Origin of the sequence: Brevibacterium sp. CT2-23B (genome assembly GCF_013168765.1) — a bacterium.
GTDB classification, from domain to species: Bacteria; Actinomycetota; Actinomycetes; order Actinomycetales; family Brevibacteriaceae; genus Brevibacterium; species Brevibacterium sediminis.
The window spans coordinates 919829-977499 of record NZ_JABBYK010000001.1; the positions used below are offsets into that span (position 1 = coordinate 919829).

At 60.0% G+C, this 57671-nt stretch carries 48 protein-coding genes (2 of these 48 running past the window's edge); 24 read left to right on the plus strand and 24 right to left on the minus strand.

Annotated elements, in window-relative coordinates:
- Together HIM68_RS04275 and HIM68_RS04280 are read left to right on the plus strand one after the other, a co-directional pair.
- On the plus strand, positions 1-357 hold the 3' portion of the coding sequence (locus HIM68_RS04275; RefSeq protein WP_172169842.1) for a L,D-transpeptidase family protein. 486 nt of this gene lie to the left of the window's left edge; 357 of the gene's 843 nt are visible here — the last part of the coding sequence; its start codon lies off the left edge, out of view; the stop codon is at positions 355-357.
- A 31-nt stretch (positions 358-388) separates the two neighbouring features.
- Complete coding sequence (locus tag HIM68_RS04280) at positions 389-964, plus strand: hypothetical protein (protein ID WP_172169845.1); 576 nt, start codon at positions 389-391, stop codon at positions 962-964.
- 10 nt (positions 965-974) lie between these two features.
- On the opposite strand, the gene HIM68_RS04285 is transcribed toward HIM68_RS04280, so the two are convergent.
- Both HIM68_RS04285 and HIM68_RS04290 read right to left on the minus strand, forming a co-directional pair.
- Positions 975-1649, minus strand: a complete 675-nt coding sequence (locus HIM68_RS04285; RefSeq protein ID WP_172169848.1) for an NAD(P)-dependent oxidoreductase — start codon at positions 1647-1649, stop codon at positions 975-977.
- A gap of 28 nt (positions 1650-1677) precedes the next feature.
- Positions 1678-3450 (minus strand): N-acetylmuramoyl-L-alanine amidase, encoded by a 1773-nt coding sequence (locus HIM68_RS04290; RefSeq protein WP_139908174.1) that lies wholly within the window; start codon positions 3448-3450, stop codon positions 1678-1680.
- A gap of 291 nt (positions 3451-3741) precedes the next feature.
- On the opposite strand from HIM68_RS04290, the gene HIM68_RS04295 reads away from it, so the two are divergent.
- Positions 3742-4620 carry a DUF817 domain-containing protein gene (locus HIM68_RS04295; RefSeq protein ID WP_139908175.1) on the plus strand — a complete coding sequence of 293 codons (879 nt, stop codon included), beginning with the start codon at positions 3742-3744 and terminating at the stop codon, positions 4618-4620.
- A 34-nt stretch (positions 4621-4654) separates the two neighbouring features.
- Complete coding sequence (locus tag HIM68_RS04300) at positions 4655-7360, plus strand: penicillin acylase family protein (protein ID WP_172169851.1); 2706 nt, start codon at positions 4655-4657, stop codon at positions 7358-7360.
- Positions 7361-7370: 10 nt separating this feature from the next.
- Here the strand turns inward: HIM68_RS04300 and HIM68_RS04305 are convergent, their stop codons facing one another.
- On the minus strand, positions 7371-8570 hold the full coding sequence (locus HIM68_RS04305; RefSeq protein WP_139469807.1) for a S9 family peptidase: 1200 nt from the start codon (positions 8568-8570) through the stop codon (positions 7371-7373).
- A gap of 156 nt (positions 8571-8726) precedes the next feature.
- Here HIM68_RS04305 and msrB point away from each other — a divergent pair, with 156 nt between their 5' ends.
- Both msrB and HIM68_RS04315 read left to right on the plus strand, forming a co-directional pair.
- Positions 8727-9176 carry a peptide-methionine (R)-S-oxide reductase MsrB gene (gene msrB, locus HIM68_RS04310; RefSeq protein WP_139908177.1) on the plus strand — a complete coding sequence of 150 codons (450 nt, stop codon included), beginning with the start codon at positions 8727-8729 and terminating at the stop codon, positions 9174-9176.
- A gap of 1 nt (position 9177) precedes the next feature.
- Positions 9178-9711: a GNAT family N-acetyltransferase gene (locus tag HIM68_RS04315; protein ID WP_172169854.1), complete on the plus strand. Its 534-nt coding sequence runs from the start codon at positions 9178-9180 to the stop codon at positions 9709-9711.
- A gap of 4 nt (positions 9712-9715) precedes the next feature.
- Here HIM68_RS04315 and HIM68_RS04320 read toward each other — a convergent pair whose 3' ends face one another.
- Positions 9716-10240, minus strand: coding sequence for a MarR family transcriptional regulator (locus tag HIM68_RS04320; protein WP_310650272.1), 525 nt, complete (start codon positions 10238-10240; stop codon positions 9716-9718).
- A gap of 101 nt (positions 10241-10341) precedes the next feature.
- Between HIM68_RS04320 and HIM68_RS04325 the strand changes: the two genes are divergently transcribed.
- Complete coding sequence (locus tag HIM68_RS04325; RefSeq protein WP_253903703.1) at positions 10342-10629, plus strand: hypothetical protein; 288 nt, start codon at positions 10342-10344, stop codon at positions 10627-10629.
- Positions 10630-10742: 113 nt separating this feature from the next.
- On the opposite strand, the gene hemQ is transcribed toward HIM68_RS04325, so the two are convergent.
- The 3 genes from hemQ to hemE are packed head-to-tail and all read right to left on the minus strand — an operon-like array spanning position 10743 to position 13942.
- On the minus strand, positions 10743-11453 hold the full coding sequence (gene hemQ, locus HIM68_RS04330; protein ID WP_139908180.1) for a hydrogen peroxide-dependent heme synthase: 711 nt from the start codon (positions 11451-11453) through the stop codon (positions 10743-10745).
- 22 nt (positions 11454-11475) lie between these two features.
- The gene (gene hemG / locus HIM68_RS04335) at positions 11476-12891 is read right to left on the minus strand and encodes a protoporphyrinogen oxidase (RefSeq protein WP_172169856.1); all 1416 of its coding nucleotides are present in this window, start codon (positions 12889-12891) and stop codon (positions 11476-11478) included.
- Positions 12892-12895: 4 nt separating this feature from the next.
- A complete protein-coding gene (hemE, locus tag HIM68_RS04340) occupies positions 12896-13942 on the minus strand; it encodes a uroporphyrinogen decarboxylase (RefSeq protein ID WP_172169858.1) in 1047 nt (348 codons plus the stop codon).
- A gap of 168 nt (positions 13943-14110) precedes the next feature.
- On the opposite strand from hemE, the gene HIM68_RS04345 reads away from it, so the two are divergent.
- The gene (locus HIM68_RS04345) at positions 14111-14725 is read left to right on the plus strand and encodes a DUF3000 domain-containing protein (RefSeq protein WP_172169860.1); all 615 of its coding nucleotides are present in this window, start codon (positions 14111-14113) and stop codon (positions 14723-14725) included.
- Between the two features lie 17 nt (positions 14726-14742).
- Positions 14743-15894 carry an HRDC domain-containing protein gene (locus HIM68_RS04350; RefSeq protein ID WP_253903704.1) on the plus strand — a complete coding sequence of 384 codons (1152 nt, stop codon included), beginning with the start codon at positions 14743-14745 and terminating at the stop codon, positions 15892-15894.
- A gap of 54 nt (positions 15895-15948) precedes the next feature.
- On the opposite strand, the gene dxs is transcribed toward HIM68_RS04350, so the two are convergent.
- Together dxs and HIM68_RS04360 are read right to left on the minus strand one after the other, a co-directional pair.
- Positions 15949-17889 carry a 1-deoxy-D-xylulose-5-phosphate synthase gene (gene dxs, locus HIM68_RS04355; RefSeq protein ID WP_172169864.1) on the minus strand — a complete coding sequence of 647 codons (1941 nt, stop codon included), beginning with the start codon at positions 17887-17889 and terminating at the stop codon, positions 15949-15951.
- A 2328-nt stretch (positions 17890-20217) separates the two neighbouring features.
- Entirely contained in the window at positions 20218-20754 is a 537-nt protein-coding gene (locus HIM68_RS04360) for a hypothetical protein (protein WP_172169866.1), read from the minus strand.
- A 53-nt stretch (positions 20755-20807) separates the two neighbouring features.
- Here HIM68_RS04360 and HIM68_RS04365 point away from each other — a divergent pair, with 53 nt between their 5' ends.
- On the plus strand, positions 20808-22031 hold the full coding sequence (locus HIM68_RS04365; RefSeq protein ID WP_172169868.1) for a hypothetical protein: 1224 nt from the start codon (positions 20808-20810) through the stop codon (positions 22029-22031).
- Positions 22032-22571: 540 nt separating this feature from the next.
- Here HIM68_RS04365 and HIM68_RS04370 read toward each other — a convergent pair.
- Complete coding sequence (locus HIM68_RS04370; protein WP_172169870.1) at positions 22572-22832, minus strand: hypothetical protein; 261 nt, start codon at positions 22830-22832, stop codon at positions 22572-22574.
- Positions 22833-23398: 566 nt separating this feature from the next.
- On the opposite strand from HIM68_RS04370, the gene dctP reads away from it, so the two are divergent.
- The 6 genes from dctP to HIM68_RS04400 are packed head-to-tail and all read left to right on the plus strand — an operon-like array spanning position 23399 to position 28537.
- Complete coding sequence (gene dctP, locus HIM68_RS04375; protein WP_253903705.1) at positions 23399-24412, plus strand: TRAP transporter substrate-binding protein DctP; 1014 nt, start codon at positions 23399-23401, stop codon at positions 24410-24412.
- Entirely contained in the window at positions 24387-24920 is a 534-nt protein-coding gene (locus tag HIM68_RS04380; RefSeq protein ID WP_172169874.1) for a TRAP transporter small permease, read from the plus strand. The genes dctP and HIM68_RS04380 overlap by 26 nt, the downstream gene beginning before the upstream one ends.
- Positions 24920-26212 carry a TRAP transporter large permease gene (locus HIM68_RS04385; protein ID WP_172169877.1) on the plus strand — a complete coding sequence of 431 codons (1293 nt, stop codon included), beginning with the start codon at positions 24920-24922 and terminating at the stop codon, positions 26210-26212. The genes HIM68_RS04380 and HIM68_RS04385 overlap by 1 nt, the downstream gene beginning before the upstream one ends.
- Entirely contained in the window at positions 26209-27396 is a 1188-nt protein-coding gene (locus tag HIM68_RS04390) for a CaiB/BaiF CoA-transferase family protein (RefSeq protein ID WP_172169880.1), read from the plus strand. The genes HIM68_RS04385 and HIM68_RS04390 overlap by 4 nt, the downstream gene beginning before the upstream one ends.
- Positions 27393-27767, plus strand: a complete 375-nt coding sequence (locus tag HIM68_RS04395) for a cupin domain-containing protein (protein ID WP_172169883.1) — start codon at positions 27393-27395, stop codon at positions 27765-27767. The genes HIM68_RS04390 and HIM68_RS04395 overlap by 4 nt, the downstream gene beginning before the upstream one ends.
- A 47-nt stretch (positions 27768-27814) precedes the next feature.
- Complete coding sequence (locus HIM68_RS04400; RefSeq protein WP_253903706.1) at positions 27815-28537, plus strand: IclR family transcriptional regulator; 723 nt, start codon at positions 27815-27817, stop codon at positions 28535-28537.
- Between the two features lie 91 nt (positions 28538-28628).
- On the opposite strand, the gene HIM68_RS04405 is transcribed toward HIM68_RS04400, so the two are convergent.
- Positions 28629-29231, minus strand: coding sequence for a TetR/AcrR family transcriptional regulator (locus HIM68_RS04405; RefSeq protein WP_172169889.1), 603 nt, complete (start codon positions 29229-29231; stop codon positions 28629-28631).
- Between the two features lie 108 nt (positions 29232-29339).
- Here HIM68_RS04405 and HIM68_RS04410 point away from each other — a divergent pair, with 108 nt between their 5' ends.
- Together HIM68_RS04410 and HIM68_RS04415 are read left to right on the plus strand one after the other, a co-directional pair.
- Positions 29340-31022 carry an amidohydrolase gene (locus HIM68_RS04410; RefSeq protein WP_172170305.1) on the plus strand — a complete coding sequence of 561 codons (1683 nt, stop codon included), beginning with the start codon at positions 29340-29342 and terminating at the stop codon, positions 31020-31022.
- A 56-nt stretch (positions 31023-31078) separates the two neighbouring features.
- Positions 31079-32473, plus strand: a complete 1395-nt coding sequence (locus HIM68_RS04415; RefSeq protein ID WP_172169892.1) for an APC family permease — start codon at positions 31079-31081, stop codon at positions 32471-32473.
- 284 nt (positions 32474-32757) lie between these two features.
- On the opposite strand, the gene HIM68_RS04420 is transcribed toward HIM68_RS04415, so the two are convergent.
- From HIM68_RS04420 to HIM68_RS04460, 9 genes are all read right to left on the minus strand, one after another.
- Entirely contained in the window at positions 32758-34119 is a 1362-nt protein-coding gene (locus HIM68_RS04420; protein ID WP_172169895.1) for an MFS transporter, read from the minus strand.
- 79 nt (positions 34120-34198) lie between these two features.
- Complete coding sequence (locus tag HIM68_RS04425) at positions 34199-35554, minus strand: CapA family protein (protein ID WP_172169898.1); 1356 nt, start codon at positions 35552-35554, stop codon at positions 34199-34201.
- Positions 35554-36828: a M20 family metallo-hydrolase gene (locus HIM68_RS04430; RefSeq protein ID WP_172169901.1), complete on the minus strand. Its 1275-nt coding sequence runs from the start codon at positions 36826-36828 to the stop codon at positions 35554-35556. The genes HIM68_RS04425 and HIM68_RS04430 overlap by 1 nt, the downstream gene beginning before the upstream one ends.
- Positions 36815-37636, minus strand: a complete 822-nt coding sequence (locus tag HIM68_RS04435; RefSeq protein WP_172169904.1) for an IclR family transcriptional regulator C-terminal domain-containing protein — start codon at positions 37634-37636, stop codon at positions 36815-36817. The genes HIM68_RS04430 and HIM68_RS04435 overlap by 14 nt, the downstream gene beginning before the upstream one ends.
- A gap of 7 nt (positions 37637-37643) precedes the next feature.
- Positions 37644-39017, minus strand: a complete 1374-nt coding sequence (locus tag HIM68_RS04440; protein WP_172169907.1) for a dihydroorotase family protein — start codon at positions 39015-39017, stop codon at positions 37644-37646.
- A 131-nt stretch (positions 39018-39148) separates the two neighbouring features.
- Positions 39149-40792 (minus strand): amidohydrolase family protein, encoded by a 1644-nt coding sequence (locus HIM68_RS04445; RefSeq protein WP_172169910.1) that lies wholly within the window; start codon positions 40790-40792, stop codon positions 39149-39151.
- A 3-nt stretch (positions 40793-40795) separates the two neighbouring features.
- Complete coding sequence (locus HIM68_RS04450; protein ID WP_172169913.1) at positions 40796-42241, minus strand: Na+/H+ antiporter NhaC family protein; 1446 nt, start codon at positions 42239-42241, stop codon at positions 40796-40798.
- 45 nt (positions 42242-42286) lie between these two features.
- Complete coding sequence (locus tag HIM68_RS04455) at positions 42287-43660, minus strand: diaminopimelate decarboxylase (RefSeq protein WP_172169916.1); 1374 nt, start codon at positions 43658-43660, stop codon at positions 42287-42289.
- Between the two features lie 327 nt (positions 43661-43987).
- The gene (locus tag HIM68_RS04460; protein WP_172169919.1) at positions 43988-44983 is read right to left on the minus strand and encodes a LacI family DNA-binding transcriptional regulator; all 996 of its coding nucleotides are present in this window, start codon (positions 44981-44983) and stop codon (positions 43988-43990) included.
- Between the two features lie 373 nt (positions 44984-45356).
- On the opposite strand from HIM68_RS04460, the gene HIM68_RS04465 reads away from it, so the two are divergent.
- Positions 45357-46847 carry a sodium:solute symporter gene (locus HIM68_RS04465; protein ID WP_172169922.1) on the plus strand — a complete coding sequence of 497 codons (1491 nt, stop codon included), beginning with the start codon at positions 45357-45359 and terminating at the stop codon, positions 46845-46847.
- Positions 46844-48016, plus strand: coding sequence for a class II histone deacetylase (locus HIM68_RS04470; RefSeq protein ID WP_172169925.1), 1173 nt, complete (start codon positions 46844-46846; stop codon positions 48014-48016). Before HIM68_RS04465 ends, HIM68_RS04470 begins: the two co-directional genes overlap by 4 nt.
- A 55-nt stretch (positions 48017-48071) precedes the next feature.
- Here HIM68_RS04470 and HIM68_RS04475 read toward each other — a convergent pair whose 3' ends face one another.
- From HIM68_RS04475 to HIM68_RS04485, 3 genes are all read right to left on the minus strand, one after another.
- A complete protein-coding gene (locus HIM68_RS04475) occupies positions 48072-49199 on the minus strand; it encodes an FAD-dependent oxidoreductase (protein WP_172169928.1) in 1128 nt (375 codons plus the stop codon).
- Positions 49200-49226: 27 nt separating this feature from the next.
- Positions 49227-50627 (minus strand): peptide MFS transporter, encoded by a 1401-nt coding sequence (locus HIM68_RS04480; RefSeq protein ID WP_172169931.1) that lies wholly within the window; start codon positions 50625-50627, stop codon positions 49227-49229.
- 115 nt (positions 50628-50742) lie between these two features.
- Positions 50743-51312 carry a helix-turn-helix domain-containing protein gene (locus tag HIM68_RS04485; RefSeq protein WP_172169934.1) on the minus strand — a complete coding sequence of 190 codons (570 nt, stop codon included), beginning with the start codon at positions 51310-51312 and terminating at the stop codon, positions 50743-50745.
- Positions 51313-51569: 257 nt separating this feature from the next.
- Between HIM68_RS04485 and HIM68_RS04490 the strand changes: the two genes are divergently transcribed.
- The 4 genes from HIM68_RS04490 to HIM68_RS04505 are packed head-to-tail and all read left to right on the plus strand — an operon-like array spanning position 51570 to position 55993.
- Positions 51570-52280, plus strand: a complete 711-nt coding sequence (locus HIM68_RS04490; protein ID WP_172169937.1) for a GntR family transcriptional regulator — start codon at positions 51570-51572, stop codon at positions 52278-52280.
- Positions 52267-53418 carry an N-methyl-L-tryptophan oxidase gene (gene solA / locus HIM68_RS04495; RefSeq protein ID WP_301539171.1) on the plus strand — a complete coding sequence of 384 codons (1152 nt, stop codon included), beginning with the start codon at positions 52267-52269 and terminating at the stop codon, positions 53416-53418. Before HIM68_RS04490 ends, solA begins: the two co-directional genes overlap by 14 nt.
- A complete protein-coding gene (locus tag HIM68_RS04500; RefSeq protein WP_172169943.1) occupies positions 53415-54851 on the plus strand; it encodes a sodium:solute symporter in 1437 nt (478 codons plus the stop codon). The genes solA and HIM68_RS04500 overlap by 4 nt, the downstream gene beginning before the upstream one ends.
- Positions 54848-55993, plus strand: a complete 1146-nt coding sequence (locus HIM68_RS04505) for an FAD-binding oxidoreductase (protein WP_172169946.1) — start codon at positions 54848-54850, stop codon at positions 55991-55993. The genes HIM68_RS04500 and HIM68_RS04505 overlap by 4 nt, the downstream gene beginning before the upstream one ends.
- Before the next feature lie 668 nt (positions 55994-56661).
- Here HIM68_RS04505 and acnA read toward each other — a convergent pair.
- A protein-coding gene (acnA, locus tag HIM68_RS04510; RefSeq protein ID WP_216656728.1) for an aconitate hydratase AcnA crosses the window boundary here: on the minus strand, positions 56662-57671 show its end. It continues 1675 nt past the right edge of the window; only the last 1010 of its 2685 coding nucleotides appear in the window; the start codon falls outside the window, past its right edge; its stop codon occupies positions 56662-56664.

Here is a 57671-nt window from a genome sequence, read left to right on the forward strand (position 1 = left end):
TTCACACTCAGCGACGCGGGCGGTTTCAAGGCGAACCCGGGCACCGACCTGCCGTACACCCAAGACAATCGTCTGCCCTCCTCGGCGACGGTGGCCTACGGGGCGGACTACGAATCGGTCTTCGACTACATCATCGCCATCGACTACAACCGCAGACCCGGCACTCCCCCGACGGACAAGACCCGACCGATGGGCTGGGACAAGGGCGGCGGAATCTGGCTGCACCTCGACCACGATTCCGGCACGAACGGCTGCGTCACCCTCGACGAGGCGGACCTCAAGTGGATCATGCGCACCATCGATCCGGACGCTCACCCGCGCATCGCTATGGGGCCGGCACCCGAAGTCAAGAAATAGCAGAGCCGAAGAAGCAGAAGAGCAGGAACCCGTGCGCCGTCTCATCCTCTCCCTCGTCCAGTCGATCAACGGATCCTTCGCCGAGAACGGCTGGTCGACCGGGGTGTCCACGGACGCCGACTTCCGGCGCTTCCTCGCCCTGCGACGCAGCGCGAATGCGATCATCGTCGACCGCCGCACCGCGCTGAATCCGCAGCTGCCCGTCATCAACGCCGCAGGCAAAACGCTGGAGCACACCCCCGTCTACGTGCTCACCGAGTCCGATCCGACGGCCCTGCAGAGCGAGCTCGACGCCCGCGGCCTCGACTATCGTGCCCAGCACTTCACAGCAGAAACGATCACCGAGGTGGCTGCCTCGCTGCCGACGGCCCCCTCCCCCGAATCGGCACCGACCGATGCGGCGGTGCTGCTGTGCGAGTCGGGTCCGAATCTCGCGTTTCGCCTGCTCGAGCATTATCCGGGCGCGGAACTGCATCTGAGCGTGAGCCCTTGCTATATCCGCACTCCCGGCAGCCACTTCTCCGGGCTCGAGGCCGAGATCGATCTGCGCCTCATCGATGTGCGCACCGAGGACGACCAGGTCTTCCTCCGCTACACCCGCGCCTGAGTCGAAGCAGTCAGCCGGCAGAGGTCCCAGCGTTCGCGTGGATCTCGGTGCTCACCCCGAAGCGATCGGGTGAGTCAAGGATCGCGGTGATACCGTCGGCCACCTCGGTGAGATGGACGGTTTCGACTCCCCCGGACAGATCATTGCGATCATCGCCGCCGATCGGAGCCATGATCCGCAGCTCGCGGAAGGCCACGCTCGTCGATTCCGCTGCGGCGACTTCGATGAGCATCTTCTGCGCGGCGCCGAAGACGCTGATCGCCCCTGACCCGGCCAGCGCTTCGACGCTGGCGACGCCGTTGAGCGCCAGGTGGACGATTCCCCGGATCGCGCTCGTCCGGTCGGTGGCCAGGGACTGCGAGATCGCACAGGCTGTGAAGTGCCCGCGCAGGTATGAGTCATAGTCCGCATCGAACTTCTCCAGACCTCGGTCGAGCACCGGTTCGTCGATGTACCACCCGCCGATGGCGGCGATGACGGCATCGACCGGCGGCAGGTCTCTGGAGGCGAGCGCCGAGGTGACCGCCTCCGGCTCGTCCACCCAGTCCGGCACAGTCACCGGTTCGTATGCCGTCTCCGTGTCCGGAGTGCGGCGGACGATGCCGGTGACTCTGTGCTGCGGACTGAGCTGCTGGGCGAGCCCGGTGCCGACGTGACCGGAGGCGCCGAAGAGGAGGATGTGCATGAGGCGAGTCTATGTCCCCTGCGTTCGGTCAGGTGAGATAGACCTTGACGCCCTGACTCTTCGTGTAGGTCATGTACCCGTGCTCGAAGTTCTGACGGATCTTGCCCGCCGAGGAGAACTGGTCCGTCTTCGGCAGTCCGAGCTTGCTGCGTTCCCAGCCGAGGGACTTCCACTTCTTGAGCATCTCGCCGCGCATCGGCTGTCCCTTCGTCGCCGACGACCACGTGATCATCCCGTTCTCGTAGTTCTGGTAGTAGGCGCTCTTGCGGTATTTGAAGGTCTTCTCATCGCTGCTGGGGTAGCCGAGGAAGCCCTTGGTGTATCCGGCGCGCTTGTACCCGTTGCGGATTCCGCCCTTGTTCAGGTGCGCCCCTGTCTTCGACGACCAGTACACGGTGCCCTTGGCGAAGCGCTGATAGGCGCCGTTCGGATTGGACAGCTTCCCTTCGAGGCTGCGGGCCTCGCCCGTCTGCGCGGAGTGCGACCGGTAGTACGTGCCGATGGCTCCCTTCACCGGATAACCACCGACATCGGACTGCATCGACTTCGCACCGGACCGGATCGATCCGAGTCGGGAGTAGAAGGCATTTCCCGGGCAGGCGGTGTAGCTCGTGTCCCGGTGGCCGGAGACCACATTGAGGCTGACCTTCCTGCCTTCGGGATACCGGCTCGTGCTTCCTCCGCCGGAGGTGAGCGTCATCTTTCCCGTCGGGTTGAAGGCGTACTGGTTGGCCTTCCACGCGATGAGCCGCTTGACCGAATTCTGGGCTGCCGTGCTCGGCGCGGACCCTGTGTAGGTGCCCAGCACGCTGATGCCGATCGTGTACGAGTTGAATCCGGAGGCGTGGGCTCCGGTCACAGACAGATCGATGCTGTCGGCACGGCCCTCGTAGATGGTTCCGTATTTGTCGACGAGGAAGTTGTACCCGAGGTCGCACCAGCCTCGTTCTTTCGTGTGGTACGCGAGGTAGCCGCGGATGATGCCCGGGGCCTGTGCCTTCGTATAGGAGTTCGATCCGGCGGTGTGGTGGATGAAGACGCCCTTCGAAGTCGACGTCTTGTCGGTGGTGCAGCGGACGAGCTTCTCGTCGGCGCCCCATTCGCGGCGGGTGACGATGTTCGCCCTCAGCTCGTGGTGGGACACCTGCGCTGTCGCCTTCTGTGCGGTGACCGAGGCGGGCTTCTTCACTGCGGCCGCGTCGGCGCCGGTGACGGGGCTTGCGACGTTGGTCACTGCGAGGTCGTTCGTGTCGGCGTTCTTCGCTGTCGCACGGATCTCCACCGAGGTGGAGTCGACCACGGGCACGGCTTCTGTCCGTCCTTCCTGAGCCGCTGCGGGGACCTGTTTGCCCTCAGCCGAGGAACGGTCAGGGCCGGCACCGTCGTCGGCCGGCAGGGTCTCCCACGAGGACCAGCCGCCGGAGTCGCGGTAGCGAAGTTCGAGACGTGGGTCGTCTCCCGTCCACTTGGCTCCGATGACATTGACTTCGGAGTCTTTGAGTTTGAGTGCTGTGACCTTTGCCGGAGTGGCCGAATACGTCTTCGTCGTCGATCCTGCGTTCCGGCTCACCTGGGGAGCGTCCGCGGAGTCCGCTGTCTTGGTCGCTGCAGGCTCCGTCGGTGTATCCGAATCGGATGATTCCTTCGTCGGCGCGGGCTGCGGCTGGCCCCCGCCGTCGAGTGACGGTGAGCCGCTGTCGCCGAGCGATGGCGCTTCGGCGGCGAGCGCGGGACCACCGGTCATCATCGACACGGTGAGCACCGCAGCCAGTGCGGGGGTGACAAGTCGGATCGGTTTCATCGGGGCTGCTTCCTCTGCAGTCTGTCCGCCTTCTGGTTATCACGGACGCCAATGGGTTCGCGTCGCCGTCGACACTGCCTTGTCGGCGCCGCAGCGTCGCAGCACTCCTGCGACACTGATGCACAGATTAATGGCATTGCCAGTTTCTGTGAAGGTGACTCGCAAGTTCTATTCAGAATTTCACCTCCTTCGGACACGGCGATGTCACACTGCCCGCTCCGACAGCCCGGCCCACTCGCGCGATACGCTGGCACTCCACATTCCCCGCGTCCCCGTCGTCGAAGGACCCATATGGCTGATCGCCGCGAACTCACTCGACTCGAGGCAGTCCTCGACGCCTTCGCCGACCGCGTTCTCCCCCGCGTCCCCGCCGGGATGCGGGAGTTCCTCGCCTTCGGAATCAAACAGGCGTGGGCGTGTCTCTTCGGTGCTCTCATGCTCTTAGCGATCATCCTCACCGCTTGGCTCTACCCCGATGATGCGGCCATCGCCCGCAACGACTTCCTCGTCATCCTCGCCGTACTCATCCAGATCGGCATGCTCGTCGCTCGCCTCGAGACCGGTCGCGAGCTCATCGTCATCATCGTCTTCCACATCGTCGGCACCGGAATGGAGATCTTCAAGACCGCCGTGGGTTCATGGAACTACGCCCCCGGCGGGGTCCTCCACATCGGCGCAGTACCGCTGTTCACCGGGTTCATGTACGCCGCCGTCGGCTCCTATATCGTCCGCGTGTACCGTCTCTTCGACTTGCGGTTCAGCCATTACCCGCCGAGGTGGCTGACCGTGATCATCGCCGCCGCCATCTACCTCAACTTCTTCACCCACCACTTCATCGTCGACCTCCGACTGCTTCTCGTCCTGGCCACCGTCATCGTCTTCTTCCGCTGCCGCATGCACTTCCATATCCATCGCAGGACACTGACGATGCCCGTGCTGCTGGCCTTCCTCCTCGTCGCCTTCTTCATCTGGGTGGCCGAGAACATCGGGACCGCGGCCGGTGCCTGGCTGTATCCGAGTCAGGACGACGGCTGGCACCTGGTGCCGCTGACGAAGCTGGTGGCCTGGTTCCTGCTCATGATGATCTCCGTCGTCCTCGTGACCTTCGTCCACAGACCCAGGCCGCCTGAGGTCCACAGACCCGAGCCTCCTGACACCTATACTTGCTGAGAACCGAAACTTCCAGGACGGCAGAAGGAGACTCATGGCGGCACCCGATGCGCAGAATGAGAAGGAATCGAGCGCATTGCTCAAGGTGCTCCGCCCAACCAGCGGTTCCAACCTGTCGGTCAGTGCTCGTGTGCTGCTGCGCGTCATCGCCGGAGTCCTCGTCCTCGCCCTCATCCTCGCCCTCGTCGGACTGTTCCTCGTCCGTCGCTCCTTCCCGACCACCGACGGCGAGATCTCGCTGCCGGGGCTCGACGCGCCGGTCACCGTCCACCGTGACGAATCGGGTGTTCCCACCATCGAGGCCGAAACCGCCCGCGACCTGTTCCTGGCTCAGGGGTTCGTCCACGCTCAGGACCGGTTCTGGGAGATGGACTTCCGCCGACACGTCACCTCGGGACGACTCTCCGAACTCTTCGGCAAATCCCAGCTGGGCACCGACATCTTCATCCGCACGCTCGGCTGGCGGAAGGTCGCCGAGCAGGAGGTGAAGAAGCTCGACAAGACGAGTCTGGGCTACTACGAGGCCTACGCGGACGGCGTCAACGCCTACCTCAAGGACAAATCCCCCACCGAGCTGTCCCTCGAATACGCCGTCCTCGGCCTCGAGACCGGCAGCACCGAGGTCGAGAAATGGACCCCGGTCGACAGCGTCGCCTGGCTCAAGGCCATGGCATGGGATCTGCGATCGAACCTCGAAGACGAGATCGACCGGTCGATCCTCAGCTCGGAGCTCACCGACGAGCAGATGAGCCACATCTATCCGGATTACCCATATGCCACGCGTCCGACGATCCTCGGCGGCAGAGCCGGCGACAAGGCACCGAAGGACCGCAGCGGCGACGACGTCGAGCAGAAGCCGCGAGTCGACGACCGTGCACGGGAGGACGATGAGGCACATGCCGGAGGCACCGTCACCGAGGCACCCCGAACAGGGAACACCGACACCGAGGCGGCCGTCCCCACCGATGATCTCCTCGAACTGCGGAATACGCTCACATCGCTGCCGCCGATGCTGGGACAGAACAGCGACGATATCGGGTCGAACTCGTGGGTGATCTCCGGGGACCACACGAACACCGGTCGACCGCTGCTGTCCAATGACCCGCACCTCGCCCCGGCGATGCCCTCGGTCTGGTACCAGGTGGGACTGCGATGCAAGAAGGTCACCGATGCCTGCCCCTTCGACGTCACCGGTTTCTCCTTCTCCGGACTGCCGGGAGTCGTCATCGGCCACAACCAGTCGATCGCCTGGGGACTGACGAACCTCGGCGCAGATGTCACCGACCTCGTCGTGGAGAAGATCCGCGACGGGAAGGTCATCCACGACGACGGAGACGAACCGCTGCAGGTGCGCAAGGAGACGATCGAGGTCGCGGGCGAGGACCCACGCGAGATCACCATCCGCTCCACCCGCAACGGCCCACTCGTGTCGAAGCTCGACGGCACGTATCGCAAAGCACTCGATGCGACGACCGGGGCGGATTCGCAGGACCCTAAGTCGGGACCGGCCGAGGAGCACTACGGTCTCGCCCTCGATTGGACGGCTCTGCGTCCGGGTACGACCGCCTCGGCGGTGTTCGCCATCAACAAGGCCACGAATTGGCAGGAGTTCCGGCACGCGGCGTCCCTGTTCGACGTGCCCTCCCAGAACCTCGTCTACGCCGATGTCGCCGGGAACATCGGCTATCAGGCCCCCGGAATGATCCCACGCCGAGGCAAGGCCGACGGCACCGTGCCCCGACGCGGGTGGAAATCCGACGAGGATTGGCAGGGCTGGGTCGACTTCGAGGATCTCCCACATCTGTACAACCCCGAACGCGGATGGATCGTCACCGCGAACAACCCGGTCGCCGCCCCCGGTGAGACAGTGCAGCTGGGTGAGGACTTCGACTACGGGGATCGCGCCCGCCGCATCACGAAACGCATCAAGGACGCGGTCGACGAGGGCCGGAAGCTGCGGCCGATGGACATGGCGGAGATCCAGAACGACGACCAGAATCCGTTCGCCGCGAAGCTCGTACCCGAAGCGGTGAAGATCCACTCCCATGGTGACGAGGACATCCTCGAGGCGAAGAAGCTGCTGAAGAGCTGGAACGGCTTCGACTCCGCGAACAGCGCGGGCGCCGCCTACTTCAATGTGCTCACGAAGACGCTGCTCGAGCAGACGATCAGCTCGAAGCTTCCCGACGGGGTGTCCCCCGCCGGCGGTTCACGGTGGTACCTCGTGCTCTCGGAACTGCTCGAAGACCCGGATTCCCAGTGGTGGTCGGGCAAGGGCGTCGAAGGTCGGGACGAGGCTCTGCGCAAGGCCATGAAGACGGCGTGGGCGGAGACGGAGGACCTGCTGGGACCGGAGCCCGTGACGTGGCGGTGGGGAATCCTGCACCGCCTGACGATCCGCAACGCCAGCCTCGGCGAATCCGGGATCACACCGGTGGAGAAGCTGTTCAACCGCGGCCCCTATGAGGTCTCCGGGGGTTCGGGCGTCGTCCATGCCACCGGGTGGGATGCCTCGGTCGGCTATGAGACGAACTGGGTGCCGTCGATGCGTCAGACGGTCGATCTGTCGAACTTCGACGCCTCGAACTGGATCAACCTCACGGGCGCGTCGGGGCATGCCTTCCACCCGCATTACGACGATCAGACGAACGATTGGGCCGCCAATGTCAATCGACCATGGCCGTACTCGAAGGAAGCCGTGGCCGCGGCGGCAGAGGACACACTCACTCTCGAGCCGTGAGAACGGGGTTTCAGTCCTTGGGCAGGATCTTCGCTTCGAGGAAGTTCGCGACATCGTCTTCCCAGCGCACCGGGTCGATGTTCCATTCCTTCGTGTGATGGGCCTTGCCGTATGAGGGCATCGTGACCAGATCCCGTCTGACACCTGCCAGCGCGTGGGAGGGGCCGGAGGGAACGAATTCGTCGTCATCGGAGTGGATGAGCAGAACCGGCACATCGAGTTCGGCTGCACGGGTCACCCAATCCATGCGATCGAGATCGAGCGGGGTCTCGAGCCCGGTGATCGGCCGTGCCCATGGCTGCGTGATCATCTCGAGCGTGAGTTTGGCGATCGGTGTCGGCAGCAGGTTCTTCTTCGCCTGCCCGTCGAGCACGTTCACCCAGTCGACGACGGGTCCGTCGAGGACCAGTGAGGTGACGAACCTGCGGTTGCGTCCGCGGGAGGCCGCCTGCAGGGCGATGGCTCCGCCCATCGACCAACCGAAGAGCACGACGTTCTTCGCTCCGTGTTCGACCGCGAAGTCGATGGCGGCGTCGACGTCGATCCATTCGGTGTCGCCGAGCCCGTAGCGAGATGTGGTCTCCACCCGCACCTCGGCGTCGTTGCGGTAAGACATCGCGATCGAGGGCACCCCGAGGGTGTTGAGCACGGGAGCGGCGCGCAGTCCCTCGGCGCGGGTGCTGGCTCGGCCGTGGATGAGGATCGCCCAAGTGTCGTGGGGTTCCGGATGGTCGGTCGGCAGCAGCCACGCGGGCAGGTCACCGGCGTCGGAGCGAATCTCGATGTCGTCGAAATTCACACCGGCAGCGATCGGATCAGGATAGACGACTCCGGTCCACCGTCCCCGCCAGGCCCGTCGGATATCGCCGCGGGTGACGGACAGGATCTCTCGGGAGACGGTGCGCGAGCGGGGATCGTACTCGACGATATCGCCGACGACGGCATGTCCCGAACCCTGGTTGAAGTAGAGACCATAGGTGCCGGGCACCGTGGTCTCCTCATCGGCGGGCAGCTGAATGCGCATATTCGGCGGAAAACCGTCGATGTGCAGGATGTCGAGTTCTTCCGGGGCATTCTCCGGAACGATGATCTTGCGGGCGAAGTAGGCGGCCAGACCCGACGACGCCACAGAGATCAGGGCACCGAGTCCGGCGCCGACGCCGATACCGGCGGCGAGCAGGCGGGCGGGGAACTTCGTGTCGCGGACCATGAAAACCTCCTGTGTTCATTGTTGCCTACGGAATGATCAGGCACCAAACGCTGTTGTGCGGAATGAGCGAGTGTCACTCGCTGTTGCGCTCACCAGGGGCGGAGATCTTCTCCTCCTCGCCGCAATCACCGTCACTGACAGAGACCGGAGGTCACGATGACTCAGTCATCAGATATCAACGCTGGAACTTCGACGAACGAGGGGGCCGCGGCTGAGGAGATCCGTTGGCAGGACGTGCTCACTCCCGAGGAGTTCGCGGTGCTCCGCCAGGGCGCGACCGAACGCCCCTTCACCGGCGAGTACAACGATGAGACGGCAGCCGGGATGTACCAGTGTCGGGCCTGCGGAGCCGACCTGTTCCCCTCCGATACGAAGTTCGCCTCGCACTGCGGATGGCCGTCGTTCTACGCGCCTCTGGCCGAGGACCGGGTCCGCTACATCCGCGACACCTCGATGGGCATGGAACGCGTCGAGGTCCGCTGCGCGAACTGCGACTCGCATATGGGCCATGTCTTCTCGGGCGAGGGCTACGGCACTCCCACCGATCAGCGCTACTGCATCAACTCGATCTCGTTGAAGCTCAACACCGACGCTGCCGACAGCTGAGGTGGCGACAGACACTCAGAGCACCGAGGCGACCGGGCTCGTCGTGAAGAACTTCGACGAGCTCCGGCCCACGGAGCTCTACGGAATTCTGCAGCTGCGCTCACGGGTCTTCGTCGTCGAACAGGAGTGCGTGTTCCTCGACCCCGACGGGGTGGACTCACTGCCGGAGACTCTGCATTTCTTCTACCCTCGACCGGCCACGGCGATGTCGGACACTCACGGCGCCGAGCATGGACGCGACCTCTCGCCATGGGCCTATGCCCGTCTGCTGCCGGCGGAGTTGCCCGACGGTCCGGCGGCCAGGCCGGGAGCACGCAGCATCAGTCGTGTCACCACCCACCCCGACGCCCGCGGGCAGGGTTGGGGCCGCCGACTGCTCAGCGACATCGTCCACGCCTGGTCGACTGCCCCGCTGACGCTCAATGCGCAGTCGCACCTCGAGGGGCTGTACTCGTCCCTCGGCTTCGCCCCGAACGGTCCGCGCTTCGACGAGGACGGGATCGAGCACACCCCGATGGAGCGCCCGGCCGGCTGACCGATCAGCTCTCGGCCTCGACCTCGGCAGCGGCGTCGACGGAGGCGATGATCTTCTGCATCACAGCGTGCAGTTCACGCACTCCGTCGACGTCCATGCCGAGCTTGGCCATCATCGTTCCGGGAATCGCCTCGGCGGTCTTGCGCAGCTCACGGCCGGTGTCGGTGAGGGTGACCTCGACGATCCGCTCGTCGCTGTCGCTGCGCGTCTTCGTGACATAGGCCAGCGCTTCGAGGCGTTTGACCAACGGGGACACAGTCGCGGGTTCGAGTCGCAACAGTCGAGCGATCTCGCGCATCGGCAGCTTCTCGTGCTGCCACAGCGCAAGCATGACCAGATACTGCGGATGCGTCAGACTGATCGGTTCGAGCACGGAGCGATACGCGCCGATCACCCCGCGGGACGCCACCGCCAGCGCGAAGCAGATCTGGCTTTCCAGCGCCAGCGGGTTGTCCAGCGGCTCCGTCGAAGCTTCGGATTCCAGCATCGTGTGTCGTCGATCCTCCGTGTCGGCAATCAGGGCGTGCATACTCTTCGAAGATTACTTAGTGCGCTAATGATTAGTGTACACTAAAGGTGAAACCTGCCCAATCCCCGCCCAAGCGGCACCTCGTCGATAGGATCCTCGCTATGTCGTCCGCCTCGCAGCCTTCCCCCGATGGTTCGAACCGGAAGCAGGACAAGATGCAGAAGAATTCGGCACGGAAGAAGAACCAGCATCCGGAGTCCCAGCGCGGAGTGGGCTGGCTCAACAACTTCTTCCGCAAGATCGTCGGGCCGGCGCAGGTCGACAACACGCGCCCGGGCGGATACTTCGAGGACGAGACGCTGCGGCACCAGCAGCTCGATGCCATGGGGTTGGAGATGCGCACCGACGCCAACGGCCATTCCTATGTGGTGAAGAAGGGCAGCAGGTAGCCGCCGGTCGCTCCCCGACCATGCACAGGGCCGCCGCACCGAATCGGTGCGGCGGCCCTTTCCCGCTGTCTCGTTCTCGCTGCCTCCGTCCCGGCCGGGTCTATGACGTTCGGTCAGCGCCAGTCGGAGATGATGTCGACGAGTTCGCGACGCGGTCCGGTGTAGAACGGAACCTCTTCGCGCACATGCAGGCGCGCCTCGGTGTTGCGCAGATCCCGCATCAGGTCGACGATGCGGTGGAGCTCGGCGGCCTCGAAGGCCAGCAGCCATTCGTAGTCGCCGAGGGCGAAGGAGGCGATCGTGTTCGCCTTGATGTCCTTGTACCCGGCGGCGGCCATACCGTGGTCGCGCAGCATCTTCGCCCGTTCGGCGGGGTCGAGGAGGTACCAGTCGTAGGACCGCACGAACGGGTACACGCAGATGTAATCGCCGGGCTCGGGATCGGTCAGCAGAGCGGGCAGGTGCGCCTTGTTGAACTCCGCCGGGCGGTGGATTCCGACGACGGACCAAACGGGTTCGAGCACTCCGCCGATCAGGCTGCGGCGGATCGCCGAGTACGCGGCCTGGACGACCTCGATTTCGGGGGCGTGGTACCAGAACATGACGTCGGCATCGGCGCGCAGGGCGGAGACGTCGTAGATTCCGCGCACGATCAGACCGCGTTCCTTCAGGGGCTCGAGAGCCGCATGCAGCTCATCGGCGAGTTCCTTACGGTCGGCATCGCCGAGTTCTCCGGCAGAGGCGAAGACGGAGTAGGCGATATACCGCGTCTGCTCGTTCGCTTCTTCGATCTGGGCGTCGGTGGGCTGAGTGTATTCGCTCATATCTGCTCCTTCTGTCTTCTTTTCATTCTGAAGTGTCACGGTGGTCGTCTGCGGGTCGGTTCAGTCTCTGGGCCGCGGCGTCCGCACGGGCGATGCAGGCGGGAATGCCGACTCCCCCATAGGCGGATCCGGCGAGTTCGAGGCCGGGCAGCGACGCGATCTCGGCGTCGATGGCGGCGATGCGTCCGGCGTGGCCGGGCAGGTACTGCGGCAGTGCCGAGTTCCAGCGCTGGACCTCCGAGCCCAGCAGCTGCGATTCCGGACGGGAGGTGATCGTCTGCCAATCGGCGAAGGCTCGTTCGACGATCTCCTCATCGGAGAACCTGCTCCAGACCTCGGGTCCGTCACCGAAGCGTCCGATGCTCATCCGCACCAGGGCCGTCCCCGCGGGGATGTGAGCAGCCGTCCACGGCCACTTGTTCGACACGAAAGTCGAGGCCTTGATGAACGTGCCCTCGGTCGCGGGGACGAGGAACCCCGAACCCTTCAGCTCGACTCCCTCAAGGTCGACGAGGGCGGCGACCAAGGCGGTGGAGGCGTAGGGAATCTCGCCGAGGCGGCTCGCCGATTCCGGGGCCACCGACGCCAGCAGCCCGGCAGTCACATGCGCGGGCGTGGCGAGGATGAGCCCATCGGATTCGAGGTCCTCCCCCTCGCCGCGGACGATCCACCTCTCGCCCTCGCGGTCGATCCCGGTGACACCGGCACCGAGGCGGACCGTCCCGCCGCCCCGCACGATCGCCTCCTGCAGGGCGGGGATGAGGCGGTTGATTCCGCCTTCGAAGCTCATGAACACCGGTTCCGGGCTCCCTGCCGACGCGGTCTGGGCGTCGCGGGCGGCGAGGAGCTGTGCGACGAGGTCGAGCACCGATGTGCCCTCGACCGCAGCGGGCAGCAGCGCGGGCACCGTTTCGGCCAGGGACAGGTCCCGGCAGCGACCGGCGTAGACGCCGCCGAGCAGCGGATCGACGAGTTCGTCGACGATGGCGCCGCCGATGCGCTCGGACAGGAAGTCCCCCAGCGAGACGTCATCACCCTCGATCGGCGGGGTGATCCGTTCGGCCGCCAAGCGAGCGGCCGCCTCGGCGCCGATGAGGGATTCGACCTCTGCCGCTTCGGCGGGCACCCCCATGATCGTCCGTTTGGGAATCGCGTGCAGGTCTCCCCTGCTGAGCACCTGCGAACTGTGCTGAGTCGAGGGAAACACCGAGTCGAGGCCGAGTTCGGCGGCCAGGCTCTTGGTCTCCGGACGCCGGTTGAGGCTCGCTTCGGCTCCCGAGTCGATGCCCACAGGCACGGCACCATCAAGCGTGGTCGGCCTCAGGCAGCCGCCGAGGCGGTCACCTGATTCCAGCACTGTGACTTGGTGCTCGGCGGAGAGACGATAGGCGGCGACGAGGCCGGAGATCCCTCCTCCGACGACGGTGATCCGAGTCATTCGATCAGCCGCGGCTGCCGAGGATCTCGGCCGAGACGCGGTGGACGAGGTCGACGACGCGTCCGGGCACTTCGGGGTCGGTGTCGGGCAGGACGCCGTGGCCGAGGTTGAAGACGAATCCGCGTTCGAGTTCGAGTCCCTTGCGCACGATCGCCTCGACGCGGGCGGACAGCGCTTCCCACGGAGCGAAGAGCAGGGCCGGGTCCAGGTTGCCCTGGAGTGCCTGACCGGGATTGACGCGAGTGGCGGCATCAGCCAGGTCGACGCGGAAGTCGACGCCGACGGTCGTCGATCCGGCCTGTGCCATGGAGCCGAGCAGCTCACCGGTCTGCACGCCGAAGTGGACGCTGGGCACGTCGTGTCCGGACAATGCGTCGAAGACTGCGGTGGAGTGTTCGAGGACATGGTCCTCGTAGTCCTCCCGAGCGAGATAGCCGGCCCAGGAGTCGAAGAGCTGGAAGGCCTTGGCACCGGCGTTCAGCTGCACGTCGATGAAGGTCGCCGACATCGTCGCGAGCTTGCTCAGCAGGGCCGAGAACGCCTCGGGGTCGGAGACCATGAGCGACTTCGTCTTCTCGTGGTTCTTACTCGGCCCACCTTCGATGAGGTAGCTGGCCAGGGTGAACGGAGCACCGGCGAAGCCGATGAGCGGGGTGGCTTCGCCGAGTTCGGCGGTCACCCGCTGGACCGATTCGGTGATGTCCGGAATGTCGGCGGCGTCGAGATCAGGCAGGGCGTCGATATCGGCGCGGGAGCGCACCGGGGAGGCGATGACCGGGCCGACGCCGGGAACGATCTCTACATCGACTCCGGCGGCCTGGAGCGGGACGACGATATCGGAGAAGAAGATGGCCGCGTCGACGCCGTGGCGGCGGACCGGCTGGAGGGTGATCTCGGAGACCATCTCGGGGTCGCGGCAGGCATCGAGCATCTGAGTGCCTTCGCGCAGCTTGCGGTACTCAGGCAGGGAGCGGCCGGCCTGCCGCATGAACCAGACGGGAGTGTGTGAAACCGGCTCCGAACGCAGGGCAGCCAACAGGGGTGATGTCATGGGGCCATCTTCCCATTCTTCGATCGCTCATGCCCACTCGCCGGCGGTTTCAAGACGGGCCGTCTTGCCGTCTCAGCATTCGGCCGAGGACACGGTCCGACGGATTGTCCGCGGCCGCCTCGGCGTGGATGATTCCTCTGTCCCCGCGGCTGCTCTATCGTGGCAACTGTGGTCAACACCTCACCTCTCAATCGCATTCCGGCGGAGTTCTCCGCCGTGACGTCGGTGCTGCGTCAGGCGCGCAGCACGAACAACGTGTCGATTTCCGAGATTCCGGCCCCGGCCAAGCTGGCCCCGTACTCCTATGCTCTCGGCGCCGAGGTCAGCGCCGATGAGACGTTCCTGCGGGCCAGCGGCGAGACCATCGACGAACTCGCCACCGGCCGTATCGTCGTCCTCTTCGATCCCGCCGCCCCGGAGGAGTGGGAAGGCTCCTTCCGGGTCGTCTCCTATATCCGCGCCGAACTCGAACACGAACTCGGCAATGAGACGATGCTCGGGCATGTGGCATGGAGCTGGCTCGAAGATGCCCTCGATGCCAACGACTGCCAGGTGCTCGCCGCCGGCGGGACGACCACTCGGGTGCTGTCCGAGAGCTTCGGCACCTTGGCCGATCGCCCGGCCACGATAGACTTGGAGCTGCGCGCCTCGTGGACACCCGTGATTGACGAGCCGGATCTGATCGGCAATCACTTCGAGGCCTGGATCGATCTGCTCAGCACAGTCGCCGGACTGCCACCACTTCCTGAAGGAGTCACAGCCCTGCCCGGGCGCCGTCGATGACATCTGAACTACCGCTTTTGGAAACACCCGCGAACGGCATCCCCGACGTCGTCGATACCCCGGAGGACCTCTCCTCCTCGATTGCCAGTCTGGCAGCCGCCAACGGTCCGATCGCCGTCGATGCCGAACGTGCTTCCGGCATCAGATACGGACAGCGCGCCTTCCTCGTTCAGCTGCGCCGGGAGGGTGCGGGCACCTTCCTCCTCGATTCCGAGACGCTCGGTGATCTCAGCGACCTCAACTCGGCTCTCGGAACTGATGAGTGGGTCATCCATTCGGTGACGCAGGATCTGCCGTGCCTGCAGGAGCGCGGAATGCGCCCGGCGGCTCTGTTCGACACCGAGCTGGCCGCCAGGCTGCTCGGATGGGAGAAGTTCGGTCTGGCCGCGGTCGCCGAACGCACCCTCGGGGTGCGTCTGGCGAAGGAGCATTCGGCCGCCGATTGGTCGACGCGTCCGCTGCCGAAGGAGTGGCTGAACTATGCCGCCCTCGACGTCGAAGTGCTCCTGCCGATCCGCGACATCCTCCACCAGCAGCTTCTCGACTCGGACCGGTGGGAGTTTGCGCAGCAGGAGTTCGCGCACCTGCTCGATTTCACGCCGAAGCACTTCGATGAGCCGTGGCGACGCACGCATGGACTGTCGAAGATCCGGTCCCGCCGCGACATCGCCCGGGTCCGTGAGCTCTGGCAGGCCCGGGATTCCATGGCCCGTGAGGCCGATCTGGCTCCCACGAAGATCCTGCGTGATCGTGAGCTCGTCGCCCTCGCCCAATCCGGTGTGAAGTCCAGCGACGATATCTTGGCTCAGTGGCGCAGACTCTCCCGCGCCGAGGCGGCCCGACTCTTCCGTGCCTACCGCAAGGCCTCCCGTTTGGGGGCCGAAGAGCTGCCGGGACGGTCCGAGCGCGGACGGTCGAAACGCAGCGCATTCAACCCGGCGGAGCTCAAAGAGCGGGTGGCGGCGCTCAAGGCCGCGATGTCGGAGCTCTCCGAAGAGCTGACGATCCCCCACGATGTACTCCTCCAGCCGGCAATCGTGAAGTCCCTGGCCGCGGAGTCGAGCGTCGACGTCGAAGGCTACCTCGCCGAGGCGGGAGCCCGACCCTGGCAGATCGAGCTCAGTGCCCCCGTGCTGAAGAAGACCCTGGCCGGGCTCCCCCAGGCCTGAACTCACGCTCAAGTCCCGCGGCGTCGGGCCTCCGTCGCCCCTGAGCGCATGGACTCACACCGCGCGGCGGGAACTCTGAGCGGCTCGATCGGCCACCTCGGCAGGCAGGGCCTTGAGGATTTCGGACACGATCGTGTCGACGTCGAGGCCCACCTCGGCGAGGATCTCTTCACGTGTCCCCTGCGGCAGGAACTCATCGGGCACGCCGAGTTCGAGCACCCCGATCCGCGAATCGGCTTCGCGCAGGTCGGAGCGGATCTGAGAACCCACACCGCCGATCTTCACCCCGTCTTCGATGACGGTCACCAGACTGTGGTCAGCCGCGAGGTCGATGACGGATGCGGGCACTGGCAGCACCCATCTGGGGTCGACGATTGTGGAGGTGATCCCGCGGCCTTCCAGCATGTCAGCGACTTGCCCGGCCAACCTGGCGAACGGTCCGACGGAGACGATGAGCACATCGGCGGTGGCCTCTGCGGACGATTCCCGGAGGATGTCGACGCCGTCGTCGAGCCGCCTCAGCGCCGGGATATCGGCTCCGACGCTGCCGCGGGGAAATCTCACCACGGTCGGGGCGTCCGAGACGGTGACGGCTTCGCGCAGCTCTTCGGTCAGCCGTGCGGCGTCGCGGGGTGCGGCGAGGCGCAGTCCGGGGACGACGCGCAGCATCGCGATGTCCCAAATTCCGTGGTGGCTGGCTCCGTCGGGGCCGGTGATGCCGGCGCGATCGAGGACGAAGGTGACGCCCTGGCGGTGGAGGGCGACGTCCATGAGCACTTGGTCGAAGGCGCGGGAGAGGAACGTGGAGTAGATGCACACGACGGGGTGGAGTCCGCCGTAGGACAGGCCCGCCGCCGAGGCGACCACATGCTGTTCGGCGATGCCGACGTCGAAGACGCGGTCGGGGAACTCCTCGGCGAATTTCGCCAGCCCCACGGGCAGGAGCATGGCGGCGGTGATGGCGACGATGTCTTCGCGTTCCTCGGCGAGTGCGCAGATCTCGGTGCCGAACACGGAGGTCCATGACGTCGATTTCGACGGCGTCGATCTCCCGGTGACGGGGTCGATGACGCCGACGGAGTGGAACTGGTCGGCGTCGTCGTTGACAGCCGGGTCGAATCCGTGGCCCTTCTGTGTGATCATGTGGACGATGATGGGGCCGCCGTCGAACTGTTTGGCCAGTTGGAGGGCCTTGTCGACCGAGGGCAGGTCGTGTCCGTCGACGGGGCCCAAGTATTTGATGCCGAGTTCGTCGAACATTCCGGTCTCGGGTGGGCTGACCATGTCCTTGAGACCGCGTTTGACGCCGTGAATGGCGCTGTAGGCGGCGCGGCCGGGTCGGCCGGATTGGCGGAGTGTCTCCTTGCCCCAGGTGAGCAGCCTCTCGTAGCTCGAGGTGGTGCGCAGTTCGTCGAGATGGACGGCGAATCCGCCGACGGTCGGGGCGTAGGAGCGGCCGTTGTCGTTGACGACGATGACCAGCCGCCTCGGCGGGGTGGAGGTGTCGGCGGCGATGGTGTTGAGAGCTTCCCAGGCCATTCCCCCGGTCAGGGCTCCGTCGCCGATGACGGCGACGACGTGACGGTCTCGCTCACCGGAGAGCTGGCGAGCCTTGGCGATGCCGTCGGCCCAGGACAGGGAGGCCGAGGCGTGGGAGTTCTCGACGACGTCGTGCTCGCTCTCGCGCCGGCTCGGGTAGCCGGAGAGGCCGTCGCGCTGCCGCAGGGTGGGGAACTCCTCGCGGCGGCCGGTGAGCAGTTTGTGCACATATGTCTGGTGGCCGACGTCGAAGATGATCGTGTCGCGCGGCGAGTCGAAGGTGCGGTGGAGGCCAATGGTCAGTTCGACGACTCCGAGGTTGGGGCCCAGATGTCCGCCCGTGCCGGACACGGTCGTGATGAGGTAGTCGCGGATCTCTTTGGCCAGCACTTCGCATTCGCCAGCCGAGAGTCGACGCAGATCGGCAGGCGAGCCGAGGGATTCGAGAAAGGTCATGCGGCCTCAGTTCTGACGACATCGTTGGCGGACAGATTCCATCCGCCCCATCCTATCGCTCACAGATGCGTCCCTCACCCTTCGCGACATATCTCCGCGCTGCAGTACCCCTCAGCCTTCTCGCTGCACCGCCTCGGCGCAGTATCCCTCAGCTTTCCCGCTGCACCTCCCCGCGGCACACCACCCCTCAGCCTTCTGGTCACACCGCCTCGGCGCCGGCAATTCGCACCATAGCGAACGCACCACTCACCGTTCGTGGCACACCACCCCGTCGCAGCACGGTGTTGAGCGACTGCCGATGAGTGATGGTCGCATTTGCGCCCACCCCCACTCACGCCGAGGTGGCCGACCACCAGCGCACGGATTCCTGAGGACGTGCTCGCGCATTCCGACAATCCCGCACGACAGCGACCGTCCCTCACCTTTCGCCGCACAGCGCACCGCTGCAACGAGGCGATTTGCCACGAACGGTGACGGATTCCTTGGCAGCAGTGTGTTTTGCCACGAACGGTGACGGAAGCCGAACTGCGTGGAGGACGTGACGCGAACGGTGAGGGATACTCGATCAACGAACGGCACCGTCACACGCGCCCGGGCACGACGAAAGCCGGTGGGAACAATCCCACCGGCCTTCGTTGTGCTCCAGCTCAGCGCTTCAGCGCGAACCGACTGCCGCAAGTCGGAGACTCACAGCACCTCAGCGTCTCCTGCGATCAGGCTTCTGCGAGCTGACGTAGAACGTACTGAGACATGCTTCGATGACCAAGCTTGCCGAAATTGGAATGCCTGCTTTACAAAAGTGCAGGTCAGGGGCTTATCGGCCGTTCAAATATCGCTTCCGCTCAGTTGGTGAAGCACCTACGTCGACGTCCTGCGGTAGCGACAGTTATACAGAAACCAGCGGTTCACTCGCATTCTCCAGCACGAGCCGAATGACAAGAGTCCTTCGTAACCAATGCCGACAACGGACCATTCCACCTGAAATCGTCGACGACTCCCGCCTCAGCTGACGGACAACTTGGACCAAAAGGATCGTCCTCGACCTCAGCTAGTCCACACCGACTCCACCATTCGACCTTTAATAAGGGTAGCGATGCCCCAGCCGCACAAGTATCCCGAAGCATTAATCAACAATCATGTGCAGCCTTCCCCTACTAGCCGGGGCGAACAAACGATTGGGGATGTGCAACGCTGGGCTGGGTGAAACACACACGCGGAGTCGAAACCCTCAACGCCCGCCTGTTTCTTGTCGGGCCGAGGATCGCACATCTGAGCTGAAAGCTAGATCCTCCAAGGTTGGCCGGGTAACCTAGCCTACTCTCTATCGCTCTGACCTCGTTCTGCCCCGGCCGTGTCACGACGGCGGAGAATCCCAACCATCCGCTCCCGAAGTGACCTGATGCCAATCCTCATAGCCAGCACCCGTTGCGAGAACATTGCTGGCATAACCATCAAGGGCGGGACCCGGGTGTCCCAAAATACAGGCCCGGGCCCGCCTTGATCGTGCCATGCAACTCGCACACAAATGTCACTGATGTAAGAGATCTGATCGAATCCGGCCAGGTCTGTACGCTCTGAATTGAGCCATGCTTTTCCATCCAGAAAACCAATCCCCCGGTCGAAATCGAGCTCTCCCCCGAGCCGCATTGCCCGATATGCCAGAGTCGCCGACTGTTGCCTCATAGGCATGACTGCCACGTCAACCAGAGGCCCACCTTCGAGGAACTGTACAAATACAGCAGGGGGAGAAAAGCCACCGTCCGCCATCCAGCACCCGGTGGCCTTTATGAAGTACTTCCCGAGATCGCGCACTGACTCTTGCCAATCCGGCCCATAGACATCGGCCCAGTCAATTTGTTTTGCGTGGCTGAGACTTCGCGCATGCTCCCAAACGTACTTCGCATATTTGTCGTATGCCTCATCGAATGGTTGGCTTCGGGCGTTATTGCACTCGCGACACAACGTCTTTCCAAACTTGACGGCGCTGCTCTTCACACTCGGCACAGACCAAAGTTCTTGCCCGTCCCGACCAAGATAAAGTCCGTCTTCTCCCCACATTTGGCGAAGAAGACTTGCTTTGTGTTTGTGCTCTCGACTGTCAGCAGCTCCACCGCACCACCAGCATTTGCCAGATTGGTCAGTCCGCAGCCGATCGAGGTCTTCCTGATTCGGCGAGTCCCCTGTCATACGTACATATTGGCAGGTAGGTCTGACATGAAACTCCCCTTCGCCTGCCCGACGGGGCGAATAGTCGATAAGGAATGTGCAACCGAACCATCCGATATAGCTCGCCGACCGCAGTCGTCTATGTGCTAGCCAGCGAACCGACTACTCCCGATCGACGACCACTTCGAGACTGTCTCGGAGCAAACGAATTTCGTCTGGACTGAGAATAATTTTGTCACCCACGTTGAACCGCGTCACCGTTTTGCACTTGACGCCATGATCTTTAGAAACGACCCCATTGTGATGGGCAATATCGTGCCTCAAGTGCCGCAAATCACCCATGACATCTGACGAAATTTTATTGAGTTCGACTCCCTCAAGCCTCGCGAACTCTGGTCGATAATAATTCTCCCACCGAGCGAAGATGAGCGTGATCCATGCATGAGTGAGCCATTCGCGCAACCAGCCGTTCGTGTCGATTGCGCCATTAAGATCGCTGAGTCGCCATCGAGCATCTATTCGAGCACCCGGTGTGGTGGGCGCGTCTTGGCTGATCGTCATGAGTGGATCAGGATTGCTGGCGGTAGGTCGAATATTGGCCGAATCAGCAAACTTAGACAGACCAAGCTGAGTAAAAACCATCGTACTGGAGGACGTCAAGAATTCGTGGCTCAGCTCGTCGAATAGTTCCTGGCTCATCTAAATAGTATGGCATGGCACTAGTCGCGAGGTTCCAGTGAGAAACTACCCATATGAACCGACCTGTCAACGATATGCAACTCAAAGTTCTTCGCTGGGTGGCCGATGGCGCGGACATAGACAATCCACCGAACGATACGTTCAAGATGAGCGCCGGTGCACTCAGAGACCGAAAACTCATCAAGGTCAGCAAGAGCAACGGAAAGTGGGATGCCACGATCACCGAGATAGGCACCTACTACCTCGAGCACGGCCGATATCCACAAACGAATCGAGCCCCTTTCAACCGCCGTCGAAATCAACTTCCCAAGCCTCGAACCGCACCCAGCAAGTCACCTAAAGACCCGACTGCCGTCACGTCAAAGCCAGAGCCGACACCGACCGCGCCCCACAAATCGCCCGACGTTATCGACATCCCTACTCAGCTGCGCCGTCCGCACAAAGCAGTGCGCGAGATCATTGATCACAAAGCGCGTCTCGAAGTGCCGAAGGAACAGCAGCAACGAGCTCTGCTCATTCTTCACGCCCTTGCTCAAGAAGCGATCCGCCGAGATTGGATAGTGACGCCGAATCCGTCGACGTTCCGTCGCGACCCTTGGACCGACCGTCGTACAAAAGTCTCCCCCGGTGCCGATCTGTTTACGATCGACGCCGGCGACAAACCAGTCGCGATTCGACTTCGGATGCGACAGAAGCGCGTCGACCACGAGCTCACCGAGAAGGAGATCGCCGACAAGGAGAGGTACAGGTGGTCGTTCGCCCCTAAATACGACTTCGTGCAGACGGAGAGGATGAGGCTCGAGATCAGAGAGAGCTCCTCCAATGCATACGTCATTGAAGACACTGTGGCGACACAAATCGAGGACAAGCTGACCCGAGCGGTCGAAGGTATCGCTGCGGCCTCGGTCAAGGAACGCGAACTGGTCGAGCGGCGGCGACAGCGCGACATCGAGATCGCCGAAGAACGACGTCGGGCAGAGATTCTCCGACAGCACGCAGAACGGTATGGTTCGTGGTTCGACACGCTTGATCAACTGAGATCCGATCTCGCCCATCACAGCGAGCTAGCCGACACTGTAGACAGGCTGCGGCACGCTGTGAGGCTCAGAGGTCCTGACGACGAGGACTTCTGTGCACTGGGCGAGTACTTGGCATGGTCCGAGCGGCACCTTGATGCCTCCGACCCGCTCAGGACAATCAGACTGCCGCACGGTGAACGTCCAGATCTGAGTTACGAAGAATGGCGGGAATGGAGCCGTCGAAACCCGAGACGCTGATGAATGGATGCGTGACGGCCTGAAGCCTGTCGGGACAGATCCGTCGTGACCGAGGCCGCTCGGTTCTGGTCCGACTCGACGAACCCGCAATCGTCGAGAATGTAATGATGCTCAGATGAGGATGAAAGTCGCGACGACGGGGCGATGGTCCGACGCCTCAGCAGCATTGAGCCGACCGGGAGAGTCGGTGACTGGTGAAATTTCTGCCCCACCGGTGGTCACCGACTCCACCACACCAGTCAGCGCAAGACTGACCATTATGTAGTCGATGAGCTCGCGCTGGCCACGATAGATTCATGTGAACCGCTCTTCCTCCGGGATCAGCCGATCCAAGTTCCACATTCGATCGGCATCGCCTTTGTCGGTCCGATCGAAGCCGGTCGTGCCGAGCTCCGAGCCACCGGGTCCGAACAGCATCTGCGTCGTGGCCGCCTGAGGTTCGTCATTGAGGTCGCCTGCGACGATGACGCTATTCTCACGTCCGTCGCCACCAAGAAGGTCGACAATTCCGGCGCGAACTGCCGATGCCTCAGCCGCCCGTCAGTGGAGAGCGTAGACGGAGTAGCGTGCACGTTCGACTTCATCCCGGGGTGAGAATCGACCGCCGGAGTACGACAGCAGTTTGGATTTGAGGTGGACTGAGACGATGTCGACTATCTCGCTGTCTTTGCGAATTCGTGCTTTGAGCATGGGGCGACCCATCTGCTCAATCGTTCCGCCCTTGCCATTAACCTGCACGGGCGACAGTCCGTCGGGGAAATCCGAGAATTCTTCGACCTTGGTCCGCGCCGATGTGGACAAAAAAACCCGACACGGATGCCACGGGCGTCGGGCTCGGCTAATGCCGTGCGCCATGTGCCCTTGAGCTGGCCCGCAAGATCATCGAGCGCTGACGGGTCTCCTACATCCTGGACAGCGAGGACATCCGGAGCGAGATCTGTGATCGTCGCGGCCAATGCCTGAAGCCTGCTCTCGTACTCCTGAGAGCTCTTGGGTCCGGAGGTCTCTCCTGGCCGGAATAGGTTTTCGAGATTCCATGTACCGATGGTCACCATGCACACAATCGTGATGGCGCGAAGTGAATGTCCGAGGAACTAGGGGTGGAACAACATGGGAACACGTCGCACGATGATGGCTCGAGATCGTCTGACGGGCCGACCCGGTATCGCGAAGAAGCCTCGGCCCCACGCAAAGTCCGCGAGTCGAGTATTCAATTGACTTGGATTGGATCTCTTGCGTAATCTGTTCTTCGGATATACGAACTATCGTTTTTATATGCGAAAGACAGCGAGGTCATGTCGCGATACAAAAGCCCGGGCACGCGCCCAAAACTCAAACAGTCATTGCTCCCCTTAGCCACTAGCGTGATGCTGGCGGTCACTGCGACCGCTGGCTGTGCGCCAGCGGAAAATCCAGGGAACCCAACACTCAGCCTGGCTGATTCGTATTCTCCCAAGCACCCGTTCGGCAAATACGGTGTCAGCGTCTTCCTCGACAAGCTAGAAGAAGACGGCATCGAAACCGAGTACTACCCGTCAGGTCAGATGGGGAACGCGAAGGATCTTGCCTCTCTCATTTCCACCGACAACATCGACATCGGACCAGCGTCTGCTGCGTATCTGGAAGACAAACTTCCGTTGTCTAGCGTCGGCGACCTGCCGATGATGACGACAGATGCCTGCGTCGCTTCTGATTCGATGATGGACCTCCTCGACGAGGACGGGATCCTCTATAAAGAGGAGTACGAAGACCGCGGACTTCGACCGCTTTGGGTCTCGATCATCCCCGGATACGAAGTGATGACGAGCAAAACCAAAGTCGAAGATCCCGCTGACGTGCGTGGACTGCTCCTCCGTTCCTCGGGTGGCGCATTCGACGTCACCATGGAAACCATTGGAGCATCGGCAGTGAGCATGTCTGCGGCCGATACCTACGAGGCGATGACACGTAACACGGTCGACGGAACCGCCATGCCATTCGTCAGTGTTCCCTCTTACAACCTCGAGCAGGTCGCCAAATATTCGACCAAGGGACTCAACCTCGGCTCTGTTGGTATCCCCTATGTCATCAGTGAACGCACTTGGGATGGTCTTAGCTCGCAGGATCAGGACAAAGTCACTGATGCCGCCACTCAGGCTCAGCAATCGCTGTGCGCTGGCCTCAATAAGGAAAAATCCGAAGCTGAATCACTGATGGAAGACGCCGGCGTCGAATTAGTCCCGATCACCGGTGACGCCAAAGAACAGTGGACGAGTGAACTGAGCCGCGCCAAGTCTGACTGGGCTACCAGCCTCGATTCGGCTGGCCTCCCCGGCACCGAAGTACTGACTGAATTCGAGAAGGCGGTGACCACGAATGAGCGAAATCGATCAAACTCCTGACCATTCCACTGATCGCTACGGCAGCATCCACACGGCGATCGTGTCCACATCAAAATGGTGTGCGATCGTAGCGCTCGCGCTGATCACTGTTCTCATGCTGACTGAGGTAGTGCTTCGATACTTCGCTGGAAGCCCACTTGGGTGGAACGTCTCGTTTATCGAAAAGGTTCTGTTGCCCGCCATCATCTTCCTCGGCATGCCGTGGGGCTACGCAGTCAGCGCACACGTCGCCGCGGACATGCTGTACGAGCACCTTCCTGCCAAAGTGCAGTCGGCCGCACGATGGCTCAGCTTCATCGTCGTCTTCGTGGGAATCGCCGCGTTGGCCATCGCTGGGACGATCACGATGTTCGAAGCGCTCAAACACGGAGACATTCCACCGCCGCTGTCATCCCAGCTGCCGATCTATAGCTGGATCTGGCAGACATTCCTCCCGCTCGGGAGCCTGTTCACCGCTGTAGTCATTCTCCTGGAGTCCAAGACCTTCCTCAAAGGCGGTGCAGCCTGATGCTAGTACTCACCATCACAGCACTCTTGCTGGCGCTCATCCTGCTCCGGATACCGATCGCCTTCGCCATCCTGATCAGCGGCATCGTCGGCCTATTGGCACTCGGCGGACCAGCCGATGTCATCGGCGTACTGATGACGATCCCGCAAAGTGCGGTCAGCAATAATTCGTTGGCAGCTATCCCGCTGTTCATCCTCATGGCACAGTTCGTCCTCCACAGCGGCGCACTCTCCAGCCTGTTCGACTCGGCAAAGGTCCTCGTTGGCCGAATGCGTGGCGGAACGGCACACGCAGCTGTCGGAGCCGGAGCGGTCTTCGCTGCAGTCTCGGGGTCGTCCACTGCCGCGGCAGCCACTCTTGCTCATACCTCGACCGGCGAACTCATTCGCCAGGGCTACGATAAGCGCCTCAGCGCCGGAGTCGTGGCCGCAGCAGGAACGCTGGCGGCCATGATCCCTCCGAGTGTGCTCCTCATCTTCTACGCCATCACAGCCGAAGCAGGAGTCGGACCGACCCTTATCGCCGGGATCATCCCTGGCCTCCTCGTGGCTGTGGCTCTTGTCATCACGATCACCATTCTGATCACGTTCAATTCGTCATCAGCACCACGAGGTGAAGCCAGCACTGGGCGTGAGAAGTTCCGCAGTCTTGCCGGCCTCTTGCCGATCGCTGCGCTCTTCATCATCGTCGTCGGCTTGGTCTTCCTCGGAGTCACGACCGCAACCGAAGCCGCCGCAGTCGGATGCCTGGGCGCACTGGGACTGATGCTCGGCAAGAAGAAGCTCACCTGGGCGAACCTGACAAAATCGTTCGCTGAAGCTCTGAGCTCATCGATCATGATCCTGACGATCATCATGGCCGCCCACGTCTTCGGCCACTTCATCACCGAGTCGCAGGTGACGCCTCATCTGGTCGATTCCCTCTCGGCGCTGCCCATAGCTCCGATCGTCATCGTCGCGATCATCGCCGTTGGATACCTCATCCTCGGCTTCTTCATGGACCAGATGGCGATCATCGCACTGACCGTGCCGGTGACACTGCCCGTTGTCACTGAGCTGGGATTTGATCCAGTCTGGTTCGGAATCGTCGTCATTCTGCTGGCCGAAATCGGGCTCATCACTCCCCCGCTCGGCCTCAACGTCTTCGTCGTCGCTCAAGCAGCCAGAATGCCGGTCGAGGATGTCTTCCGCGGCAGCATTCCGTTCGTCTTCGCGATCTTGGCTGTCGGAGTCCTGCTCTTCGCCTTTCCGCAAATGGTCCTCATACTGCCAGAAATGATGGGAAGTCTATGACGCACACGCAACCCGTGCAGAATACTCAGGTCAAGGGGCCGCTCGACGGACTGATAGTCGTCGAGATCGCCACGGTCATCATGGGCCCCCTGGCCGGACGGCTCTTCGCCAAGCTCGGTGCAGAGGTCATCCACGTCGAAGCTCCCAGCGGAGATGTCATCCGACGGTCCGGCCAATCCCGAAATCCCGGGATGTCAGCCGCCGCGCTCAGCCTAGGAGACGGGAAGAAGAACATCACACTCGACTTCTCAGACGCCGATGACCAGCACACACTTCACGAACTCATCGGAATTGCTGACATCATCGTCACCAACTACCTCCCACGACAACGTCAGAAATACGGGTTCGACTGGGACTCCGTAGCTGAGATCAACCCGCAATGCGTTCTCATCACGGCGCAAGGATTCTCTTCGAACAGCCCAGAACGTGACCGGCCAGCGTACGACGACATCATTCAAGCAGCCAGTGGTCTCAGCGATGTCTATCGCAAATCATTGGGCCGACCCCAATACGCTCCTTACGTCGTGGCCGATAAAGTCTGCGCCCTGACGATGGTCTATTCCGGACTAGCAGCGATCCACCGCCGCCATGTCACCGGACTCGGTCAGTGGGTCGATGTTCCCATGTTCGATGTGATGTCCGACTTCAACATGGTCGAGCAGCTCAACGACTACACCTTCGACCCCCCTCTGGGAGACGCAGGCTGGCACCGCACAATCAATCCCGCTCGGCGACCGCACCCGACCACAGACGGATGGGTCTGCGTGCTCCCCTACAACGACCGACAATGGAGAAACTTCCTCGCCATTGACGATCCAACCGTCACTGACGGAGCTGTACCTTATGCAACGAACCGAGACCGCAACGCCCACGTCGAAGAAACACAGGCCCTCATCGCCGAATTCGCCGCTCACCGGTCGACAAGCGAAGTCGTCAAGCTCTGCCATGACCACGACATTCCGGCCCAAGCAGTGAACAGGATCGAAGACCTCGTCGACGATGAATATCTCAGGCGACGCGGGACCGTGGAGCGGGTCGATCACCCCACAGAAGGCAGCTATTGGCGAACCACGCCGAACGTCGGCTATTCCGAGTCACCGCTGCAGCCAGTCAATCTGGCCTCAACAGCCGACGGAGATCGCGAGGCCATCACGGCAATCATCGAACAAAGGAGAAACAAATGACCAACGAATCGATCAAGCACTATGTCGGTGAGGAACTCGAGGCCTACACTCCTCCGCGCCACACGTTGACATCAAACCTCAGGCTGCTGCCTGGCGACGATGCCGACGGCGCAGTCTCTGTCGTACGCGGAACGATCGAGCTCGGCGGATCTGCACTCCCCCACCGCCATCTGAAGAGCACCCAATTCCTCCACATCCTCTCTGGCCGCTGTTCAGTCGAACTCGGTGCACAAACCCTCGAACTGGGGGGAGGTGACTCTGTGCTGATCCCCACCGACGTTGTTCATCACGTCGAGGTCCTCTCATCAGAGCCACTGGAGCTCATCAACGTCTACTACCCCGCCCTTGCTACCGACGACACGATCGAATGAACATGAAACGTCAGCTTGCGGCCGAGCACGTCAACTAGGCTGGCTTCATGGTTGAGAAGCACCGGACGGTCAGCCGTGTCATCGGCATCCTCGAGTTCGTCGTGCGTTCCTCCAACGGCGCATCCCTTACCGAGATCGCCGAACATTTGGACGCTCCGAAGTCATCCGTTTACGGCTTCGTGCGCGGACTCGAAGCCGAGGGCTACTTGAAGGAAAACGAAGCTGGACACTTCGTCTTCGGCCTCGGTGCTCATACCCTGCTGGCGTCCCAGGCGACTTCACTCGTCGAACTTGCGGCACCTGTGATGAACACGATCGGGAGCGAACTCGGTGAAACCATCACGCTCGCCGTATTCCTCGATCACGAACTGACCTACGTCCACTCTGTCCCGTCCAGCCAGCGGATCGGCTACAACCCCGAGATGCACACCCGCCGACCGCTGTGGCCGACGAGTGCCGGCAAGATTCTTTTGGCAGCGTCGGAGGCTCCAGAGCTCAAGGCGCACGTCTTGACGTCAGAAGATCTCAAGGCGGAGACCCTTGACGCCGAGATCGAATCAGTGCGGAACAGAGGCTACGGCCTCAACATCGGTGAAACCGTCGCAGATGTGTCCGCGTTCGCACTCGGGCTCAAGATCGGCTCGTCTTTGGCCGCAGCCATTACGGTCGGCGGCCCAAACGTCCGAATGCGACCGCATATTGAAGAAATGGTCGGTACTGCTCGTTCGGCGATCAGCAGCAGTGGTCTCGACGTTTGGGCCTTCACCTAGGCGGTGGGGCCCTACCGTTTCGATCGTTCTAGCTGTGAACCGTCCAGTATCCTGTAGTGAACGGCTCTTCACGATATTTCGAAATTCGCCCTCAGCCCGTCGGACGTGCGCCCAATCCTGAAGCCGCCGCCCGCATCGCCCCTTTTGCGTGCTCGACTGTGATCAAATGATTCCCCGCCACGATGTGGAGCCCGTAAGCGTCCTCCAAAGCGACAAGGTTCATGGCCAGCTGTTCGATCGGCATAGTTAGCGAGAAGACTCCCGCTTCTACTCCGGCGGTGAGAACTTGGCGATAGATCTGCATCTGGCGAGTAAACATGCCCTCGACCATCTCGTTGTGTGCAACGGAGGTTCCGGCCAGTACATCGAATTCGTAGAGCAATCGCATGAGCGCATCGTCGGGACCGCTGGGTAGTCCCCCATCGATTGCAGCCGCAAGCTGTTCTTGCGGGTCCGAGATGTCGGCAATAGCGTCGTCTCGACTGTCACAGAAACGCTGCACACCAGCCCGATGAGTCTCCACCAACAACGCATCGAGATCCTCGTAATAGTAGAGAATTGCACCTCTTGTCAGGCCTGCCCGGCGCGCCACGTCCGCCAATGACACGGATCTCAATCCGGATTCGCCAACAGTCTTCAACGTCGCGCTGATGAGAGCTTCCCGGCGGGGTGCCTGATTCTTTGGTCGAGCCATACCTTGACAATATCGCGACTCCGGTGTGACAGTTGTAACCATTCTTTGACAGCATCGTCAAAGAATGAGCCAATACCGTGCACTGCCGCACGCGAAAGAGGAAACCCGATGCTTGATCTTCTGCTCACTAACACTCTCGTGCGTACGTTCGACCCCAACCAGCCTTGGGCAGAATCCGTCGGAATCACCGATGGCAGGATTGCCTACGTGGGAAACTCGACGGACGCCCCACCCGCTCGAGAGACCCGCCGTCTCGACGGAAAACTGGTGACGCCGGGAATCATCGACAGTCACAACCACCTTCTACTTGGCTTCGACCCAGACGCCGTCAGTCTCGAAGGCGCAGAAAGCCTCGGCGAGGTGAGAGACCGAATCCGTCGACTCGCCGACGAACGTCCAGACCTCGATTGGGTCTGTGCAGAAAACGCGGTCTACTCAATTGTCGACGGCCGTCGCCCCAATGCCCGAGACCTCGACGGGATCACCGAACGCCCGATATTCGTGACCACCTATGACCAGCACTCGGTCTGGCTCAACGCCTCAGCTTTGCGCGCTCTGGGGATTACTTCCGGTCACGACATAGCTTGGGGGAACCCAGAGTTCGATCGCGACGGCCAACCGACTGGTTGGGTCACTGATTTCTACACATCGGCGATGACCAGCGCCGGTCTGTCGGCACTACAACGCGACATCCCCATGTACTCACCTGAACGTCGTTACAAGAAGATCCTCGGCAGCCTTGAAATGGCCACCCGCTCGGGGATAACGACTGTGGTCGAGCCCCAGGTCCCCGTGGCCGAGATCGGCCTCTTCGACAAAGCCCTATGTGAAGGCAAGCTCAGCTCCCGGGTCATCGCGGCTCTCTTCCACCCCATCGACTCCGCGCCCGAGTTCCGCCGGGAACTGCGTGAAGCAGTAGATGACGCGCCTCACAGCGACAGACTCCGTTTCGGCCCAGTCAAGCTCTACGCAGACGATGTCATCGAACCGCACACTGCTTGGATGCTCGATGACTACGCCAATCGCCCCGGTCACCGCGGACATCCATCCGCACCAGTCGGAGAACTGAGCAAAATCGTCACCGAGCTCGACCGCATGGGATTCCAGACGCACACCCACGCGACTGGTGACGGCGGCGTCCGACTGGCTCTCGACGCCATCGAGAGCGCGCAGCAGACCAACGCCACGCGCGACCGTCGCCACGGAATCGTCCACGTCGAATGCCTTGACCCCACTGATTTCCCCCGTTTCGAAAAGCTCGGCGTCACTGCGGCTATGCAACCTCGGCATGCTTCCCCCGATCTCATCCAAGGAACGTGGATGGACAATGTCGGGCAAGACCGCTGGGACCGGGCATGGCGGGTGCGCTCCCTCATGTCTTCGGGTGCCCATGTCGCGCTGTCCAGTGACTGGCAGGTCGGCGAAATGGACCCTTTGGTTGGTATCTACTCTGCGCTGACACGAGCTAGCCTCGACGGTAGCGAGAAGTGGACGCAGAACGAGATCATCACCCTGGACCAAGCCCTATACGGGTACACCCGCGAAGGAGCCTGGGCTTGGCATGCCGAAAATCATCTCGGCGTTCTCAAACTGGGCGCGAAGGCGGACATCGTCGCCTGGTCCGCCGATCTGTATGAACTCGACCCCTCCAGTCTGCTAGAACAACGAGCCGAACTGACTATCGTCGGCGGAGAAATCGTGCACGACGCAGTGGACGACTACACGCGCTTCGACGTTGCAGCAAAGACGTTGAACCCCGACAGAAGCTGCTCCGGCCACGCTTCGCACTAAGACCGCAAAAGAACAACACCGCTGCCGCCGTCAATGACGACTGAAAGGCACAGAACATGCAAACCGGCCCCACGAAAAACGAGCCAGAGACCGTCGAGAGCCCTACCAACGTCAACGTCGGAGAGCGCAAGCTACGACGTCGGTTGAAACTTCGCCACATAGTATTCCTGGGCCTTGCTTACATGGCACCGTTGGCGGTTTTCGACACATTCGGCATCGTAGCCGAGGCCACCGACGGACGAGTGCCGTTGGCCTACATCCTGATCATCATCGCGGTCACGATCACGGCACTGAGCTACGCGAAGATGTCACGGTACTACCCGGGTGCCGGTTCGGCCTACACCTATGCGAAAGAGACACTCAATCCCCATATCGGCTTCATGGTTGGATGGGCTGCGACTCTTGACTACCTTCTCCTGCCGATGCTCAATGCCTTGCTGGCCGCGATTTACATGGGAGCCGTACTTCCAGGAGTTCCAGCCTGGGTGTGGGTGCTGTCCACGATCGTCATCTGTACCGTACTCAACATCGTCGGTGTCAAACTCGCAGCCCAAGTGAACATCATCCTTGTTGTCGTCCAAATCGTCGTCGCCCTTGCATTCTTGTTCTTCGCCATCCGCAACATCTCCCTCGGCGTCGACGGAGCTGCGCTCAGTCTCACCCCGTTCGACCCCGCCGGAATCCCGCCCGGAGCCTTGCTCGGCGGCGCTTCGCTGCTAGCACTGTCATTCCTGGGATTCGACGCAATCACGACGATGTCTGAAGAAGCCATCCGCCCCAAGACCGACATCCCTCGCGCGATCATTCTCATCGTCATCTGTGCCGGCGTGTTTTTCGTCGCAATCACATATGCCATGCAACTTCTCTTCCCCGACGTGTCCACGGTCGGAGACATTGTGGGCGCTTCCCCTGAAATTGCCAAATACATCGGTGGAGCACTCTTCCAGGCTCTATTCGTCGGCGGATACATGTTCGCGGTACTGGGCTGCGGCCTCACCCAGCAGATGAGCGCTGCCCGATTGCTCTATGCGATGGGCAGAGACGGAACACTTCCTAAGCGCATGTTCGGTCGCATCAATCGCCGCACAGGAGTTCCAGTGTTCAACGTGGCAATCATCGCCGTGCTGGCCTGTTCCGCGATGTTCCTCGACCTTGAATCAGCGGCCTCACTGATCAACTTCGGAGCCTACGTCGCGTTCGGTGCTGTCAATCTTTCGCTCATCGTTGCGACAATCAAGCACTTGCGACCTGCAGGTCGGATCGGACCTATTGCTGGAATCGTATTGCCAACCTTTGGCGTGATCATCAATCTCGCTCTCTGGCTGAGCCTTGATGCGAATGCCAAGATCGTTGGGCTGGTCTGGGCACTCGTCGGATTCGCATTCCTTCTCATCAATACACGAGGCTTTCGCAATCCCGCGCCGGCAATGTCCGAGCCTGAAATGGACTAGATGGGTGCACCAGCAAGCGATTGCGAGGTCAACTTACCTCACCTCATTTGGTCAGCAAGGGAGCGTCTCTCGTTGATTCGCCGACAGTCTGTTCACGCGACACTATTGTGCTATCACGCCCCGATAAGCGCGACTATTCGACCACTAGCAAAGAGTCCATATTTACACTTTTGATTGCCCTGCTACGCGAGCGACCGCGATCATGCGCGCCCTTTTGTGTTGGGACTGCGAGCCGGCATCCAGCTGAGGATACCGGCTCGCTAGCTCTGAGTTGAAATTTCTGGTCAAGTGCCCGACATGATTCCTGTATTTCCGTGCGGCCTCTGCCCGCTGCGAGTAATGAAGTCGAGAAACAGGGGCAAGGAAACGAGTGCTATTAAGGCAGTAACTGCGACATAGATACCCGTGGAGAAGGGGGTGTACTCAGTGGCCCATGCCATGAAAGCAGGAGTCATTCCTGCGAAGAAGATACCTACTATGTTGTAGGACAACGAGGTACCAGTCGATCGGACGTGCGTTGGAAAGATCTGCGCGATTCCTGACGGAATGATCCCCGCGTATCCTGACACCGCGACACAGATAACCACGTGAACGATAAGTAGCATTGGCAATGTTGGCGCACTGTGCAGTACGAGGAGTCCGACTATCGGCACTACGCCGACAACGATGATCGCTACGGTGAGTGCTCTTCTGAAGCCGATCTTCTGCGCGATTACAGCCGACCCGACACAAGCGAAGATCATCGCAATGTTCCCGAGGAGTGACGCGAGGAACGCGTTGTTGGCAGTGAAACCAAGTCCTGAGGCTTCCATTGAATAGTAGGTCGGTCCGAAGATCACCAGCGCGTATACACTGACGTGCCAGACGATGGCCATGAGTCCAGCAATGATCATGTTCTTCCAGTAGCTGCTGAAGAGCGTTCGAATGGGCTTTCGAACCTCTTCGGAGCCGTTATTCTGCATGTCCGCGAACTCATTGGTCTCGGAGAGTTTGGACCGGATGTACAGTGCGACTGGGATGATAAGCAGACCGATGAAGAAAGGAATTCGCCATGCCCACTGGGTCACTTGTTCGTCGGTGAAGAAGGTTGTGATTGCCAGTCCGATGACGGCCGACAATGCGTTGGAGATGCCCATAGTTCCCTGCAACCATCCGACGACCTTGATCTTCTGGTCGGCAGGAGCTTTTTCCACGAGGTAGGAAGTCGCACCTCCAATTTCGCCGCCGGCGGAGAAACCTTGGAGGAGCCGTCCGACGAAGAGGAGGATGGTTGCCCCGACTCCCAGTACTCCAATTGGCGGTGCAAAGCAGATGATAAATGTGCCTGCTGCCATAAGTGTCACGGTGAGCATCAATGTTGCTTTGCGGCCTTTAAGGTCCCCGTAAGCGCCGAGGTAAAGCGCTCCGAGCGGCCGCGCGACATAGCCTACGCCGAAGACGATGAATGTGCTGATGAGACCGCTTACCGTATCACCTGTACGGAAGAAGTTTGCGCCGATGTAAGCCGCGAAGAATGCGTAACTTGAGAAGTCGAACCACTCGAGGACGTTTCCTGCCATCGAACCAGCGATGACTTTCCGAAGCGGTTCTTCTTCGCTGCTCTTTTTTTGGTGATTTACTTCGTCGGCTGCTTGTTTGCTGAACATAATTCTCCTATCGCTCCGCACGCCAATGTGCGGAACTTCTCAATCATGAAAACTCACGCGTCGCGATGGTCCTAGTGGGTTATCGCGCTGCGAGAAAATCAGTATCCGCGTGCGAAGACTCGACCTCGGCGGGCCGGATCGTTAACCGTCCATCAGAGATGCCGCCGAAAATTCCGCTACCCCAGCGCTCGCTCAGCTCAAGGAAGTCCTGCAGTATCGATGTGCCTTCTTCTCCCTGAGCAATGCGTGGCCGGCCTCGCGTCTGCGGCTTCTGTCCGAGGTCCAAAGTCACTGGATAGATCTCGATCGTGACCAAGTCTTCCTCGTCATAGCTCAGCACTGGGATGACCGTCCTCCAGTACCAACCTTCCGAGGGAAATCCTTTGGTATCGAGTTCAGTCCTTGCGTCAAAGATCTGACTGGGTGTATTCGATCCTGGAATTCGAAACGTCTTGTAACTATCGGACGGGAGCTGTTCGACCAGTTCATTCTGTCCAATGAAGTTTCCGAGGCTGTAGAAGATCGGCTTGCCTCGGTAGATTTCGAGTGGTCGCAGAAAATGTGGACCGTGCCCGACGACGACGTCAGCACCGAACTCAATGGCTTTGCGAGCGAATTCGATAGTGAACTCTGCGGGGTCGGTGAGGTCGTCACCCTGCTCATGTGAATGGATCGAGACGATGACTACATCGCTCCGACGCTTGGTTTCAATGACCCAGCGTTCCAGGTTTTCGAGCGACTCTGGAGTACATCTGGTGGTGATGCAGTTTCGGGTCGATGGGATGAAAGTTCCACCGAGGAATGGCAGGTCCGCTGGGTCAGCTGGAGGGAACTCGAAGCCCAGTTTGATTTCGCGCCGTCGTCGATCTTCGAGTCCAAGGTCTTCTGCAATCCTGCGTAGCGCAGAATAGCTGTCATCATCGAGTTCGTAGCGTGTTTCGAATGCTATGGGGTTCAGCCCCGGGCGGCCCTGGAGGTCTGGCCTTTGTGCACTTGCTTCGTGTCCTGAGGCGAATGTCGCAGAATAGGACAGCAGACCGACGCTTCCGTTCGCTGTATCTAGATACGCGGGCTGCTGGGCACGATCGAGGTGCTCCCCTACACCAGAAAAGGCCAAGTTTCTGCCTCTCATCTGTTTGATGACCTCTAGCAGGCCGGTGACGCCGTAGTTGAGCGAGTGGTTGTTTGCCGCTGAGAAGAGATTGAAACCGAAGTCGGTCAGCTCGTCGAGCATCTCATCTCGGCAACCGAAATGAGCCCCACCGGATTCCTTGGTTGGGTACCCCACGAAATTTCCTGGCAAGCATTCGAGGTTGGTGAACGCGACGTCGGAATCTTGCACCAGTTCGTATAGATCATTAGAGCCAGGCAGATTGGTTCGCAGTCCTCGCCGCATGACAATGCTGTCGCCAGTGACAGTGATCTTCTTTTTCATTACGCGCTCACCTGCTCGAGTTTGTCGAGACGCACGAGCGTCTCTGCCAATGTATGAATGCCGACGGCAATATCATTTGTCGAAGTGAATTCGTCGGGTCGATGGCTATGGCCACCGGCGGAGGGTACGAAGATCATGCCCATCGGCCCTAGATGAGCCATGTGCGCGGCATCGTGCCCGGCTCCCGACGGTACGGACATCCAGCTATACCCGAGCTCCTCTGCAGTCATCGCAATGTTGTCCTGCAGCGCAGTATTCGCGGGAACAGGATCTTGGCTAGTCAGCCACTCAATGAACTGGGACACGCCTCTTTGCTCTGCGATCTCTCCGATGCGTTGAGCGATTTCTCGCTTGGCCCCGTGGAGCCATTGCGCGTCGGTTGAACGGATCTCAGCCTGTATGTGTGTTTCGTTTGGCACCACGTTGAATGAGCCTGGCCATGATTCGATGTTTCCTGTGGTCGCCACCCCGTGGATCGGGGCACCGCAGCCCGTGCGTTCGACCGCGAGCACCGATTCCGCAGCGGCGACAAGCGCATCGTGGCGAGAATTCATCGGCGTTGCCCCCGCATGGTCAGGTTCACCGATGAACTTTGCCAGCAATCTATCGATGCCGGCGATGGCAGTCACGACGCCGATCTGCTTGTTTTCGCGTTCCATCGACGGTCCCTGCTCAATGTGGAGTTCGATGTAGGCGTGAAGCGAATTGGGTTTCCACGCACTTCGGAGAGTGTCGTTAGCGTCCAGCCCATATTTCATAATGGCGTCCCCGAGCTTCTCGGACGACTCGTCAGCGAGCGATAGGTGATCCCGAGTCAGGCGGCCTGACATCGATCGCGATCCTACGCAGGCGACGCCAAACCGATTGGGTTCCTCGCCGAGAAAGTCGACAACGTATAGATCGTGCTCGAGTGTGGCCCCAGCCTCGCGCAGGGCGCTGACTGTTTCGATAGCTCCAAGAACTCCAACTACACCGTCGAACCGACCTCCGTTGCGGACCGTGTCGGTGTGGGACCCGGTCATGATTGGTTTAAGGGTCTGGCCGCGTGTGGATGCCTTCCCCGGAAGATGACCGACGATGTTGCCGGAAGCATCGAATCGGGTCTTGAGGCCAGCGTCTTCCATCTTGCGGCGAATGAAGTCTCGAGAGGCTTTGTACGGCTCGGAGAGGACTTCACGTGTCCATCCCGCGTGCGCGTCATCGTTGAATTCGGAAAGATCATTCAGATTTGCTTCAAATGAAGCTATATGGAGGTTAAGGTCATGATTCTTCATTGTCAGTGTCCTGTGGATTATTTGGGTTCCAAATGAACCTTGTGTTCGCTGTTGCCAACTTGGCGGTCAGGTCGTGGCTGGTCTGTTTGAGGTCTTGGACGAGGTTGCCGACGTCTCTAGGCATCTGTGAAGACGGCGCGACTAGAGACAGGCATGCGATGGCTTCTCTGCCGTAGAAGACCGGAACGCCCACACCGGCCCATCCAGCCTGGACTTCCGCCAATGTGTGGTCGTACCCACGGGCTTTGATTGTTCGGATCTTGTCGTTCAGTGACTGAGCATCGGGGGTGTTGGCTGTGTACTTCTTTTGGGTGCTCTTCTGAACACGGTCGACGACGTCGGGTGACGAATACGCCAGCAAGGGAGTCGCTGATGCAGCGGCGTAAAGTGGTCGTGTCTCTCCGACTCGAAATACCGGCGAACCGAACCGCCCGGCATGCACGCCGTCCAGTGTCAGTGCCAATGTATTCACCCGCACCGTGAGCAGCGATGTCAGCCCGCTCGAAGAAGCAAGAGTCCTTAGCAGCGGTGCGGCAAAGATCACCAAGTGTTCGTTGCCGCCCGTGTCGGTGTCAGTGAGCCGTCCTCCTGCGTGGATCGCTCCGTCAGTCTCAATGACAAACCCTGCTTTTTGCAGCTGACGAATGATGCGGTACGTCGTTGCCAACGGGAAGTCTGCTGCGTCGGCGAGTTCCTTAATGCTCGACCCCGACATTTTCGAGGAGAGATACAGCAGTCCCAACGTTCGCGCGATGACTGTAGAACCCTCTTCACCGGTGTTGAGAATTCGTTCGAACTCGCCGTCCACAACTACGTCACCTTCTGGTCTGCAGCTCACCAGAACCCGAGCTGACTTGACCTGTCTGAGCCGAATAGATCTCTTTGCCACGAAGAATAGTCTTCTCAACGCGACCACCAGGACGCAGTCCAGCGAACGGCGTCCATCCAGCGTTCGACTTCTGTTCTTCGTCAGTGATTTCATAGTCGCTGTCGGGGTTGTAGAGAACTAGATCGGCGTCGTAGCCGATAGCGATCCGGCCCTTGCGATCACCTAGACCGAATCGGTTCGCTGGTCCCTCCGATACGGCTCGAACGACGTTATGGAACTCTCCTGACGGATTTGGATCATTTTTAAGCGCCTGTCCAAGTGGCACAATTCCCAGGGTCTGTACCCCGGGGACCCCGGAAGAGTTCTTCAATACCTCGGGATTGGACTTCTTATCCATCTGCCACGGAGCGTGATCAGAGGATATAACGGGAACTAGCCCATTTCGGATCCCGTCCCAGAGTCCGTGGACGTGTTCTCGAGATCGTAGCGGGGGGTTCACTTTGAGCCTTGCTCCCTGTTTCTTCATGTCATCTTCTGTGAATGTCAGATACTGAGGGCAGGATTCGAGAGTGATGTCGGCTCCGTCGTTTCGCCACCACTGAGCGAGCTTGATCGCACGGGGAATCGACATGTGGCACAGATGCAGGGCGGCACCTTTGTCTGCCGCGATCTCCATCGCAGTGAGTACACCGAGCGACTCAGAGACCGGAGGGCGGGTGATGACGTGTGTCATCGGGTCAAGTGGGTTCTCCTTCTGCGCTTGAGCGGAGAGTTCCTGAACGATCTCATTGTTCTCGGCATGAACGCACAATGTTGTATCGTTCGCGGCAATCGCTGCCATGGTGTTGAGCAGCTCGGCATCGCTGGTTCGAGGAAATCGAAACGAATCAGTATGAAATGTCGAAACTTTGAAACCGATGGCACCGGCTTCGACCATGCTGTCAGCTTCGCGCCAGCCTCCTCCTGGCCACAGAGTTCCGAGGAGGGCGACGTCAACGTTGGCCTCCTCGTAGACGAGGCCCTGTTTCCTTTTGAGAATCTCGGCGTCTTTGACCGGGCCGCTGGCGTCGAAAGGCATTTCGATGATGGTGGTGACACCGCCGGCAGCCGCAGCTCGTGTGGCGGCGTCGATGCCTTCGCCCTCTTCGGAGTAGCAGTGAACGTGGGCGTCGACAAAGCCTGGCAGCAGGTAGGCGTCCCCACCATCAATAACGTGCCTAGCATCGACGCCCGTGAGTGGGTCGTTCCCGAATATCACGTCGACGATTCGACCTGCGTTGACGATGACAGCTCCCCGACGGTAATTTCCATCCGAGTCGGCAAGCTGTCCAATGACTGCGCTGTCTATTTTTTGGTTCATGCAGACAGTTCATACTCGACATGAGAATCAAACAATGCGATTCGCATGGCATGAGAAAATCGTGTTCTTCAGATCACTTTCGCGTCATCCCATCCACCTATAGCTGGTCATCGCTGACCACCCATTTGAAGTCAGCATTTCCTCAGTACCTCGCCGTGCCGATTCGCTGTGACCTTACCGTCAGAGACCGCAAATTCGCCCCCGACGAGTACTGTTGAGACTCCACTCGCAAGCTGCCAAGGATCGTCATATGTCGAGTTTTCCCGGACTTTGTCAGGATCGAATATAGCCAGGTCAGCAATGTTTCCTCGCGCGACTAGACCGCGATCGACCAACTTCATTTGTTCGGCGGGCTGACTGGTCATCTTGCGGACGGCCTCTTCCAGGGTGATTAGACCTTCGTCGCGCACATACTTGCCCAGTACCCTGGCGAATGTTCCAAACGAACGGGGATGCGGCATACCTTCCCCTTCGGGCTTCAGTGTCCAACCGTCGCTCGCGACCGAGACGAGCGGATGAGAAAGCACCTTCGCGACATCGGCAGGATCCATCGCGTGGTTGACGATTCCCACAGAAGCCCCGTGAGCTCCTAGGACTCGCATCGCAGCTTCTTCTGCGTTGCAACCCTCTGCTCTACCGATCTGCGCGATGGACCTCCCGATTGCCCATGTGTAGTCATCATCATAAGAACCATTTCCAAGAGCAGAGATGACGACCCCCTCGGGATCGATGTCTCTTCCGAATCGAGCAGCCATGTCGCTTGCAATCCTCGACCGCGACACCGGATCAGAGAGTCGTTCCAACAGTGCCTCCTGCCCACCATCCATCGCGTATCCGGGCAGTCTCGAGGTGAGTCTCGTACTTGAGGCTGTGTATGGATAGACGTCGGCTTTGACATCGAGTCCGTCCTCCCGTGCTCGTTCAATCTGTTTCAACGCGAGAGCCGGCGAGCCGTAGTTCTCCGGCCCCATCGCTTTGAGATGGGAGATCTCCAACCTGGCTCCGGCCGCAGTGGCCGCGTCGATGGCTTCGTCGACCGCGGAGAGAAGACTGTGGGACTCATTGCGCATGTGAGTCGAATAGAGCAGGTCGTGCGCTGCGGCTTCTGCTACAAGTGCACCTACTTCGTTCGGCTGAGAATACATTCCTGGAGCGTAGATGAGTCCGCTGGAGAACCCGAATACTCCCGCTGAGGCCGCCTCCGCAACCTGTGCCTTCATCTCTGCCAATTGGGCCGTGTCCGGAACGGCGTCGATCGGTCCCATCACGTACGAGCGGATACTTGACAATCCGACTTGCAGGGCGATGTTAATTCCTGGTCCGATTGTTTGCACTGCCTCTGCGAATCCCTTTGCTCCGGTCCATTCGGCGGTGAATTCTGCGTCGAGGTGGGCATTGTCGCGCTGGATCTGAGCAACTGAGCGTGCTGGAAATGGCGAGGATCCACAGTTTCCGACAAGTGCGGTGGTCACTCCTTGAAGAAGCTGTGTCTCCGCTGCCGGATCAGCCATGACTGAGAAGTCAGAGTGCGAGTGCAGATCGATGAAGCCAGGGGCAAGCACATGGTTGTGAGCATTGATTGTTCGACGCGCCCGTGCTTCGTCCAGCGAATCGACATGGCTTTGCAGCCTTTCGCGCTCCGCCTCGCCAGAAGCAGCCTGGGGAATGTCAGCGACATGGACAATTATTCCGTCGCTGATTCCGACTTCCCCATGGAATCCCGGACGTCCGCTGCCATCGATGATGTGGGCGTTGGTGATGAGAAGATCAAACATTGTTTACCTCGTTTCGACGAAGAGGATGAGGAAGTACATGATGCAAGCGGGGACAAGGAGCATCCATCCGGTGAACAGCATGTTGCGCAGGTTCGTTGACCGTGCGAGTCCCATGACTCCAACCATATTTCCATTCGGGAATGGGCCGTAGGTGTCAGCTTTCGACGCGAAGAGAAGCACAATGACCCACGAACCGGCGCTCACGCCGAGCGTAGTTCCGAGTTCGCCGAAGACCTTGTCGAGCAGAACCACCTGGGCCGCAGTTGCTCCAGGTACACCGACCCAGCCCAGTAGGGCGATGATGATGGTGAAGACGAACGGAGATGCGGATTCGAGCTGTGTGCCGAACAGGTCCATGACGACGTCGAACGGAGCCAGCTTGTCGATAATGATGAAGAGGGCTGCTAGCAACCAGAACAGGATGAAGATACTGATGACCTGTGAACAGCCGCGATAGATGGTTGAGACGATGTCCGCTACTCTCATCCGGCTCGCAATGGCAGTGGCGACACCAAGCACAGGCAATGCAAGCAATGGGAAAGTCGTACCGGCCGATGTGACAGCCGCGAAGACAACAGATACCGCCAAGAGTACGAGAAAGACGAACGTGGGCAACCGCGAACCGGGTGTCTCACCAGATTTCGTTTCCCCTACTTCCTCGTCCGAATAGAAATCATTCTGCTTGGCAGTCCAGCGTTGCATGAGCGCTACTACTGGCACTCCGACCACCAGGGAGAGAAGCGCAATCGGTCCGCCACCGTAAAGGACGTATTGGCCGTAGTTGACTTCTGCCGCTTCCATGATAGCGACGTTCGAACCTGCGAACGGCGCGAGGGCGAGCCCTGCACAGCCGCCGATGAAGAGCATCGATGCGGTGGCCGACTTCGTGTACCCAAGCCGTGCAGTTATCGGGAGCAGAATCGGTGCGGCGATCGCAATGGCACCTGCCAGCGTGCCGAGAGCCGCCACCAAGATCAGGCAGGAGGCCATGACGCCGAATACCATCATGTTCTTGCCGCTTCGTCCGAACACATGCATCACAGTCGAGACGATGCTTTGGGCAACGCCGGTAACTTTGAGAACCTCGCCGACACCTGCACCGAGCATGATGATGAGGCCGATGATCGTGATCTGGTCTGCCAACGACTCACCGAGCATCTCACCGATCTCGATGGCTCCCATTTTGGAGATGATGATGCCTGAGACCACCGCAACGACAGTCGCCACGACGATATCCATCCCAAGGATCGCCAAGACAGCGTAGAGGACGATTGGGAGAAGCCCCCACAGAGTCGGACCATCAGATATGAACGCTGCGACAACGGCGAGGACAACGCCCACCGTAGAGATGACCCAGATCAGCCTTGATCTGCCTGGACTTATCGATGTCTCATACGCGTTGGACGGCTTCTTCGAAGTTGGTGTATCGGGAAGAGCTTCGCTGCTCACTTCGTTCTCCTAATTTGAGAGGTGTTACGTATCAATAGTTGTCTGCTAGATGGTGGACTCGGCAATGATCTCCTCAGTTGTCTGTCCTCGCCTAAGAAGTGCGTATTGCTGCTTTCGGTCGCCGTAGTAGCCATGGATTGGGATCCGCGGCAATAAGTTGTACGAGAAATGGTTGCTGAAGTAGTACGCTCCAGTCTCTGGCACGGCCACAATGTCGCCAGGCTGAAGAGTCGGCAACGTTATGTCTCGTGCTAGAAGGTCTCCGGCAAAACATGCTGGTCCTGCAATATCGTGAGCGACTAGATCGCCCAGCTCCTTGGGTGATCCGTCGGCGTTGAAGGGCAGAATTCGTAACGGCCAATCTTGCGGGGCATAAGCAGTTCGTGTCGCCACCTGAACGCCAGCATGAGTGACTGCAATCTTGCGGTCGCCTGCGGATTTCACGTACTCAACGCGTGTCACAATCGTTCCAGTTTTGGCGAGGAGAGCTCGACCGAACTCTGTCACGAGATCGAAGTCGAACAGTTCAGGGACAGCGGCTTCGAGTGCCTTCCGATAGTCTGCGAATGTTGGAGTGATTTCTTCACCGCCGAAATTGACTGCAAGTCCTCCCCCAATGTCAATTCGCCGGATCTGCTTTTCACTACCTCCACGGCTTGCAGATCGGTCATTGATCTCGTGAGCAAGTGCCACGACCTGCGAAATTCCATGTGCAGCGTGATGAAGACTGACACCTTGCGAGCCTGAATGTACGTGTATCTGCGTCATCCATGGGCGGTCCAGATAGGCTTGAACAACTTCCGCCCGGGTACCAAGATCAGACAGGCCAATACCGAACTTCGAGGTCTTCGATGCTGTGCTTAGTGCTTCGATGTCTCCAGAGCCCGTCTGAGGATTGATCCTCAGACCGATCACTGGCATATTTTCACGGGTCAATTGGTGCTCCCGATCAGACAGAATTTGATCTACCCGGCCGAGTTCGTCGAAGTTGTCGATGTTCATCGACACTCCGAGCTCAAGCCCTTGTCTCAACTCAGACCAGGTCTTTGCTGGTGAGTCGAAAACAATCTTGTCAGGAGAGAACCCAGACGCCAACGCCAGCTCAAGCTCGCCCTTGCTCGCAACCTCACAGCCCGCCCCCATGGCTGCGTACCTTTGGAGTAGCCTCCTGACCGGTGCAGCCTTACACGCAACCGCGTGGAGAGTTGTCCCAGGAATAGCAAAAGCTGCCTCAAGATCTTTGTAGAGGACGTCGACAAGGTCGAGATCGATCAACCCCACTAGTGGCGTCTCGTCGCTCAGGTGAGGCAAACCGGAGCCCGGAACGTTTTGTGCGAGTGAACAAATTGCCTGCGTCCGCTTTGAAACGTGATTGCGTGGGAGAGATTCGGTCGGCGTTGCACTGAAAGTCGTTGGCATGTTCCTCATAATATGCACCGCTTGGTGGCTAGATGCCACAATACATTCACAGCATTTGATCTGCACCATTGTGCATAAGTCACAACCATTGCCTCTATGTCAACGTCATGGCTCCTAGGGCAAACTGATCAAATGCAGGATGCACTCTGCATTCAAACCAAGAGGATAGGTCTCACTAGGGATCGAGCGAAGTCAGATTTCTCAGTCTGTTCGCCCCGCAGTGTCATGGGAATGCACCAAGTTTCACTTAAGTGGTGTTCGCAACACCGAACTATGCAAATCGACTTGGACCGGCGGATCTGAGGCGAGAGGGTAAGGAGCGCCTCCTTAGGAGGTTTCGGTCATGACTACCTCGTGTTCGAACCATTCGTGAGTAAAGGTTCGCGTCCCATTGAGCAACCGATTCAGACATAGACGGGCCATTGCCGCTCCGAATTCCTTTGCGCGGACGTTAAGAGCGACGTCGCAATCGATGAGTCGGGTTTCAATTTCACTCGTCGTCAGAACTGCCGTGCGTATTGACGCCGGTTCAATAAGTTCGGTGTACAGCTTCTGGGAACGTGCGGCCATCGACAGAAGCGTCCCTCCGTGAACAATCAGATCATACGATTTCCCGTCGCTGATTCGTCGTGAGAAGTCGTCAGAAAACAACCACGAATTTGGGTCTGGAGAGACCGTGAACACATCAGGTTCCAACCCCCGCACGGTACACCAATGCTCGAACGAGTCGATGAGCATCTGAGACCACGAATACTTGTCCAGAGGCTCGAACGCGATGAGGAATGGCGAAGTCACTTCACGTTGCTGTTCGAGCCCCTCGAGCGCCTCCGTTAGCATCTCCCAATAGTCAATCTCGATCAGTCCAGCCAACCGACTGTCCGGCAATCCCTCAATTCGACCAGCGGTAAATACAGTCGACCCATTATCCAGATTCTCGCGCAACGGACCGTCGCCCATGCATGCGTCGACGACCACCACCGCAGCGAACTGTGTCCACCTCCGCGGTTCCTTCGCATCGGAAATGATCGTCAGGTCGTACCCATACTGTCCCAGCTCATCTGCGACCGACATCGCAAATGCCATATAGAACTCCATCCCCAGCACCCGCCGGGGAATGTAGATCCCGACGTTGAGGCTCGACCCGCTACGAAGGGACTGCGCGGGTCGATTTGGCGAGTATCCCAATTCGGCCGCGCCCTTGAGAATCTTGGAACGTGTGGCCTCGGCCACTCTCCCTTGCCCACGTAGCGCATCGGACACCGTTGTCACGGACAATCCGACATGAGCGGCGAGATCGTGCAACGTGGGCGAGGGGCGCGTCATATGGGAACAGTATCAGCACCTTTCAAGGGCGTAGGACTTTTGGCTCGTCTCTCTGTCGGACAATCGTTAACGGCAGAACCCTTGACACGGAACCAACGGGCATGACTACACTTCATCAATGCCGGAACGTTCCGGCATGTGGCAGTCAAACGTCTCGAAGGTTGATGCACATGTCAAAGAAGACAAGTCCCACCCGAATGGTCAGAGCAATAATTGCTCTTGCCACCGTCCTCATACTCTTCCCACCCCTGCATTGGATCTTTGACCGAGGCTGGTGGTCATTTGCCTACATCGTTGGCAGTTCCATTCTCGTCGCGGCGTTGGTTCTCATCCTCAACAGAATCACTCTCACTATTGAGGGAGGCGATTGAGCATGTGGATCACGTTCGGCATGATTGCCGCCTTCTTCATTTTCGTCATCATCGTCATGGAGCGCACCTCAGCCAAAGACTCGTCCTTTTCTGACTACGCAACTGGCGGCCGGTCGTTCAACTCCGTCTACGGAACCGCCGCGTTCATCAATACCTGGTTGCCGGGTACTGTCTTCATTTCGTTCGCAGGGCTCACTGCTGGCAGCGGCGTGACAGGGTTCTATCTGGTCCAGTACAGCGTCTTTGCCGCCATCATCATGTTCTTGTTGGCCAAGCCCGCCTACCTCTGGGGAAAACGTTACGATCTCCGTACCCAAGCAGACTTGCTCGGACTCCGCTATGGCTCGACCCCTGTCCGCGTTATCGCAGCAATCATCGGGGTTATTGCATCAGTCCCATGGGTCGTTCTGGGAATGCAGTCGCTTGCGCTCATTTTCAGCTTCTCGTCTGACGGAGTCATAGGGCCTGTGCTCGCCGTCGTCTTGGGTGTCATCGTCTTGACTATCCGACAGATCTGGACGGTCAAGTTCGGTATGCGAGGGGTAATGATCTCCGACCTGATTCAGGGAATCGCCGCGTATTTGATTGGGTTCGTTGTCATCTTCGGGCTCATCGTCTGGCTCATCGCCAACAACCACGGGTTCGCCCAAGTCGACCCTGCGCTCCTCATTCTGCCCGGGCCAGGAAGCGAGCTCGGTCCGCTCTATTTGTTTTCGCTCGTTCTTACTGGAGCACTGGGCGGATGGTGCTGGCCGGACATCTTCGTTCGCCTCTTCACACAGAACGGTGTGAGCACCATCCGGCGCACATCCGTCCAGGCAGTTCCGATCCTGCTCATCTTCGCCACCGCTCTTAACGTGATGGTACTGCTGGCTTCCTCAGTGCCAGAAGTCGCCGCAGCACCGGATACTGTGTGGTTCGTCTTGGCTTCGTTCGGAGGTCCTCTACTGCTCGGCCTCGCCGGCATCTGCGTGCTGTGCGGCTCAATGGGCAACGTCGGCGCGAACCTCCAGGCAATCGGAGCCATGACCGCCAACGACATCATAGGACCGATGAGGAAGCAAGAGATTCAGAACGCACGTATCGGCAAGATCTCCGTTGCTGCTATCACGATCCTTTCATCACTCGGAGCGCTGGCAACCGCATCTACCACAACAGGGCTCGTGCTGTGGGCCCAAGTTTCCTACCAAGGCATCTGCCAGCTCGCCCCGACACTGTTCCTGGGCATCTTCTGGCGACGAACAACTGCGCTCAGCGCCGTCCTGGGAATGGTGCTCGGCTTCGGTACCGCCGCGATCGTGCAGATCTTCTATCCGATCTCCGTGCCCTGGCTGGGCGGGATGACCTCAGGAATCGTCGGACTGATCTTGAACACCGGAGTGATGGTTGCAGTCAGCCTGCTCATGCCCAATAACGCGAGCGAACAGACTCGAGTCAATAACCTCTTCGACGAACTCAACCAGACTCAGAAGGACGAGAAACAAGCATCATGACAAATGCAGAACACGCGACTAAACGCAGGACCGGGTACATTTGGCACGAACGCTTCGGATGGCACGATACTTCTACCCACGTCGGCTTCCTCCCCGCAGGCGGCTTGCTTCAGCCGCTTGAGCACTTGGAAAGCTCGGCGTCGAAAACGCGAATGGCGAGCCTCATCGAGGTCAGCGGCCTTCGGAGAAATCTGACCGACTTGGAATTTGGCCCTGCCACAAAAGAACAAATCCTCTCGGTACACATGGAAGACTACGTCGACCGCATCATCGATCAGAGCAATTCAGGAGGCGGTGACGCCGGTGACGGCACCTCGCCCTTTGGCCCCGGCAGCTATGAAATCGCACAGATGGCGGCCGGCGCAACAACATCGGCGCTCCTCAACGTGCTTGACGGTACCGTCGACAACTCGTACGCGCTCGTACGACCCCCAGGCCACCACGCGGAGCCCCACCAGGGTCGCGGGTTCTGCATATTCTCGAATGTCAGCATCGCAATCAACGAAGCCAGACGTCAGGAAAAGGCACGCCGAATAGCCATCGTCGACATCGATGTCCACCACGGTAACGGAGCACAGAAAATCTTTTGGGATGATCCGGAGGTACTGACGATCTCCGTCCACCAAGACCGCCTGTTTCCTCTGGACAGTGGAATGTTCGACGAGACCGGGAGTGAAGAAGGCAAGCGAACCAACATCAATCTTCCGCTTCCCGCCGGCTGCGGCAACGGCGCGTATGTTGGCACTGTGACCGAGAACGTCGTCCCAGCTCTCGAAGCGTTTCGCCCCGAAGTGATCATCGTCAGCTGCGGATTCGACGCGTCGATGGCAGACCCTTTGGGTCGGATGTGCGTTACAGCCGCAGGCTATGCGCAGATAACTAATGTCCTCATGTCTGCGGCCAATTTACTCTGCGAAGGAAAGCTCGTCTTCTCGCATGAGGGAGGCTACTCACCTGCATACGTCCCTCTCTGCGGACTAGCTGTCGTCGAAACTCTAGCTGGCATCGAGAAACTCACTCCCGATCCGTTCGTCTGGGCATTCGACGAGTACCCCGTTCACGAGGTAACTCATGATCAACGGGATGCAATAGACCAAGGGCACTGTGTCGTTCAAGAGGCAATTAAGTCGATGCGCTATGGCGCAGACCGATCCACCAAGCCAACCTGAGGGGCCCGCTCATCTCGGCATGAACAGACCCCTCAGGTTGGCGATTCAAATTGGCTCAGAAGGGCTGGTGGTCCTGTTCAACAATGAACGAATATTCCTCACCAATCTCCTGCTCGAGAGCCAACTGCGCTCCTAGCTCACCAATCGCAGGCGAAGTCTTGAATCCCTTCCCCGAGAAGCCAGCCATGACGAGGACTTTGTCCATGGACGGATGCCGACCCACATACTCGATGCGAGACTGCGTATATGACTCGAAGTAGGGGTTAATTCTCATTGGATACGACTCGAGGCTTGGGAAGAAGTCGTGGACTAGTTCGCGCACCGCGGTCAAGTCTGATTCACTAACTCGGACGTCGGCGTTGTCAGGAGATTCGACCACCGTGTGATTGGCAAACCCCAGTCCGAGCTTCATCGCCGATCCGTCGGCCGTCGGGAGTCCGTACGAGTAGTTCGGGGCAGCCCTGATGTATGGCATGAGTCCGGAAAGCTCACGACCGGGGCGCGGAAGGAACCACGTCGACAGCAGCCTACGCGGAGCCAGCAACGGTGCCATTTCGGGTAGCAATACAGACGTCCACGCCCCGGCCGCTACGACCACTTTGTCGAACAGTTCGTCGCTGTCGTTAGTCTTCACTTGCACCTGTGCCCCGCGCTGTTCAATCCCAGTCACTCTGGACTCTGTGCGAATCGACGCCCCTAGTCTGATTGCAGCGTTTGCTGAGGCTTGGATCGCACGATCTGGATAGATGGTCCCAGCGTCTCGGTCGAGGACCCCGAACTCGTTCTCATGAAGCTTGAAGTCCGGATATCGAAGCTTCATCTCGTCCAGCGAATGCACCTCAGATCGGTCGCCGAGGAGCTCGGCTGATTCCAGAGCTGTAGTCGATGCAACAGTGCCTTCTTCGACAATCGTCAGTGCTCCATCGAGGGAACGGAGTCGCGGGAGGGCCGTCTCCTGCAGCTCATTCCAGAGTTCGTCAGCGCGTTGAACCACTGGGAAGTAACGCATGTCTTCGAGCTCGATGTACCTGAACAGACGCGATTCGCCGCCTGCGGCTCCCCGTGGATGCCCGGGACTGTAGAGCTCGTAGCCACTTGCATCGACGCCTCGCCGAGCTAGCTGCCACAGCACCTGCGAGCCGATGGTTCCCGTTCCGATGACTGCAATGCGAGGGGTGTTCATACGGTCCTCTTCCTTCAGTTTCTTCAGTCAGTCCAGCCCGGCGTACAGGTTTCGCTGTAGAGGCTTGCGCACGAGCAAGAGGACCAGTCCGACGAGAACGGCGACAGTGCCGATACCGGCGAAATACGCATTGTTCGGGATGGCCGCGAACAGTTGTCCAAGCAGGCCCGAGAGCGATGAGCCGAGCGCCAGCGTCAGGAAGTTCACTGCGACCATCTGAGCAGTGAAGGCTTTGGGCGCGATTTGAGTCGCAAGCGCAAGTCCGATGGGCCCCACGAAGTTCTCAGAACTACCGACGATCACCATGAAGAGCAGGACCAGAAGCACTGGAATCGCTTCCTGGTACACCAACGCGGAGATGAAAAGGATGAAGAAGAAGCCCACGCCGATCTGGATCATTCCGATGGAGAACTTCGCTCCGGCCCGTGGTTGCCGGGCACCCAGCTTTTTCCACAAGGACGCGATGAGCGGCGCGGCCAACACACCTGCCAACGGGCTGACCATGGCGACCCACCCGACCGGGAACGACCATCCACCGAGGTCACGATCCACCCGGTCCTGGATGAGGATCGAGACGGCGGTGAACTTCTGGAACAGGAAGCCGAAGTACAGACCAGCCGCGAGGAACAAGGGAATATACGCTCCAACTCGCCTCTTCTCCGAGCGGGAGACTTTCTTCGACGCGAGCATGACTCCGAAATAGATCGCTGCCGCGACAAGGGCGACCACAGTGGCGACGGTGGAGAGGCTCTCTGCCGCAAGAAGACCGGTCGACGCGGCGATGATGATGGCGATGATGGCGACAACGGTCAGGACGATGGCGTTACGTCCGCCAACACGTGAAAGGGGTCGAGTGATCTGAGCGGCGCGTTCAGGGAGATTCCGCGATGAGAATACGTACTGAACGAGGGCGACGATCATTCCAATTGCAGCGAGAGCAAATCCGGGGTGGAAGCCCCAGCTCTCTTGTACAAAACCTGTCGCGAGGGGACCGAGGACCGCGCCGGTGTTGATCGCCATGTAGAAATACGAGAATCCGGCGTCTCTCCTGGCGTCGGTTTCGTTCTCGAGCACGAAGCCGACGATCGACGTGATGTTGGTCTTCAGCGCTCCCGTGCCCAGGATAATGAGGACGAGACCAACTGAGAGCCCTGGCATTCCCGCGACGAATGCCAGCGCGAGGTGGCCGAGGGCGATGACGATTCCACCGATGAGCACGAGCCGCTTCGGGCTGAGGACACGCTCCCCCAGCCATGCGCCGACGAGTTGGGCGATGTACACCGCTCCCCCATATGCACCGACGATGCCGGCCGAGGCCGCTGAACCCAGCGCCAACCCTCCTTTGTCGAGCTCATAGAGGAGGTAGAAGGCCAAGATGCTTTGGAGGCCATAAAAGGAGAACCGCTCCCAGAGTTCAGTGAAGGCCATTCCTCCAACGCTTCGCGCACGGGCCCGGCGCGCCTCTGGCTTCACGTCATTGTGGATCGATGTCAACGTCTTCCTTCTTTCATGGGAGCAGCGTCATTGGTGCAAACAGCAGGTCTTAGTACGTCGGCGGAGCCATCATCCACACCACACGTGCGGTCGCGGTGCCGGTGGCTTCGGCCACCTTGTGGGGCCGGTCGCTCTTGTAGTGAAGCGAATCCAATTCGGCCAGTCGGTTCGTCGTGCCGTCGACGGTGACCTCGACCTCGCCTTCGATGACGAGAAGGATCTCCTCTGAGGCCCCATGGGTGTAGGGCTCGACTCCGGTGTCGCCTCCCGGCTCGAAATGCCCCACGAGCACTTCAAGATGGTCGAAGTGGGACGGAGATATCTTGACCTTGGACGCCTCGTTCCCGAATCTCTTGCGTGCGGCATCCGCGAACCGGAGTACTGGACTGCTTTCAGCATTCGGTTCATTGAACAGGTCGCCGACGTTGAGTCGAATCACACCGCAGACGCTCTGGAGGGTCGCCACGCTTCCCATTGCAATGCCGCGCTCAAGCTGAGATAGATACCCCGTGGTGATGCCGGCTTCCTCTGCGACGTCCTTGAGGGTCAGCTGTAGCGCCAAACGACGTTTCCTTAAGCGCTCTCCGAGAAGATTCTCACTCTGTGGCTCAGATCTCATTTACCAAAAGTACAATTGTTTTTACTCTGAAGTCAATCAGGTTGAGTCGGCCTCCGTCTCGCCGATGGAAGTTGCAGGCCAAGGCGAACTTGATCGCTCGATCCTAAGACAGGCACAAAAGATCTCGCTCAGCTCGACCCCAGGCACGTACAAGTTCGTTCCATAGAGGACCATCCCGAGCTGCCATCGCTCGGTAAGTTTAAAGTAATTACCTTTACACCATTGCAATCTCTTATCCGTGTGTCTAGCATCACAGTATGGCGACGGCGAAGCACCTAGAGATCCGCGAGAGCATCGAAGCAGATATCCACAGAGGGCTCTTCGACGTGGGGCAGAAACTTCCCACGGAGAAGGAGCTCATGGAGCGTTTTGGCGTCAGTCGCAACCCCGTGCAGAAGGCCATGAACGCCCTGGTTGAAGCTGGCCTCGTCTCTCGCAAACGCGGTTCCGGAACGATCGTCGCCTCAACTGGACTGCGCACCAACCTGCTCCGGATGATGGATCCTTCGCTGACTAGCCCAGAGGTCGACGGCGACCACAAAGTCGTCAGCGTCGAAGTGTCCTCAGCCGAATCATTTCCGCTCAGTCGAAACGTGTTCCCAAAAGGGCAGCCGACAGCTTCGCTGACGAGGATGAAATACAGCGCCGATGGTCAACCACTGGCTCTTGAACGGTGCTGCATCAACCTCAGCCGTGCGCCAGAAGTCCTCTCGCAGAACCTGGAACACCTGACGACAATCGCGTACTACAACTCTCTCGGCCTTGGGATCAGACGAGCAAACACCGTCCTCAGGGCAGCTCTCCTGGAAACGTTCGACGCCAGCCATCTCGAGATTCCTCCCTCGGAGCCAGTCGTCTGTCAACAGCGCACCACCCATCTGGTCGATGACTCCATCATCGAGGTTGCCGAGTTCTACATCCACCCCCGCAATATGACTCTGGAGGTCAGTCAAATTGATAACAGCTAACCCCGAGAAGGTCGCCGTCATCGGTGCCGGCATCATCGGAACAATGACCGCATGGCAATTGGCCACCCGCGGATACGCCGTCACCGTGTTCGATCAGTGGAACTCCCCCAACGACCGGGGTGCATCAGCTGGCGAATCACGAATCTTTCGGACCATCTACAAGGAGGGCCCGGAATACGTGCCCATCCTGAGGAAGTCCTTCGATAAGTGGCAAGAGCTTCAGACGAATCAGAATACTTCCGTGCTCACCATGTGCGGAGGTCTCATGATCGGCCATCCCGACGTTGAAGACGTTGCCGCCGTCATCGACTGTGCACAGGCCGCGGACCTCGACCATAAAGTGCTCTCGCAATCGGAGATGGCGAAAAGGTACCCACAGTTTGGGCTCGACAGCGATGAAGTCGGCGTCTTCGATCCGGTTGCCGGAGTGTTTCGACCAGAAGCTGCCGTCCTCGCCGCCCGCAAGGAAGCCGAGCGGCTCGGGGCAAACTTTAAGACCTATACCAGAGTGCTCAACTTCCGCTCACTGAGCCACTCTGTCATGGTCGACACCGCCGATGGATCGCATGCATTCGACAAGATCGTCGTCTCCACCGGCCCATGGGTGAACGAACTGACCGAGTTCGACTCCAGCACCGTCGAAGCATTGCGCTTGGTCGCCATGTGGTTCCCAGCCAAAGACGTCCCCTTGCACACGCCAGAACACATGCCGATCTCCATCCGACGACACCCAGAAGGCGGATTCTCCTGCTTCCCTGCCCTCGACGGACTCGGAATCAAGATTCTGCCCCACCACCTCGCGTGGAAGACACTCGACTCGGTCGATGACCTCCCCCGATTCATCGAGAACGAAGTCGTCCAATCAACCGAACACGCCGTGGCCCGCCTCATGGCAGGAGTCGACCCCATTCCCTACCGCGTATCCACGTGGACAGAAGGATTCACCATCGACGGTGCACCGATCGTCGGCCCTTCGAGCGCCGACCCACGCATCGTTCTAGCTGTGGGCATGTCCGGTCAAGGCTTCAAATTCTCACCGATGATGGGCTCCATCGTCAGCGACTTCGTCGAAACGGGCACCTCATCAGATGCGATCGCAATCATGGACTCTCAGCGCTTTGATCGGAGCCCGTCATGAACATCGGCACAACGGTCCTCATCTCAGCCACAGCTGCCGTCGTCGTCGGCATCGGAGCCCTCATCTCGTTCTATGTCGGCAAACGAGCCAAATCCAACGACTCCTGGGTCGTCGGCGGCCGCAACCTCCCGCTCTACGTCATTGCATTCACCCAATACGCCACGGCCGTCGGCGGCGGCGTACTCGTCGCCCACGTCGGCATCGCCTACGCGTGGGGCCTATCGGTTTTCTGGTACGAACTCTTCGTCATCATCGGCCTCCTCGTCATCGCGATCTTCGCCGGATGGCTGCGCCGCCGAACCTTCTCCACCATCCCCGAGGTCTTCACGAAACTCTACGGCGAGCACCGACTAATGCTCTCCATGGTCGCGCTGGCCGTCATCGTCGTCCCATTCGGATGGTTGGCCACCCAGTTCATCGCCTTCGCCAACCTCTTCAACGCAGTGACAGGCATCGGGATCACGCCACTGATCATCATCATGGCCGTGGTCTCCATCGCCTTCGTCCTCCCCGGCGGGTTGACATCGGTCGCGTGGTCCGACTTCTTCTTCGGCATCTTCATGGTCATCGCATCCATCGTCGTAGGCGCATACGCGATCATAAACGCCGGCGGACCGTCGACGATCGTGAAGAATCTCCCGGCCGAGCTGACCATGATGCCCACCGGACTCACGGCCGCAGGTGGACTGACGATCCTGCTGTGGCTGTTCTCCATCCTCCCAGGAACGCTGACCAACCAGCTCTACTACCAGCGGATCTTCGCCGCCAGCAACGTCAAACAGGCCCGACAGGGCCTCTACCTCAGCAGCATCCTCATCGGAATCTCCGGCATCTACGCACTCATCGTCGGAGTCTCGGTGCGCAGTATGACCGACCAGTTCGGCGTCGACGGGCGCGAACAGGCAGCAGGCTGGTTCCTCGCCCAATTGCCAGTCGGGCTCATCGCGATCTACGGTGCGTTCCTCATGGCCACGATCGTCTCAACTACCGGGTCGGCACTGCACTCAGTCGTGGTCAACTTGGTCAACGATCTCAGGCCAGCGTTCGTCAAGCACAAGGACACATCTTCCGACCTCGTTGCGATGTCTCGCTGGTGCACCGTCGCGGTCTCGGCAATCGCTGCAGTCCTTGCCATCGTCTTCCCCACAGCCCTCAACTGGCTCGTCGCAACGTACGCCTACTCGGCCTCGATGCTGGCCGTGCCGTTCCTCCTCGGCATGATTTTGACCAACCAACGGAAACTCGACGTATCAGTCGGATACGTCTCCATGGCGGCCGGCCTCGTCGTATGCACAATCGCCCACATCGCAGGAACCATCATTCCTTACGCAATCTTCGGCATCATCGCGAGCCTCATCGCCTACCTGATCATGCTTGCCGTGAAGAAACCGCAAGCCCGAACACTCTCCGAAAAAGCAGGAGCCCTTTCATGAAGATACTCGTCGTCGGTGCAGGAGTCCTCGGACTCACCACCGCATTCAACCTCGTCGAAGACGGACATGACGTCACGATCGTCGACAAGACAGGACCATACGCACAAGCAAGCAGTCGCTCATTCGCCTGGATCAACGCCAACCACAAACTCCCCGACGAATACCACCAGCTCAACCGTGCCGGCATCGCGGCTCACGAGGAGTTCCAGAAACGATTCGCCAGTCACGGAACCTGGTTGCACCAGCATGGGTGCATCATGTTCGACAGCGCACCCGATAAGACGACTGGATTGGACGAGCGATTCACTGAATCGGCGGAGCTTGATTACCCGGTCGAACGAATCGACTCTGGCCGCCTTGGCGAGCTCGAACCCACCGTCAACTGGCCGACAGATTCAGGGCTGTTCTTCCCCCTAGAAGCTCACCTGGACAACGAAACCTTCGGCAATCTCGTCAAAGACTTCCTCGAAAACGCCAACGTCGCACCGGAAGTTGCAGAAGTTGCCCGCGTGGAAACCAACGCTGACGGGGCGACAGTGGAATTCGCAGACGGAGGCACCCGGAGCTTCGACCAAGTGATCATCGCAGCCGGCGCAGACTCCGGAGCAGTCGCAGACCGTTCCGGCCTCCTGCTACCTGTGGCAGATCTATCGCAGCCCGGACCACGGACGCACAGTCTGCTGGGTGTCACTGCTCCCACAGACGTGAGTCTCAACCGAATCATCATTTCCGACAAGATCAACGTACGACCCCGTCGAGACGGCAGCATGTTCGTCCAGATTCCTTCAGTGGAAGCTCGAACCGAAGAAGGAGAGAGCCCGGAGCTGCTCGACGAGGTCCGGGTCGTCATGGAAGCCGAGCTTCAGACACTCTTCGGAAAGCGTATTCCGGTGGGTCGCGTCATCTTCAGCGGAAGAAGCTTCCCCGAAGATGGGCTGAGCATCGTCGGATACCTCGACGAACACCACCGGGCTTATTCGTTAGTCACCCACAGCGGGATGACAATGGCTCCTCTGCTGGGACGGCTCGTCGCTGATGAAGTTCGAGGCGACAGTTCGCACCTCCTTAGTACGTTTCGTCCGTCACGCTTCACAAAGGGAATCACCCAGGAGTCGCCGACGAACTTTATTGGCCGACAGTAGTAGCCGCTGGTGTGGAGTGGCCGAACAAGTTCTTCTCCCCAGGCACCGCTAAATTCAAACATCGGCCGTATCTCAAAGCAGTAGAATCAGATGCAATTTTAGCTCGTAGGAGAAGGCGCTGAGCTGGCCTGGACGCGGTTCGACCACGCCCGGTCTCATATCAGTGCATTGTCTGGAGAGTAAAGACACCTCAAACCTGTTGGCCACACACTCAGCATATTGGGCGTCGAATACTTGCGCGTACTAGTCGAAATCGTGAGTATTGACCCATTTGGCGACCGACTCCGACCGTCGTCTGCTGCTGGAATGCTCACGCTTCCCGACAATCCCGCGCGACAGCGACCGTCCCTCACCCTTCGCCGCACAGCGCACTGTTGCAACGAGGCGATCTGCCACGAACGGTGACGGATTCCTTGGCAGCGGTGTGTTTAGTCACGAACGGTGACGGATGCCGAACTGCGTGGAGGACGTGACGCGAACGGTGAGGGATGCTCGATCAACGGCACCGTCACACGCGCCCGGGCACGACGAAGGCCGGTGGGAACAAATCCCACCGGCCTTCGATCAGCTCCGGCTCAGCGCCCCAGCGCGAACCGACTGCCGCGAGTCGCAGACTCACAGCGCAGCCTGGTGCGGCGAAGTCGCCGCTCAGGCCTCGTCTCCTGCGATCAGGCTTCTGCGAGCTGACGCAGAACGTACTGCAGGATGCCGCCGTTGCGGTAGTAGTCGGCTTCACCCGGGGTGTCGATGCGGACGACGGCGTCGAATTCGACCTTTGTGCCGTCTTCCTTTTCGGCGGTGACCTTGACGGTCGCCGGGGTCTTGCCCTCGTTGAGCTCCGTGACGCCTTCGATGGAGAAGGTCTCGGTGCCGTCGAGTCCGAGCGAATCAGCGGATTCGCCGGCGGGGAACTGCAGCGGCAGAACGCCCATGCCGATGAGGTTCGAGCGGTGGATGCGCTCGAAGCTTTCGGTGATGACGGCTTCGACGCCGAGCAGCTTCGTGCCCTTGGCAGCCCAGTCACGCGAGGATCCCGAGCCGTACTCCTTGCCACCGAGGACGACCAGCGGGGTGCCGGCAGCCTGGTAGTTCACGGAGGCGTCGTAGATCGTGGTCTGCGGTCCGCCCTCCTGCGAGAAGTCGCGGGTGAAGCCACCCTGGACTCCGTCGAGGAGCTGGTTCTGCAGACGGATGTTCGCGAAGGTTCCGCGGATCATGACTTCGTGGTTGCCGCGACGCGAGCCGTAGGAGTTGAAGTCCTTGCGCTCGACGCCGTGCTCGACGAGGTACTTGCCGGCCGGGGTATCGGCCTTGAAGGAACCTGCGGGCGAGATGTGGTCGGTGGTCACCGAGTCGCCGAGCTTCGCGAGCACGCGGGCGCCCTTGATGTCCTTGACGGCTTCGGGCTTGAGACCCATGCCGTCGAAGAAAGTGGGCTTGCGCACGTAGGTCGACTCGTCGTCCCACTCGAAGACCTTGCCCTCGGGGGTGTCGAGCTGCTGCCAGCGCTCGTCACCGTCGAAGATGCGACCGTATTCGTTGTCGAACATATCGGTCGAGATCGAATCGGCGATGACCGACTCAACCTCTTCAGGCGAGGGCCACAGGTCGGCCAGATAGACGTCGACGCCGTCCGAGTCCTTGCCCAGGGGCTGGTTCTCGAAGTCGAAGTCCATGG

Excerpts from the sequence above, each read along its gene's own strand:
- HIM68_RS04390 (WP_172169880.1), top strand. The coding sequence starts at position 26,209 with ATGACGCACACGCAACCCGTGCAGAATACTCAGGTCAAGGGGCCGCTC.
- HIM68_RS04460 (WP_172169919.1), bottom strand. The coding sequence starts at position 44,983 with ATGACGCGCCCCTCGCCCACGTTGCACGATCTCGCCGCTCATGTCGGA.
- HIM68_RS04440 (WP_172169907.1), bottom strand. The coding sequence starts at position 39,017 with ATGAACCAAAAAATAGACAGCGCAGTCATTGGACAGCTTGCCGACTCG.
- HIM68_RS04400 (WP_253903706.1), top strand. The coding sequence starts at position 27,815 with ATGGTTGAGAAGCACCGGACGGTCAGCCGTGTCATCGGCATCCTCGAG.
- HIM68_RS04325 (WP_253903703.1), top strand. The coding sequence starts at position 10,342 with ATGTCGTCCGCCTCGCAGCCTTCCCCCGATGGTTCGAACCGGAAGCAG.
- HIM68_RS04415 (WP_172169892.1), top strand. The coding sequence starts at position 31,079 with ATGCAAACCGGCCCCACGAAAAACGAGCCAGAGACCGTCGAGAGCCCT.
- HIM68_RS04295 (WP_139908175.1), top strand. The coding sequence starts at position 3,742 with ATGGCTGATCGCCGCGAACTCACTCGACTCGAGGCAGTCCTCGACGCC.
- HIM68_RS04300 (WP_172169851.1), top strand. The coding sequence starts at position 4,655 with ATGGCGGCACCCGATGCGCAGAATGAGAAGGAATCGAGCGCATTGCTC.
- HIM68_RS04305 (WP_139469807.1), bottom strand. The coding sequence starts at position 8,570 with ATGGTCCGCGACACGAAGTTCCCCGCCCGCCTGCTCGCCGCCGGTATC.
- HIM68_RS04410 (WP_172170305.1), top strand. The coding sequence starts at position 29,340 with ATGCTTGATCTTCTGCTCACTAACACTCTCGTGCGTACGTTCGACCCC.
- HIM68_RS04500 (WP_172169943.1), top strand. The coding sequence starts at position 53,415 with ATGAACATCGGCACAACGGTCCTCATCTCAGCCACAGCTGCCGTCGTC.
- dctP (WP_253903705.1), top strand. The coding sequence starts at position 23,399 with ATGCTGGCGGTCACTGCGACCGCTGGCTGTGCGCCAGCGGAAAATCCA.
- msrB (WP_139908177.1), top strand. The coding sequence starts at position 8,727 with ATGACTCAGTCATCAGATATCAACGCTGGAACTTCGACGAACGAGGGG.
- hemQ (WP_139908180.1), bottom strand. The coding sequence starts at position 11,453 with ATGAGCGAATACACTCAGCCCACCGACGCCCAGATCGAAGAAGCGAAC.
- HIM68_RS04285 (WP_172169848.1), bottom strand. The coding sequence starts at position 1,649 with ATGCACATCCTCCTCTTCGGCGCCTCCGGTCACGTCGGCACCGGGCTC.
- HIM68_RS04480 (WP_172169931.1), bottom strand. The coding sequence starts at position 50,627 with ATGGCCTTCACTGAACTCTGGGAGCGGTTCTCCTTTTATGGCCTCCAA.
- HIM68_RS04360 (WP_172169866.1), bottom strand. The coding sequence starts at position 20,754 with ATGAGCCAGGAACTATTCGACGAGCTGAGCCACGAATTCTTGACGTCC.
- hemG (WP_172169856.1), bottom strand. The coding sequence starts at position 12,891 with ATGACTCGGATCACCGTCGTCGGAGGAGGGATCTCCGGCCTCGTCGCC.
- hemE (WP_172169858.1), bottom strand. The coding sequence starts at position 13,942 with ATGACATCACCCCTGTTGGCTGCCCTGCGTTCGGAGCCGGTTTCACAC.
- dxs (WP_172169864.1), bottom strand. The coding sequence starts at position 17,889 with ATGACCTTTCTCGAATCCCTCGGCTCGCCTGCCGATCTGCGTCGACTC.
- HIM68_RS04465 (WP_172169922.1), top strand. The coding sequence starts at position 45,357 with ATGTGGATCACGTTCGGCATGATTGCCGCCTTCTTCATTTTCGTCATC.
- HIM68_RS04290 (WP_139908174.1), bottom strand. The coding sequence starts at position 3,450 with ATGAAACCGATCCGACTTGTCACCCCCGCACTGGCTGCGGTGCTCACC.
- HIM68_RS04445 (WP_172169910.1), bottom strand. The coding sequence starts at position 40,792 with ATGTTTGATCTTCTCATCACCAACGCCCACATCATCGATGGCAGCGGA.
- HIM68_RS04490 (WP_172169937.1), top strand. The coding sequence starts at position 51,570 with ATGGCGACGGCGAAGCACCTAGAGATCCGCGAGAGCATCGAAGCAGAT.
- HIM68_RS04455 (WP_172169916.1), bottom strand. The coding sequence starts at position 43,660 with ATGCCAACGACTTTCAGTGCAACGCCGACCGAATCTCTCCCACGCAAT.
- HIM68_RS04320 (WP_310650272.1), bottom strand. The coding sequence starts at position 10,240 with ATGCACGCCCTGATTGCCGACACGGAGGATCGACGACACACGATGCTG.
- HIM68_RS04420 (WP_172169895.1), bottom strand. The coding sequence starts at position 34,119 with ATGTTCAGCAAACAAGCAGCCGACGAAGTAAATCACCAAAAAAAGAGC.
- HIM68_RS04385 (WP_172169877.1), top strand. The coding sequence starts at position 24,920 with ATGCTAGTACTCACCATCACAGCACTCTTGCTGGCGCTCATCCTGCTC.
- HIM68_RS04425 (WP_172169898.1), bottom strand. The coding sequence starts at position 35,554 with ATGAAAAAGAAGATCACTGTCACTGGCGACAGCATTGTCATGCGGCGA.
- HIM68_RS04470 (WP_172169925.1), top strand. The coding sequence starts at position 46,844 with ATGACAAATGCAGAACACGCGACTAAACGCAGGACCGGGTACATTTGG.
- HIM68_RS04405 (WP_172169889.1), bottom strand. The coding sequence starts at position 29,231 with ATGGCTCGACCAAAGAATCAGGCACCCCGCCGGGAAGCTCTCATCAGC.
- HIM68_RS04395 (WP_172169883.1), top strand. The coding sequence starts at position 27,393 with ATGACCAACGAATCGATCAAGCACTATGTCGGTGAGGAACTCGAGGCC.
- HIM68_RS04475 (WP_172169928.1), bottom strand. The coding sequence starts at position 49,199 with ATGAACACCCCTCGCATTGCAGTCATCGGAACGGGAACCATCGGCTCG.
- HIM68_RS04485 (WP_172169934.1), bottom strand. The coding sequence starts at position 51,312 with ATGAGATCTGAGCCACAGAGTGAGAATCTTCTCGGAGAGCGCTTAAGG.
- HIM68_RS04505 (WP_172169946.1), top strand. The coding sequence starts at position 54,848 with ATGAAGATACTCGTCGTCGGTGCAGGAGTCCTCGGACTCACCACCGCA.
- HIM68_RS04430 (WP_172169901.1), bottom strand. The coding sequence starts at position 36,828 with ATGAAGAATCATGACCTTAACCTCCATATAGCTTCATTTGAAGCAAAT.
- HIM68_RS04380 (WP_172169874.1), top strand. The coding sequence starts at position 24,387 with ATGAGCGAAATCGATCAAACTCCTGACCATTCCACTGATCGCTACGGC.
- HIM68_RS04365 (WP_172169868.1), top strand. The coding sequence starts at position 20,808 with ATGAACCGACCTGTCAACGATATGCAACTCAAAGTTCTTCGCTGGGTG.